Genomic DNA, 42,668 nt, shown 5'->3' on the forward strand with positions numbered 1-42,668 from the left:
ACCCGGTAATTCTTTTCCACATAAGGAATAAGACTTTCTTTCAACTCTCTTTCGAATTGTTTCAATCCATCTTCCGTAAATGCACTGGCAGGCATATTTCCATCCGGCATCACTACCAACATGGGTTTTGATTTGCCCTCAGCTATCAAGTTATCCAGAATCAAATCAGTTTTACCCTGATTCGCCCAGCCTGTCTCATCCTCTCCGCCTCCATGATAGATATATAAAGCCGGATACTTTTCCGAAGTATTTTCATCGTATCCTGGAGGGGTATAAAGGAAAAACTGTCTCCAGGCTCTCAGCGCATTGGAAAAATATCGAACTCTTCTGACTTCGCCATGCGGAACATTTTTGAGTTCGTAATAGCCGTCACCTTTGAAGGGTACTTCTATCCCACTGGCCATTCTGCCCATTCCGTAAAAAGTATCACTGGCAGGATCTGCCACGGCGACCCCGTCTATAATCAAAGAATAATAGTGAAAACCCTCGCTAAGTGAATCAGTTTTGACTTCCCACACCCCTTCTTCATTTTTCACCATATCGTATTTTTTGCCAAGATCCAACTGTACTTTTTGGGCTTGTGGGGCTTTCACCTGAAATGCTGCTGTATGATCTGGGAAAACCTGAGGATATTTTGAAGTTCCTACATTGGTGGATGCAGGAGTGCCCAAAGGACTGTAAGCATTAAATTTGGACTGATCCACAGGTTTGAAGAGCAACTGAGAAAACATATAAAGCCCATTTTTCCAGACCTTGAAATCATGACCTCCCTCTTCTAGATAATAAATATGAGGAACATCATTCTCCAGAAGATAATCATGGGTACGTGAACTGAAACCCAGCAATCCATCTGCATTACCGCAGGAAATCCAAAGAACTTTCAGCAATTCCTTAGCCTTCTCGGGATCTGGAACCAAGAGTTCGGGTGATTTGGTATTTGGAGCTGAAGAAAATCCTCCAACCCAAGCAAACTTATCCAGGTTTCCTAAACCAAAGTTCAGGGATTGTCCTCCTCCCATGGAAAGTCCCGCTATTGCACGGTTTTCTCTATCGGTAAGTACAGAATACTTTTTTTCAACATAAGGAATCAAGTCATTCAGCAAATCCTGCTCGAATGTCGCAAATGCCTGAACCTTGTCCGGAGCCATGATATTTCCTTCCGCTCTATCATCCTTCATCGCCCTGCCATTTGGCATGATGACAATCATAGGTTCTATTTTTCCTTCGGCATAGAGATTATCCAAAATAACCTCAGGATGCCCGCCTTTTAGCCATTCTTTTTCATCACCTCCAATACCATGCAGCAGGTATAGCACTGGATACTTCTTGCTTTTTGAATAACCAGGAGGAGTATAAACCAAAGCTTTCCGAGTTGCGCCAACTGTCTTTGAGGAATAGCTGATGGAATCAATTTTCCCATGGGAAATTCCATCTTTCACTTGATCAAATCCTGCTGGGGCTTCTTTTTCTAGTTGCTGTGCATGAATTTGACCCACAAAAAGGAACAATAGGAATAATAGGTTTTTCGAGCGGTTCATATAGGTTTATTAGGTTATTTTTTTGGGTTAGATTATAAGAGAAATGAACAGAAAAATCATTCACTCTTAAGTATTTCAGCCATCTTCTCGCCGTATTTGGATCCTAAAAGTCTGTATCCGGCAGCGGAGAAATGCAAACCATCTGGAATAGTTTCGCAATCAGCAGAGGAAATTACGTAAGAATTTGGGATTACATCAGGAAGGGTAGCGATGATTGGGTTCATGCTGGCACATTTCCCTCCTTGCTCCGCGCTTACCAATTCCCCAGCCAATAGAGGAACAGAATCCGGTGCCAAACCTAAATCGCTAAGCAGATTATCGTAGACTCCTTCCACTTTTCCTGGCCAGGATTTGTCACCTGTGTTGGACTCACCTTGGTGAAGTAAAATACCTTTGATCACTCCATCTTTTTGGGCAAGCTTTGCGAGCTCTACCAAACTACCGTATGGATTTCCATCGTACTGAGCGATCATCCCTTTCATCCATCCTGGAGCAGTTTCCACATAGGACTCGTAACTATCTTTTTCAAAAAGCTCGATTTTACAGCCTCCCACAGACACATTGATAATTCCGATTTTAATACTGTCGGGCAGACTTGCAGCGAGTGTTTTTCCAAAATAATCACCCGGAGTAATGCCCGTATTGCAGCGGCTAAGAGGCGGAACGGCAGGATACCAATTCCCTTTTTTCCGGTTTAAGTCCGGGCAGTCTACAGCCTGAAGTAGCAAAAAACGATCATTTGCCACGGTATCCTGAGGTTCAAATTTGGCATTTCCTTCCATGTTGGATTGCCCGAAACTGAGGAAAATGTAAAAATTGGGATCCTGAGAAAACCCTTTCCCAGAAGTCAACAAGAGCATAAAAAGAATTGGAAAGAAGAGGCTAGGTTTTTTCATTTTGGGTTTAGGTTAGGTTTGAGAGGTTATTTAGATTTTACTTTTATCAGCTTTTCTGCCAATAAGAAGATAAAAGCAATTATTGTAATGGTTAAAGCAAGAATTGAGGCTACTTCGGTCATCGGTCACCGGTCTTCCAGCGAATAAAGCAAGGGAAATAAGGCTACTGGCATCATTACGGATAATCATATTATTTCTTCTCTTTATAGGCTTTAGGGAATAAATTCATAAGTTTTACCTGCCTCTGTCTTCAAGTCATAGACGCTGGTTTCATCAAGATTAGGAAGTTCTATTTTAGCTTGAGGCGAAACTATAGGATCGGCAGTAACTGGAACCTGATAGAATGGATTTGGATTTTCTCCTGCAGCTGTTGAAAGCCCGTTCCCTTTTTCTAAATTCAATGAATTCGGCACACGCAAGCGAAGGTTTCCTCCAATGGTTGATTTAATTACTGCTTTTTCAATCTTACCGTCTTTCCAAATCAATTCCACTACCTCAAAGCCACCTTTGGCACGAATACCAGTAATACTTCCATCTTTCCAAACATCCGGCAAGGCAGGTAACAGATGAATTTCTCCGTTTGCACTTTGTACCAACATCTCTGTGATACCAGATGTGCAACCGAAGTTGCCGTCAATCTGAAACGGTGGATGTGCATCAAAAAGGTTGTTGTAAGAACCACCACCGCCTTGATTGGAACCTACAGGCGAGAGCTGATTTTGGATCAGTTTATAAGCATGGTTTCCATCCAGCATTCTGGCCCACCAGTTGACTTTCCAACCCATGCTCCATCCAGTGGATACATCTCCACGCTGAATCAAAGTGTTTTTGGAAGCAGAATACAATTCCGGAGTACGAAGTGGGGAAATCTGATTGGATGGGAATAAACCATACAAATGCGAAATATGACGGTGATGATCATTGGGATCATCGATATCATCCAGCCATTCCTGAAGTTGACCGTGCTTCCCGATCTGCATTGGGGGAAGTCTATCTCTCATGATTTTCAGGGAATCTGCAAAAGACTGGTCCTTATCCAGCATTTCCGAAGCTTGAATCACCGCACTGAAAGCATCGAAAACCAATTGGTTGTCCATGGTAGTGCCTGCATCCAAAGAAGAACCTTCATGCGCTGCAGGAGCATTCTCAGGTGAAGTTCCCGGATTGACCACAAGCCATGATTTATCTGGATGCTCCACTAAGAAATCCACGTAAAACATCGCTGCACCTTTTAGGATAGGATAAATAGATTTCAGATAATCCATGTCTCCGCTGTATTGGAAGTGATCCCAAAGATGCTGGCTTGTCCAGGCACCACCACCACTCCAGATTCCCCAGAAAATCGCATCTACTGGACCGGTAATTCTCCAGATATCAGTGTTATGATGTGCCATCCATCCACGTGCACCGTACATAACTTTTGCCGTTTCCTCACCAGCCTCAGCCATTTCAGAAACCATTTTCAGGAAAGGCTCATGAAGCTCAGCCAAGTTGGTTTTCTCAGCCGGCCAATAGTTCATCTGAGCATTGATATTGATAGTGTATTTGCTGTCCCATGGAGGGGACATCTCCTGGTTCCAAATCCCCTGCAGATTTGCTGGTTGGCCACCTGGCTGGGAAGAAGAAATCAACAAGTACCTTCCGTATTGATAATAGAGCGTCACCAACTGCGGGTCGTCTCCTTCCCGAAAGCCTTTTATACGCTCATCTGTGGGAAGTTTGGATGCTTCCGTCTCACCCAAATCCAGGCTTACACGATCGAAGTATTTCTTATAGTCTATCAGGTTTGCGCTGAATAACTCATCAAAAGTTTTGGACGATCCTTCTGCCATAAAGGTCTGAGATCTTGCATTTTCATCACCTGTCAGATCAAGGTAATTATTGAAATTGGTAGCTATGGAAATATAGATCGTAGCTTCATTTGCATTCTTTACTTCTATTGAATTCTCTGATGAACTGATCTCTCCACCTTGGTTTTTAATCTTCGCGATGCCCTTGAATTTCACCTGACCTTGCACACCTTCATGATCAGTCGTAGTACCGGATATAGTCAATTCTTTTTCTGGGCTCAGAGCAACCTTCGCATTAGGCTGAGGGGTAGCCATGGAAGCGGTGAAGGAAATTTTACCTGGTTTGCTGGCTTTCAGGTGAATTGCAATAACATTATCTGCGAAGGAAGCGATGGCTTCACGGGTAAAGGTCACGCCATCGACTACATAACTGACTTTGGAAATTGCCCGCGAAATATCCAGTTCCCTTCGATAATCTGTATAAGTGCCATGTCCTTCAAATGCCATTTTCAGATCACCTACAGGTTGAAACTTCTGCCCTTGTGATTTCTTGCTTTGGATGGTTTTAGCGGCCAACTGTTCCGCTTCTTTTTGTTTCCCTTCGAAAATCAATCGTCTAACTTCCGGTAAGGATGCCAACGCATCCGGGTTATCATTTCTATTAGGACCTCCGGACCAAACTGTATGCTCGTTAAGCTGAATGAGCTCGTTTTCGACATTTCCATAGATCATTGCTCCCAATCTGCCATTTCCGATCGGCAGGGCATCTGTCCACACATCAGCTGCTGGTTGCTTGTACCAAAGCGTGAGTGGAGAGCTTTCCTGGGCATAACTGTGAAAAGAAAGGAAGATTAAAAAAGATAACATCACATTTCTCATGGGATAAAATTTTGGGTTTTGAGATATCTCTCTTTTCCTGGTAAGGACCTTTGAGATACTTTTGATAAATATTAAAATACTGACAATAAATTAGCTGAATATTTTCATTTAAAGATTTGATTCCGACAAACTTCCTTCAAAAACCTCTGTTGCGTACTTAAAGGATTGGATGGAAACTTTGAAAGAAAGATTGGTGCCCAATGGGATCAATTTATCATAAGGAAGATCAACTGTTACTCCTTCAAATGGCTCGATTCCTTTGATTTTCTTGGTGGATACGAAAGCACTTTTCCCATCTTCAAAAATCTCCACAGACACTACTGTTTTTTTGGAATTCACCTGGCCAAAATTCTCCACTTTGACACTGACAATCCCTTTCTCTTTTAAAATCTCAGGCTTTCTAGCAGAAAGTATTGCCTGATTATAATCCACCCAGGGAAGTCTGGAATATCCAAATACCATTTCACCATTGCGGTCCTTTCCAAGCATTTTGCCTGCAAAATTATCTTCCTTAAAACCGTTACCTTTCCCTTCAAAAGTTATCTCCAGATCATTACCTTTTGGCTTAGTACTTACTACTTTTGATCCTCTGCCAAAATTCACTTCTTCGGAAGCCCCATATCGTAAGGATGAAAAGTCCAGATCGGTCTGAGGATTGAATCCCGGCTCAGCCTTTACCAATACCTTCATTGCTTTAGTAGTGGAGGTAATTTCTTTTTTACCTAGCAATTCGAGTTGCATTCCTACTTTTAATGGAATTCCGATGTTTTTTGAACTGTGGGTATCATTCGGTTTATCCTCATTTTTCAAAGTGTCAATGACAGCAAAATTTGCCTGAACAGCCCTACCTAGGTCATCCTGAAAAATCTTAATCCGCTCATATTTAAACCAGTCTTCATCCGTTCCATCTTCATAGATGGTAATTCCCGGAGTATAGGCCTGACCCGGATCAGTTTTCCAATGCACCCCATCTTTGGATCGCTGATAGAAGGCGATTCTTCCTAGCCAATCGTTGACTATCAGATGGTATTGTACATTATCTTTCCAGATTACCGGATCTTCAAATCTGCCATCCACGGGCGGATACACCCTTTCGTTAGAAACTTGGTTAAAGGTATCCAAACCATCTTTGCTGAACCAAACTCCACCTCCCCTGCAAACCATCAAATAGGAACCATCCTCCCTACGTGCGAAAGTCAGATTTGAAAGACCTTCTATAATTGGCCTGTCTCTAGGGTCAAATTCAAATTGTCCATACTCCCAAGGACCATCTAGCGAATTGGCCAAATAGTAGCCATCAATGACATAGACTACAAACCTGCCGTCTTCGGTATTATAAACCTCTGGATTGTGACCCTTTCCTATTTCCTCCAACACTTTGAACGGCCCCATGGAATTATCTGATACCGCATGCACCACAATTGAGTTAGGCCATTCATGATGTCCTTTTGGAGAATCTTCCCTCCATCGACAAACGAATAGATGAAATTTCCCATCCTCTCCCTCCAAAATGTTTCCACCCCAATAGGACCATTCCTTGTCCTCTATACCATTGTCCACGTATCGCGGCTTCACCGTAGCTGTTCCCCAAGTTTCTGAAGTAAGCTGCCCAACTTTTGGTATAGGTTGAAATAAATCTATAAACTTTCCTCCCGGAACGAGGTTTATCCACTCTGCAGGCTTTTCCCGCTCCTGAATTTGAGCTAGACTTTTTAAAGGCGTGTAAAAAATCCCTCCAAAAAAGAATACTAAAAACAACCTTTTAAAATTAATCTGGTGCATTTTACTAGTTAATTATAATTCTACCAAAGCCTTAATCACTCCTGTTTCCGGATTCAACCAGGACTGAAAATCAGTCTTTACCTGATCAAACCTTACCCGGTGAGTGATATACTTCTCTACTGACAATTGACCTGAAGCCATAGCGTCCAACACCTGGTCAAAGTCTTCTCTGGTGGCATTTCTGCTGCTCATTAGCGTGGCTTCCCGCTTGTGAAATTCGGGATGGGAAAATGCAATCTCGCCTTTTTGTAAACCTACCAATACGTAATTCCCGCCATGAGCTATGTATTGAAACCCTTGATTTATAGCCGCTAGACTACCCGTGGCGTCTATGACAGAATCACAGAAATCCCCATTTGTAATTCTCTGAATTTCCTCATGGGCAGTTGTCTCAGCTTTCACCACATGGGAAATGCCCCACTCCTCTTTACAAAACTTCAGTCTATTCTCATTGATATCCATCGCGATGACGGTGGCTCCAGCGATCCGGGCGAACTCCATAATTCCCAAACCAATCGGCCCGGCACCGATAACCAAAACAAATTGCCCAGGCTTCACACCTGCTCTTCTAACCCCATGAGCCCCAATGGCAAATGGCTCGGCTAGCGCAAGTTGCTCCATGGTCACCCCTTCTTTTTTTACCAAAGACGATATGGGCAGAGAAACGTATTCCCGCATTCCTCCATCCTCGTGAACTCCAAACACACTGATTTTCTGACAGCAATTGGGTTTGCCATTTCTGCAGGCCACACAAGTTCCGCAGTTGAAATAAGGTATCACCGTGATTAGATCACCTTTCTGAATTTCTTCATTATCTCCAATTTCCACCACTTCACCAGCCAGCTCATGTCCCAAAATCCGTGGGTAAGAGAAAAAAGGTTGAGTGCCTTCGAAGGCATGGAGATCTGTGCCGCAAATGCCTATTTTCTTGATTTTAACTATGGCTCTACCTTCCGAAAGCTCCGGTATGGCGCTTTCCAAATATTCAAATTCCCCAGGTGTCTTACAGGATAATATGTTCATGTAATTATATTTTATTCAAATTAAATTCTGATAAATAGTCGGCAATCAATTTCTGCGCTTTCATTTCTTCCCAAAAAGAATCCGGAAGCTGCGTATCGCAATACTTTGCGTTTGCCTGAATTCTATTAGCGGAAGTAGAGTTTAGGGCAAGAGAATTGACACCAGGAAGCTGTAAGGCAAACTGAATACAGGCATGCGCCGGATTTACGCTATGAGTTTCGCAAATCTGGAAGAATTTAGTTCTCCAGCTATATTTTTTGATATGTTCAGGTTCTTTTCTATCCATCTTTTGATAATCGAAATAATCTCCTCCGACCAAAAAACCTGACTGAAATACAGCTGAATTGATAATCCCAACTCCCTCCTTTTCCAATTTACTCATAAAGTGAAAAAGCTCCTCAGGATGATCGTATATGGTCATACTATTGGCAATCATCACCCAATCCAGCTTTACCTGTGAATAGATCTTTTGGATTACTTTCCAGTTTTTTGAACCTACGCCTACTGCTTTTACTTTTCCGGCTTGCTTTAGTTCCTCCAATGCTGCATAGCCATCCAGAATATCTGCAAATCGCTGTTCATAATCCTGCGGGGAATCTGCCTTATCCAAATATTCATCCGGATCATGGATGGAAACCAACTGACTATCGTACCCTTTCAAGAGAGCATTACCTTCCTCAAAACAAGTTAAAATTCCCTGGTAACTGATATCCTGAACTGCATCGTAACTAAGATCCTTCCAGACATCTTTTTCAAAAGTTGGCTCTCCTACCAAGGGAGCGCGCTTCCATCCCAGTTTGTTGCTGATCAACAATTTGTCTTTTGGCACCTGAAGTTCATTCAGCGCCTGCCCCAAAGTTTCCAACGCCAAGCCTGCACCGTATTTTCCTGCCGAATCGAAGACTATTTCATTAGGAAAGCATGCTAATGCGGCAGTTATTAATTCCAGCTTTTGTTCATAGGAATAAGCTTCATAGAGATTTCCCAGAGAACTAGTCCCAAAGATCATAGAAGGTACCCGAATGCCTGTTTTCCCTAAGTCCATTATTTTAATTGTAATTCCTTCCAGAATTGATTCAAATTTTTTATTCGGTAAAACCGAATTTATCAAAACAATAAACCAATATCATAAAAATGGGCAAGAGTACGTTGGTCAAACGTTTGACCTAATAATGAGACCGCCTAACTAAAAACCATCCTGCTTTCATTCATTTATTCTAATTTAGGTTTGCCAAGTAGCCCAGAATGAAAAAGAAAAGAATCAGCATTACCGATATTGCCAATGCGCTTAATGTAACGCCTTCAACTGTTTCAAGGGCGCTAAATGGAGGAGGAAAAGTAAGTGAGAAAAAAAGAAATGAGATTTTGGCCTTGGCACAGGAACTTGGCTATAGGCCTAACCCTATCGCAAAAAGCCTATTGGAAAATAAGACCCATACCATAGGCCTTATCATCCCGGAGTTCACCCATCATTTTTATAGCCGTATGCTTTCCGGAATAGAGAGCATCACTTCAGGGGCAGGCTACCAATTGCTGATCTGTACCTCCAATGAAAACGAGAATCAGGAAATCAAATCCACACAAATACTTTTGGATGCCAGGGTGGATGGAATTATAGCAATCATTTCCAAGATGAATGACAAATTTGAGCATTTACAGGAAGTACTCGATAGCGGAACACCGTTGGTATTGGTGGATCGTTTTTCGGAAGAAATCGAAACTCCCTATGTGATCTCGGATGATTTCAAAGGTGCATTCTCAGCCGTTGATTATTTGTCCCAAAGTGGATGCAAAAACATCCTGCATATAAAAGGTCCGGACAATCTCTCAACTACTTTCAACCGATTAATGGGGTATAAGGAAGCCCTTCGAAAGCATGAAATTGAGTTAAAAGAGGAACTGGTATTAGAAAGTAATGATGCGAATCTGGTGGAAAAAATCAGGTTCTGCCTCACAAATTATTTAGTGGATGGCGCATTTACTTACAGTGATTACCTGGCATTTGAAATCTATAAAGTAGCAAGTGAGCTTAAAATCAAGATTCCTGAGCAATTGTCAGTGATTGGCTATGCTGATGAACCTATTTCCACTTATATCAACCCTACTTTAAGTTCCGTAAATCAGCAGCCGTTTGAAATGGGTGCATTTGGAGCCAACTATCTATTGAATAAAATCAATAATCCGGAAATCGCTCTGGAGATAAAAAATCTGGAAACTAGGTTAGTGATACGGGAGTCTTGTAAGAAGGTGGAGGGGTGAGAGGGGTTAGTTGGGTGGGGAATTGAGAAAATGGAGGGTGAGGATGAAAAGTAACGGTCTCGGCTATGAGTAGTTGCGTGGCTTAGCAATTAACTTTACAAGTACACATTAAACTGAAAATCCTCGCGGATTTTCAGAAGTAGGCGAGAGCAAGCAATTACTTAGCCATTGCTAGCATACGTTTTTATGTTTTATTTTTCTTTGGCAATTCAAATAATTCGATTTGTCTCATTGCATCTTCAATTTTAGATTGACTAATCTCTGGGTCAATATTTTCTTCAAATTCCGCTATGCTTGACATCCAAAAATGAAATTCATCATCATTAAATTTAGAAGCTTTTTTATCAGCTTTTTTCTCCACGAATTCAATCATTGATTTTGTCAATTCCTTAACTTCAATGCTAGGCTCACTATTGATTCCATCTTCGAATATGTCCTTTTCATAATTTTCAAAGGTTTCAGCTTGCTTTATATATCTTCCTAGATAATATAATGAACTTCTTATATCGGCTATTGGAAATCCCTCTGTTATATTTTTTAAATCTTTCATATTTATCCAATTTTAATAATGTCAAAAGCAGATTGTGGCAGGTCTGAAACAATGTATTCGTGTGATAATGGATTAGCCTTATCTTTAATATCTATTTTGTTGTAATATGGAACTGCCTCTAATCTTGAAATCACACAGAGCAATGGCCTAAATTGCTGGTCTTTAGCAAGTTTAGAGATAGCTATTATTTCTTCGTGAGCATCTTCGTTAATTCTTCCTAATTTAAGCATTATATCCGCTCCTTTTCTTATTCCTCTTCTGTTCAAGGTAATTTTTGTGTTATGAAAATCAGAACCATCAATTTCATTTTTAAGCATCTTATATATTTCCATTGGTGAAGAACTTGGTGGTACTGTAAAATGTGGTGATTGGAAGTCAGAACCAAAATATGGTGTACACCACAAAAAGTGTTTATCTCCGTAATATTTTTTATTAATATTATATGCTAAAGTTGTCATTGTAGAATATAATATTGGATGGCTAATATCTTTTAGAGACATAATTTTCAATATTCTTTAGTTGGTTGTAAATGTATGCTAACGGTGAGTATAAGAATAGTACCCGACTCCCTTACACTTTCCTATCAAGTTAGACAAAAGTTGTGGCGGGATAAAACCATTAAAATTACTACTGAACCGGCTATTATTTTTATACATTGTTATTGGCATTTGTTTTTATATTGAACTGTGAAATAAATTGTCAGCTGTATATCTACTCATTCCAAATTTTTCCGCAAGATGTTCCTTAATATCATTTATTTCCCAACCAGCTTCATAATACAAATCTTTTGCTTCTTTTGAAGCCTCTGCGTACATTTCTGCTGTAAATTTTTTTCTCGGTTTTTCGTTATTCGATTCGGAAAGTTGACTTCTTATCAGTTGCTTGATTTCAATTAATTCCGCACTTATTTCATCAGTCTTTTTAATCTGTGGTTTAATATCTAAAAATGCAGATAAAATGGAATCAGTTGGTGATTCTATAATTTCTGAAATTGAGTTTTTAATTTTCGCTTTTAAATCTTTAGCCCAGTTAGGTTTCTTTGAATCATAAATTAAAATTCTTAAATATCTTAAGTCGAATGGAACATTTTCAATTGAGTCACTAATAATAATGACTGGTTTCGTAATTGCGTGAGCAAGTCCGAGTTCATACATAACATTTGGGTTTAAATCTGTTATGTCTGCGATTAGAATTTTAGAATAATTAATATATTCCCAAATATCACGGATTATAGGTGTTGGTCTAAAAAGACTGTCAGCACGTTTTGGCTTAAATCCACATTCTTCTATTACACTTTTATAAATTTCAGTATAATATTCGTCAAATGGGTCGCCAAATGGCATCATTACAAAACAAATATTTTCAATCGGGTTTTTCATTTCTCAAATTAATGCCAAAATTTGTATTTATTCTTCCACCACCCTATTACTCCTACATCGCCATCCTCCTTAGGCCTTTAGGGTTCTACTAGCTCCAAATTAATGATTTCGTCTAAGGGAATTGTACAGGAGCTGATTTTTTTTATTGGTAATGCATTTAAAAGGATTGGAAGAGAATTCAGGATAATATCATGTCCTTTCAGCCTTTTATCCTGAAGCTTCAACCTCTGAGTATAAATTTTCAACCTATTATCCTCAATGTTCAGGTTCTGAGTATGAAATTTCAACCTATTATCCTGAAATTTTAAGCTATTATCCTGAATGTTCACCCTATTATCCTAAAGTTTTAAGCTATTATCCTGAATGTTCACACTTTTAGACTGAACCTTCAGCCTATTTTCCTGGAGGTTCAGTTGTAACTCCTCAAACAAAAAAAGCCGGATCCTCTCGAATCCGGCCTGGAGAAGTGATAAGCAACATCTCCTCGCTAAGTCTTAATCAGGTTCTTCACTCTTTTGGTGGAGATTTTTTTGGTTTACGCTCCCAGCGCCCCATCAAATCCGCCACCACTGGCTTGGCACTTGGTACTCCAAGCTTGACCGCCATCTGCGCCGACTTATAATAGGCTGTAGATGGTACCATGATTTCCGAGCCAGCTTCCATAAGCGTATTATCCAGATTGCTATAGAGTTGGGACAATACATTAAAAGTTTGGCCTGTAAAACTGCGACCGCATCTTTGATTGCGGTAAGATCCGCTGCTGGGATCACAATGGAAACTTTGTTGTCTAAGATAAAAATTGGTTAATGTGTAAGAAAAATTAATTGTAAACTAAATTAACTAAGTGAAATCAACAAAACAATAGTTTACTGAATATCAGTATGTTATAAAATAAAAATTCTTTTCAGAGAAGTAAATCTTCAAATTTAAAAAATGGGGTGTAGGCGGGGAATAATAACATTGAGGAATATTTTTACATTAAAGGTTTTCATCTTGGTCAGAAGTCTTTTCAAGAATTTTATCCAAATAATCAATAACCATGTCTGCATGTTCTGGAAAAAATATTCTTATATGTCCATTTCTTTCGGTTTTGTCTTTAAAATTTCTTTTAGAAAAATAAAAAAATATGAAATTAGAAAATTCAGTTAAGATGCCTTCAAATTGGGGAAGGATGTTTTTCTCAATTACTTTGCCCCACTCTTCGCTTAAAGACTTATTTGTCGTACTAATTGTACTTCTTCTTAGTATTTCAAGATCGTGTTCCATTAATCTCTGTTTTGTAGAAAGTAATTTCTCAACGTCCTCAGCATTGACGTATTTCTCCAAAACCTCAGAGAACTTCTTTAAATGGTCTAACTTATTATTTTGCTCGGTAATAATTAGTTTTTGATCATTCACTCTTTTTATCAACCAAAAAGCTGTAAAACAAGTGGAAATAATATTTATAATGATTAGTACAGTTGTCGTCATTTTTAGATTTTGTCAGGTTAAACTAACAGCTAATAGTCGTATATAAGCTACTCCCAAGCCCTATTGCGTCTATATCGCAATTGTCCACAGGGTTCCCAGGTTCTGCTGAATCCAAATTAAGGATTTCGTCGAAGTGATTGTTCAGGAAATGAAATTTATTTTTTGGGTGATTGTAAGATTTTTTAGAGGGTATGTCCATTGAGTATACTCCCATCTTTTACGGTCTTTAGGTAGCTGATGACCTTACCGTCTTCTCCCACTTCGCATACCCGGTAAGAAGGAAATGGATTGCCCCAGTTGCCACCAAAGTGCCCGGACCATAGAAAGGGCTTTCTACGGTAAATCATCTGCCCATCTATATCATGATCATGTCCATGAAAAGTTGCCCGCACATTTGGGTAGGATGTGATTAGGTTTAGAAAGTCCGTACAAGGTACCCCATTCCGTGTCCAGTCGTTTTGGGAGATGTGGACGAAGATAAAAACATGAGCAAGAGATGCATATTCGTCCAGGATGCTTTTGGCAAAATCTTGATCGGCACAGAGGTATTCTCCTTTTTCGTTAGAGCAATCAAGCAGCAGGATGCCAGAGTCCTTGACTTTGAAGGAAAAGTTTGTCGTCTGCCCCATGATTTTCCGAAAGTCTTCCTCACTTACTCTGTCGTGGTTGCCTCGTGTGACATAATAAGGTACTTGCAAGCGGCCATACACTTCTCTAACTTGTGGTAAAAGTGTCGGATCATCGTGAATCAGATCACCATTAAAAACTACAAAATCCACATCCTTTTCCCGATGAATAGCCTCGATCAAGTTGCTATGGGAAGTTTCGTAATCTGTATCAGGCTGTCCCCAATGCCCGTCTGAAGCAGTGATAAATTTGAGTCGGGTGGCTTTTGGAAAATCCATATTTCCATAGCCCACAAAAGGCATGGTCATGAAAGATGTGCCGATAAGGCTGATTTTTTGAAGAAAAGGTCTGCGGTTCATGGGTTTAAAATAGGGTTTAATAAGGAAGGTTGAAAGGATTTTTCTTAAGTCACTTCGGGATGCATTAATCTTTAAATACTTCTATTCACCATATTGGAGTAAAGTGATACTGACCTCCTTGAGAATAATAAAATAAATCCCCACAACTTTCAGAATTAGTTTTTTCAAAAAAAGGTTTGAAGGAAAATATACTCTCAATTCAGGACTAGTCATTATCTTAAATCCTACCAATGAATATACTCGCAGCATTACAAGAAATCGAGGAACTGAAAGATGTTCCGGAAGAACAATTAAACTGGTTGATCAGCAAAAGCGAATGCTATTCTGTGGATGAAGGGAAGACACTTTTTGCTCCAGGAGATCCTATCAACCGGCTTCATATTATACTTAAAGGTGGTTTTACGCTCCGTCTCAAGCGAAATAATCAATTTGTAAGTGTGGGAAAGTTTGAACAGAATACGATTACCGGCATGCTCCCTTACTCGAGAGCACATTCTGCCCTAGCCTACGCTGAGGCTCTTTCCGACTGCCAGGTTTTGAGTTTGGATGAAAAGTATTTTAAGGAAATGATCCGGGATCAGCATGAGTTAACCACTGTATTTGTCCATGCCATGAGCACGCGTATCCGTCAATTCACACAGAGGGAGCAGCAGGATGATAAAATGATGGCCCTTGGGAAGCTTTCTGCAGGACTGGCACATGAGCTCAACAACCCTTCTTCAGCAGTGGTCAGAAGTTCTCAGGAACTTGCGAAACTTTTGAAAGTCAATCCTGAAAAATTTAAGAATATCATCAAAATCAAGATGTCTGATGAGGTAATTAACAAAATGTCGGATGTGTTGTTTAGCAAAATCAATAGTGGAATCAAGGAGCTTTCCCTGATGGAAAAGTCAAGTATGGAAGATGAACTGATGGATTGGCTGGATGATCATTCCATCGAAGATTCCGATGAGATTGCTGCCAACTTTGTGGATTACGGACTAACTGAAGAAGATCTGGATTCCATGGCGGCAGAGATCCCTGAAGAAAATTTAAATTCAATCCTAAGCTGGCTGAATCAAGTGCTCACTACAGAGAAGCTCGTCCATGAAATACAGGATGCTTCCCAGCGGATCAATGATCTGGTCTCTTCGGTGAAAAGCTATACCCATATGGATCAGGCGCCCGAGAAAACGTCAACCGATATCCATGTTGGCCTGAACAATACACTGACCATGCTTAACCACAAGTTGAAGAATGTAAAGGTGATTAAGAATTATGAAGAAGATTTACCTCTTGCCTGCGTGTTAGCGAGCCCTCTGAATCAGGTTTGGACAAACTTGATTGATAATGCTATAGATGCTATGGAGGATCAGGAAGTCAAGGAGCTGACAATTACCACCAAAAGAGAAGGGAAATTTATCAATGTGAAATTGACCGACACCGGCATGGGTATTCCCCAGGATATACAGGACAAAATTTTCGATCCATTTTTCACTACCAAACCTGTTGGAAAAGGAACGGGATTGGGGCTTGAATTTGTCCAGCAAATAATTAAAGTACAACATCACGGCTCAGTTTACCTAGAATCAGAACCAGGTAATACTACTTTTACAATTTGCATACCTATCGAAGACAACTAACCAATGAAAAAGCCTATTATATTTCTACTGGATGATGATTCAGCTGTATTGAAATCGGTGGAGCGTGATGTGCGGGCAGAATTTAGGAAGAACTATAGAATCATCGCAACCCAGTCAGCAAAAGAGGCATTGGATGCGTTGCCGGAGTTCAAGAAGAAAGGCGAAAATGTGGCACTTTTTCTCTCAGACCAGAGAATGCCCGAGATGCTGGGTGTAGCGTTTCTGGAGAAAGCCAAAGCCTTTTACCCAGATGCCAAGCGCATCCTACTTACTGCATATTCAGATACAGATGCAGCCATTAAAGCTATAAACGAAGTAAAGCTGGATTACTACTTGTTGAAACCATGGGATCCACCCGAAGAGAAACTGCATCCCATCTTGCGTGACCAGTTGGAAGCCTGGCAGTGCAGTTATATTCCGGAAGCTTCAGGTTTAAGAATCGTAGGCCACCAGTGGTCACCAAAGTCACACCAAATAAAGGATTTTCTTTCCGGCAACTTGGTACCCTATCGCTGGATGAACATTGAAACCAGCGCACAAGGCAAAGAACTTCTTGAGCTTAATGGAATTGAGATTAAAGATCTTCCCGCCGTCTTTTTCGATGATGGTTCTTTTCTGACCAATCCTACCACGTCAGAGGTGGGAGAAAAATCCGGTATGTCCATCAAAGCAAAGCAAGCCATGTACGATGTGGCAGTAATCGGTGCTGGTCCTGCAGGACTTGCTGCCAGCGTATATGGAGGTTCGGAAGGTTTGAATACTTTATTGATAGAAAAAAGAGCTCCTGGAGGTCAGGCGGGTACGAGTTCCAGGATTGAAAACTACCTAGGTTTTCCCAATGGACTGAGCGGATCGGATCTTTCCCGCAGGGCGATTACCCAAGCCACTCGATTTGGGATAGAATTTCTCTCTCCACAGGAAGTGGTAAACATTGAAATCAGGGACACTTATAAAATCATCAGCCTGCAAAATGGAGATGTAGTAAATGCAAAAACCATTATTATCTCTACAGGTGTGGAATACAGAAAGCATCCTGCCAAAGGCATAGATGAATTTACAGGAGCGGGTATTTACTATGGAGCCGCGACTACGGAGGCAGCTTCCTGCGAAAATGAGGACATCTATATCGTAGGTGGCGGAAATTCTGCTGGGCAAGCGGCTATGTACTTATCCAAGTTTGCAAGAAAGGTTTTTATAGTCGTACGCAAACCTGACCTGAGCAGCAGCATGTCGCAATACCTGATTGATCAGATTAATGCAACTCCAACTATTGAGGTTATAGGGAATTCGGAAATTACAGAGGTAAGTGGAGAACAACGTCTCTCAGAATTAGTGCTAAAAAATGGAAATACCGGCAAGGAGGAAAAGAGAGTTGCTGCGGCACTGTTTATTTTCATAGGGGCGAAACCTATGACTGATTGGTTGCATCTGGATATTATCAAAGATTCGCGTGGCTTCCTGGAAACTGGCCCTGCCCTAGCCCGCTATAACGACTTCCGCAAAAATTGGAAACTCAAGCGTGATCCTTTACTTCTGGAAACCTGTATTCCTGGTGTCTTTGCCGCGGGAGATGTGCGCTCGGGCGCTATGAATCGTGTTGCTTCTGCCGTAGGTGAAGGCTCCATGGCAATTAAGTTTGTGCATGAATACTTAGCGGAAAATTAGGGAACAAAAGAGAGCTAGATTTAACTGGCCATCTTCTGCTTCAACTCTTCAATTTTCTCCACAGTGAGAGGCTTCTCGTAGTAAGCAATTACAGAGGGATAGTTTTCTGTCATTTTTTTATCTTCTGGACGTACAGAAGAGGAAAGCATCGCAATTTTTGAGCTCCCACAAAGCGCTTTCCTTTCCTTTTCTTTTAAGAACTCCCAACCGTCCATTACTGGCATATTGATATCCAGAAAGATAATATCAGGGCAACTCTTTTCAAGATAATCGAAAGCGTCCCATCCATTTTGTGCCTCGTAAACATCTTCAATGCCTACACTTCGTAGGACAATTTTATGGATGAAATTTGTTGTTTCATCATCTTCTATCAGCAATACTCTAGTACTCATCTTTTCCATTTTTAAAAATAAACATTGAATAATGCTCCTTCTTGTGGCTTACTTTCAACTTCAATTCTTCCCCCGTGGGAATCTACAATAGATTTAACGATATACATTCCAACACCCATTCCCTCAACCCCAGTGTGCAATCTCTTAAATAGTCCAAATACTTTCTCTGAGTATCTTGAGGCATCAAAGCCCATCCCGTTATCTTTTACACTGAGACAAACGCTTCCATTATATGCGGTTGTTTTCACCTGTATGATCAATGTCTTATCAGGGTCCCTGTACTTTACAGCATTCGTGAGCAGGTTTTGCAATATACTTTTTAAATGAAGAACTGGGTACTCAATTTTAGGACATTCTGAAAAATCGGCATTTATGGTGGCCTTTGATTTCACAAGTTGCTCGGTGATACTCTCCTTTATCTCATCGAATATTTCCCCAAAATTCAGCTTCTCCTTTTTGTAACCTAATGTTGATTTGAAGCTGATAACATCGTTTAGCGAAACCACTGTTTTATTCAGTTGTTCAATACTGTTCTTCAACTTGCCGAATACCTCATTACTTTGCTCATCTATTATCGTTTCAGCATTTATCATATCTGACAGGATTTTGATGTTGGTAACCGGTGCTTTCAAATCATGGGCAGCTACATAGGAAAATTCTTCCAGCTCCTTGTTTTTCGATTCAATTTGTTTGGTATACGTTTTCACTTTGGCCATCTCAGCTTCTAACGCGGAGTTAAATTCCTGTAGTTTTCTTTTGGCTATCTCACGTTCAGTAATATCCTGAATGAAGACATGGATCAGAGGTTTATCTTCAATCATATACTTGCAGGGCGTAGCTTCAGCCATAAAAACAGACCCATCTTTTCTCTTAAAGCTAGTCTGTACATTCATTTTCTTCTCCTGCTTCATTTTATCCAAAACCTCAGCGGAATGTTTTAGCTCATCTTCTGTATGAAGATCAAATATGCTTTTTTCGAGCAGTTCATCTTTGGTATAACCAAACATCAAAAGTGCACTATCATTGCTGTCAATGATATTCATTTCTAAATCATGTACTATGGTTGGAATGACAGAATATTTAAATATTTGCTTGAAGATGTCGCCTTCTACATCAATCCTTCGGAAATCTGTGATTGTAGTTGATGTCTCGGAATTTTGTGATTTAGTCTTACCTTTTTTCATTCTCGCTTAATTTAAATATTTCCAGTCAAACTAAAACTAGCTTGCTACCAAGGATGCGTTATGCCGATTTAGAGCATTCCTTTAAAATTAAGCAACAATTGCGAATGGGGCATATTCATTTTTCTGAGCTGTGGGGCTCCAATAAAACTATAGAGGAGGTAAAAAATTTATTGAAGCAATAACATGTGTAGTCTCTGAATCTTCATCACGTTAAGATCATACCATTACATTTCATTGCCGTTTTTTTCTACGTGAAGTCTATTTTATTAGGAGGGCTGTATAAAAACCAACAACCCGAAACACCTAAAAATCCAAGCCAAATAAACATCTGTTTTATTAACTCAATCGATTGTAATTAAAATAAAGGCATATTTTTCGAGATTTTGAAAATTGATTATGCTAGATTTGTGAAGACAATTTTCAGATTGTAAACCCAAATATCTATGCAGTATCAAGACAAGGCTAAGTTGCCTTCTTCTCTTGCTTTTCCCATGGTTGAGACCAGTGGGAAAGTTCACATCAACCTCCCTCCAGCCGAACTCATCGAGATGGCCCTGATTAGAAAGGAAGGAAAACTCACTTCATGCGGCTCACTAAGTGTGGCTACTGGAAAGTTTACCGGCAGATCCCCAAAAGATCGATACCTGGTCATGGACGACTTGACAAGGAACACCGTTTCATGGGGTGAGATAAACCTACCCTTCGATAAGGAAAAATTCGGGCTACTCTTACAAAAAATGAGAGAGCATCTTGCGGATAAAGAACTATTCATCAGAGATGCTTATGCTGGTGCTGACCCTAATCACCGACTTAATTTAAAAGTGATCAATACGCAAGCCTGGCAAAACTTATTTTGCCATAATATGTTTTTGCGTCCGACTGAAGATGAGCTTAGGGATTTCTCTCACGATTTCACCATCATCTGCGCTCCTGAATTCGAAGCTATTCCTGAAGAAGATGGAACGTCCAGTCCGAATTTTGTGATCATAAACCTCAGTGAGCGCATCATTCTTATTGGAGGAACGGGCTATGCAGGGGAAATCAAAAAAGGTATTTTCTCTGTACTTAACTTCCTTCTTCCTCATGGAAAAAATATTCTCTCCATGCACTGCTCAGCCAATGTAGGCTCGGATGGGGAATCAGCAATTTTCTTTGGCCTGTCAGGTACAGGCAAAACTACTCTTTCTGCGGATCCGGACAGAAAATTGGTTGGCGATGATGAACATGGATGGACTGATGAGGGAATATTTAATTTTGAAGGAGGATGCTATGCAAAAGTCATAGATCTCAGCCGGGAAAAAGAACCTGAAATTTGGGATGCAATCAGGTTTGGCTCAATAGTGGAAAACACGAAGTTCAGGAAGTATTCACGGGAAGTGGATTTCTCGGATAGTACAATTACGGAAAACACCAGGACTGCCTATCCAATCAATTTCATTCCAAATGCTCTAAATCCTTCCATAGCCCCACATCCTAAGCATATTTTCTTTCTGACTGCAGATGCTTTCGGGGTAATCCCTCCTATTTCTCTTTTGGATAAGGGCCAGGCTATGTATCACTTTATTTCAGGTTATACTTCCAAATTGGCAGGTACGGAGATGGGGATTTCTGAGCCTAAGCTTACTTTTTCAGCCTGTTTTGGAGCGGCTTTTTTGCCACTTCATCCTACTCTTTATGCTTTATTGTTCGGTGAAAAAATAGTAAGCCATAACGCAAAAGTTTGGTTGGTTAATACTGGCTGGACTGGTGGTCCCTATGGAGAAGGTAGACGCATGAAACTAGTTTACACACGGGCAATGATAAGCGCTGCACTGGAAGGAAGTCTGGACCAGGTTGAATTCGAGCGAGATCCGCACTTTGGAACAGCCGTGCCTAAGGCATGTCCAAATGTCCCAGGGGAAATTCTCAATTCCAGAGGGACTTGGATAGATGGGGATGCCTATGACACGCAAGCTCAAAAACTGGCTGATGCATTCAGGAGAAATTTTGAAAAATATCGAGACTTTGCTACAAATGAAATTGTAAAAGGCGGTCCCATATAAAATCATAAAGGGAGATAAAATTAGCGCTTTATCTCCCTTTAATATTTAATCTAGCTTAACTTTTAAAATACATCATGAATTAATTTTCTGGTGAAATACTTTTGAGTTACCCAGCCTTTTCATTCTGTAATTTAAAGTTTATTTACCCTCCCACTGTCCCAGTCACTACCTCTCCAGCCCGCTTGAAATGGGCCATAATGACGCCACTGGGTGTATGATGACATTCTAATAAGGCAAACGCAGCAGGAATCGCTCCGTCCACAAATAGCTTTTTCCCTTTACCCAGTGTGATCGGATGGATCATCAACCAAAGTTCATCTACTAGATCCTGTTTAAGCAGCAATTGAATCAGTTCACTACTTCCCCACACTTGTATATCTGAACTCTTCGAATCGGGGGATTGCGAAGGTGTTTTTTTTAGGGCTTCTATTTCGGCTACGCTTGTGAGAAAAAGTGTGTTTTCCCAATTTGATTTGCTAACTGAATTGGAGAAAACATATTTGTTTACTGAATTCACGCTAGGCCAATATTCAGAATGCTCAGGCCAGTAGCTTTCCCAGATTTTAAAAGTTTTTCTTCCCAAAAGTAGATCAGCAGGTTGTAATAATCTTTGCATTATCCTGTCAGAAACTTCGTCTTCGAATGGTGCTACCCAGCCACCATATTTAAACCCGTTTGAAGTATCTTCTTCCGGGCTGCCAGGAGATTGCAATACACCGTCTAAGGTGATCATCGATAAGACTATTATGTTTCTCATATGCATGTAATTAATGTATACAAATCTGCAAAAGATAAGAATTGTAGTTACTGGGTAAATGCGACATTCTTCAGTGTGAATTAAACACTGCGGTATTGCTAGATTTTTTTTTTGGATTTTCTTATCCTTTCTTTTTCCAACAGCGGTAGGTAACGGTTTTTTGCCATTGAGAATTTTTGATAAAGTTTGATACTTTCCAGATCCCGCTGTCTAGAAACACGAAAATAATTTGGGGAATTGACTTTAGTATCGCTGTTTTTATTCATTGATACTTACAATAAATCTAATAGACAAGAGTTATAAGATCTGCGCGCCGAAAAAATTATAACCAATTCAAATGATTTCCGTTTATGCAAGCTAGAAATCAATGCTTTAGTAAATAAACTAGGTTTTCAAAATTTCAAATTTCAGTTGCATTTGTGATGAGAGGTGATTTGAAATTGAAAAGAGTTAAGTAAATTGAAATACATCTTCTGCTATTAAAATACCCTGTATAGGGTATTAGAAAAAAATAATTTGATGGTACATTTGGCTAAATAATAATATCATGGAAAAAGGAATAATTAATTTTGATTTATTGGATACCGTTCTTCGTGAAACCAAGAATTTTTTAATAGCGATTCCGACTGGATCAATAACCCATGAATTGGTTTCTACCTATCTGTTTAGCCGCATCCCACAGCAATTTTACGAGCATCATCTTCCGCTACATTCTTTAAATGTCGTCCCTATGTCAAAGGGTTTTCAGGTAATTATTAACCAGGATATTGAACGATACCTCATTTTAACATAGGATGATCCTTTTAATCGCGTAAACGCAATTTGAAAGATGATCAAGTAATTGGTCTCAAAAAATCACGGAAAAAAAACAAAAAAGCCGATTCTATAAAGAGTCGGCTTTTTTGTTAATGGATTGCACTTATTGCTGCAAAAACTTCAACAACAATTTATTCAACTCCTCTGTATGGGTTAAATTTAATCCATGGGGAGCATTTGGGATAAGATGATACTCATTGTTGGCAATTCCTTCAGCTGCCTGTTTGGCCGAGGTTTTATAAGGCACAATATTATCAGCATCTCCATGTACAATAAGTGTGGGCACATTTACATTTTTCAACTCACTTCTAAAGTCTATTGTACCCCAAGCTTCGGCTGTTTTAATAGTAGCAATTGGAGAGGCATGGGATGATATAGAAAAATCATAATCAAGATTCGCCTGACTTACGCGGTCTTTAAGCTCATTGAAATTGTAGAAGTTTTCATGAAAACTCTTCAGAAAGCCTATTCTATCCGTTTTTAAATTCTGCATTATTTCTTCCAAATCTTCCTCTGGAACTCCGTCGGGATTGTCAGCTTTTTGGGAAACCAAAGGGATAATAGAAGCAATTAAAGCGACTTTGACAACACGATCTCCTTCGTAATCCGTGAAGTATCGGACTACTTCCCCTCCGCCCATACTAAAGCCGACTAAAGTTATATTGGATAGATCAAGCTCTAAAATCAACTCCCTCAAATCTTCAGTCAAAGAGCTGTAATCATAACCGTTTAGAGGCTGGGAAGATTTTCCAAATCCCCTTCTATCGTAGGCAATCACCCGATAGCCAGCATCTACCAAAGTTGATATTTGTGCCTCCCAAGCCTGGTGGCTTAGGGGCCAACCATGAATTAATATGACAGGATCTCCTTTACCATAGTCCTGATAAAAGATTCTGATTTTTTCGTTTCCGTTTTGATGTTTTAAAAATGGCATAAGTAGTAATGTTTAGATTATGTTGAATTATGTCCAAATGCGATGCCATGCAAATAATAGGCTTTATATTAGCTGTATAGATGTTTGAGCTAATATTTCCAATAATTTCCCTACTCTCTTCGGGAAGATAATTCCCTATTTTTCAAGAGCTTTTTTAACCGCCGGAGCCACTACCTCACCATACAGTTCTATAGCTTTCATCAACTTGTCATGAGGCATAGTACCTACGCTCAGGTGAAGTAAGTAGCGTGTCAGACCCATCATCTCCTGTTGCATCAGAATCTTATCGATAACTTCCTGCGGATTTCCCAAAACCAATGATCCTTCTTTTGATCGCATGGCATCAAACTGCCCTCTGTTCATCGGCGGCCAACCTCTTTCCTTTCCCAATTGAGTCATGACAAAAGAATATGGACCATAAAAGTCTTCTGCAGCCTGCTGCGAGTCCGGCCCTATAAAACCGTGTGAATGCACAGCTATTTGAATGTCTTCAGGATTTCTTCCTGCTTTGGTCCAGGTTTGTCTATACAAATCTGTGAAATAGGTGAATCTATCCGGGCTGCCCCCAATAATTGCTAAGGCAAGCGGCAATCCTTTCTCCGCTGCACGGACTACTGACTGCGGGGTACCGCCAACTGCCAGCCAAACTGGAATCTCTGTTTGGAATGGTCTTGGGTAAACTCCTCTATTGGAAATGGCAGGTCTAAACTTTCCCCTCCATGAAATCTGCTCAGATTTGTTCAGTTGCAAAAGCAAATCGAGTTTTTCGGCAAAAATAGCATCGTAATCATTCAGGTCTTGACCGAAAAGAGGAAATGATTCTATAAAAGAACCCCTTCCTGCCATGATTTCTGCACGTCCTTCTGACAGCAAATCTACATGGGCAAATTGCTGAAAAATACGCACGGGATCCTCAGAACCCAGTACCGTTACAGCAGAGGAAAGTTTGATATTCTTGGTGATGACTGCCGCTGCTGCCAGAACTGTTGCTGGTGAGGATACTACAAAATCCGGGCGGTGATGTTCACCAATGGCATAGATATCCAAGCCGACCTGGTCTGAAAGCTTAATTTCCTCCATTAGGTTTTTCATCCTCTGAGCAGGAGAAAGTGTCTTTCCTGTCTTAGGATCTGGGGTGAGTTCGGCAAATGTGCTAATTCCTAATTCCATATTGTTGGGCTAAAATTTGAATTGACAACAGGTGATTATAGGTAAAAAGTTTAGTGGTCGGAAGATTTGTGGAGGGATGCTAGAGGTTTGAAGATAGAAACCTGCAGAGAATTTATATTAGACTACTGGAATAGTGTGTTGAATTGGGTAGTTAGTTCCGAGAAGTTAATAGGGAGTCTGGAAAACTTTTTTTCGAATCATTACCTCAAAACCTTATACGATTGCGTATTCCTTCATAGATATGTACAAGAGTGTTGGCAAATAAAAAAATAGGGCGAATAATTATCCGCCCCATCATTGTAAATGCTTATAGTGATACTTGTCAACTGCTCATCGAAAATTCAATTTTCAACCTTTTCTAATCCGTTTTCAAACTTATCACAGGATTTAAGTAGGCGACTTTAATAACTTGATATCCAACTGTCAATGCAGCTATAATCAATGAACTTCCTATCGCCATGGTAAAGGTCCAAACATCCAATGTGATCTTGAATTCGAAATCCTGAAGCCATCTGCTCATAAACCACCAACCTATCGGTGCGGCTATCAAAAACGCGATAATAATCAAGCGTACAAACTCCTGACCGAATAGCCAGATGATATGAGAAACTCCTCCTCCCATTACTTTACGGATGCCTACTTCCTTAGTCTTCTGAGAAATCATGAAGGAAATTAATCCGTACAGTCCCAAGCAACCAATGAAAATGGCGATGAAAGAAAAGAACTGAATCCCCTTTAATAAAGTGTCTTCGGCCTCATAAAACTGAGCTATGCTATCATCAACAAAAGCGTATTCAAACATCTTGTCCGGATATTGGGCATGCCACAGCTTTTCAATCTCTTCCAAAGTTGCTTTAACTGAATTTCCGTTGATCTTGATAGCAAAATTGGAATACATAGAACTTGCCGTGGTGATCAACGCGGCTGAGATTCCTTCATGCAGGGACCTGTCATGAAAATTTCGGACTACCCCTACTATCGGGCCTATCATGGTTCCGCCATTGGCATAGATCATTTGTCCCAAAGCATCTTCGTTAGAGGTGATTCCAAGACTTTGCAGCATTGCTTCATTGACTACCATTTCCCTCACTGTATCTGACGGAGTGAGATTTCTGCCTGCCAGCATTTCCAGGTCAAACGTAGAAATATAATCCGCGTCCGCCAGTTTCATATTGGTTCGAAAGCTCACCTCCTCACTGTCATTTCCAAATCTGATGGAATTATTCCAAGAGTTATCAGACGCAGGTGCTTGGTAGCATAGGGACACTTTTTCAATACCAGGCAAGCGCAAAAACTCATTTTTCAAGGTGTTCATTGTATTCAGCGAGTCATTACCCAACTTTACCATCACAATGGATTCCTTATCAAAACCAAGTTCTGCCTGGTTGGCATAACGCATTTGATTCATGATGACTATGACTCCTATGATCAATACCTGAGAAATAGCAAACTGAACGACTATCAAAGACCTTCTGGTATTAAATCCGCCAAACTGCTGCAATGAAAGCTTTCCTTTAAGGGCAGCTACTGGTTTGAAACCAGTAAGGATCAAAGCTGGGTAGCATCCTGCCAAAAGTGTAATAAGTACATCCAGTCCTATAATAAATAACAGCAAGGTGCCATCGGACAGAAAGTTGACAGGAATTTGGGTATTTAAGAAGTCATTTACATAGGGAACAAGGAGAATCCCTGCTACCAGTGCAATCAAAATACTAATGGAAGAGATTATGGCAGTCTCGAAAATAAATTGCCAGAAAAGTTGGCTCCTATAGCTTCCCAATACTTTCCTAACACCCACTTCTTTGGAACGCTTCAAAGCTTGCGCAGTGGCAAGGTTTACAAAATTCACACAGGCAGTGAGCAATAAAAAGATCCCGATTGCAATTAAAATCCCTATATCAGATCTTTCCATAGCTCCCCCGTATCTACCATCGAAGTGAAGCTCTGTGAGCGGTTGAAGCTTATAATGGTGTACATTTTTGCTTTCCGGACGGAATTGTTTGACGTAAGGAGCTAAGGCTTCCTCAACTTCTGGCGCACTTACACCCGGTCTTAGCAAGGTATAACAAAACATTCCACTGCTTATTCCTCCCCAAGCATCATCACTTGCCAGCCAGGGATTAAAATCTTTCAGGCTATTATAGGAAACAAATATTTCAGGTTTGATATCTGTGGTAGAAGGAAAATCCTCCAAAACACCGGTAATTGTGAAGGGAAGAAAATTATCGTAGGTAATGACCTGGCCGATGGGATTCTGGTCACCAAAATATTTTTTTGCCAACCTTTCTGTAAGAATCGCTGTATTTGGTTCTTCCAGAGCCTCCTTTATATTCCCTCTAGACAGCGGGAAATTGAAAATATCGAAAAACTCAGGCTCCGTGAATGCAAATCCATTAGGTTCCTTAATTAGCTGCTTTTCGCCATTTCGCTCATAGGAGATCACTGAATTTGATTCATGAAACATCCGGGCTACTTTTTCGCCGTAAGTATGATTTTCCCTTAAAACCATACCCAGAGGTGAAGGCACACTGTTGACATATGAAACCGTTTCCCGGTGTTGCTCCGTGACTATTCTATAGATTCTGTACTTGTCTGGATGAAAATCATCAAATCCCATATGATGCTTTACCATCACAAAAATCAAGATACAGCAGGTGACACTGAGCGCCAATCCTGCAGTGTTAATCAGGGAATACTCCTTGTTTCTCAGGAGAGTTCTCCAGCCAATTTTAAAGTAACTTTTATACATACCGTAGGGGGTTAAGTTTTGATAGGGTTTTCTTGGGCGGATGATACCCGGGCGGAAAAGCAAAAGCACATCTTTGATAAATCGCCAATCTGCTTTTCGTTTTCCCAAAATCTGGAAGTTTCTCTCGTATACTTCTATAAGGTCTCCTTCAATGTAATCCAACATCCTAGGATGGCAGAACCATCGGAAGAAGCGGAGAGGCAGTTTAGGTGGCTGATTCATGAGTTTATTCAGATTGTAGGCTACGTACAGGGTTGGTTGTCGCAGAAGTGATGGCTTGATAGCAAACCGTAATCAGAGCAATTCCCAAGGTTGTCAAGGCTGTAAAGGCAAAGACCCACCAATCCAAATTCGTCTGATAAGCGAAATTTTCCAACCAATTACGCATGGCAAAATACCCGACCGGAAGGCCAATAATTATCGCAATACATACCGGCTTTAATAAGTCTTTAGATATTAGAACTACAATACTTTGCACCGATGAACCCAAAACTTTCCTCACGCCAATTTCCTTAAAACGCTTTTTCGCTGTAAATGAAGCCAAGCCAAACAACCCTAGGCATGCAACCAATATTGCCACGTTGGCGAAGATCGTCAGGATGGTCTGCTGGCGAAGGTTGCTTTTATATAGTCTGTCAAACTGTTGGTCCAAGAATCGGAATTCCAAAGGATAGGCTGCTGCTACCTTGCTGTAAGTCTGCTCGACAGTGGCTATGGTTGCGGCCAGATTACCCGGAGTTGCTTTTATCAAAACAGTCCTCCAATCTTCGCTAGGTGAAATGACCAGGGGTTCAATAGTTGACTTTAACGACTGAAAATTGAAATCTTCAACTACCCCAATGATTCGCCTCTTCGCCTGGTCCCGGACCGTATTTTTTATCCATTTGTCAAGAGCCTGCTCTGGCGTCCATCCTAATTTGGAGGCTGCCGTGCGATTGATCAAAACGGCTTCAAGGGAATCACTCGCCAAGCCAGGCGAAAAATCCCGTCCAGCGACCATTTTGAGTCCTAGAGTAGCTACATAGTCGAAGTCTGCATACTCTGTGCGGGCATTCCACTTTTCGTCAAGCCCTTCTACCTCAAACATCTGTGAGTCAAAAAAACCACCCGGTTCTCCGGACATGGCAGACACTGAAGAAATGCTGGTTTCATTCTGTAGAAGACTTTTGAACTGGCTGAGATTCTTATAGATTTCAGCGTTGTCAATCGCCACGACGAGGGTCTGTTCTGAATCATAGCCTAATTCTTTGTTTTTCACATATCTCATTTGTTTGGATATGATCGTGATACCGACGATCAGAAATACCGAAATGCTAAACTGTATAACTACCAAAGACTGCCTGAAAACCGCTCCGCCACTTCCAAGTTTCAATTTTCCCTTCAGGGCCTGCACGGGAGAGAAGGCTGACAGGAAAAATGCTGGGTAGCTTCCTGCCAGCAGCCCGACTACCACTATAATTCCGAAAAGGAATAGGTAAATAGGTAAGTATTGCCAGGAAACAGTCAGCGAGTAATCCAATAATTTGTTATACCAAGGCATGGACAGCATCAGAAGTCCAATTGAAATGACGCACGAAATGCAGGTAATTAGCACTGATTCTCCAATAAACTGCCCTATAAGATTGCTTCTTTGCGCCCCCATTACCTTGCGCAGTCCTACTTCTTTAGATCTTTCTGCGCCACGGATGGTAGACAAGTTCATGAAATTGATACATCCTATCAATAGAATAAGTGCTGCTATAAAAATGAATATATAAACCGTGGTTTTATCGCCATGTCGGGCTCCATCGGGACTGTTGTCAAAATAGACTTCATCCAGTGGCATGAGGGAAAGCACCCAATTAAATCCATACTTTTTCAACTCGGCACCCATGTATTTGTCCATGAACTGGTCCAATCGATCCTCCAACTGTGATTTGTCCACCTTCGGATCCAGCAGAACGTACGTATAGAGAGAGTTAGAAATCCAATAATTCATAGATTCCTCATTTTTATAGTTGACTAAAGGAAGGACTAGGTCAAACTCAAGATGCGAACTTGACCCTGTGTCGGCCACGATGCCTGTTACCTTTAGCGATAGACGTTGATTCAACTCGATTACCTGATCCATGGCGTCGTCGATGCTGCCAAAGTACTTTTTGGCAGTTGTTTCGCTCAGCACAACACTTTCTGGGAATTTTAAGACTTCACTTGCATCGCCGCGTAGCAGAGAAAATGAGAATAGCGAGAAGAAATCCTCATCGACCGCGACTATTTTCTTTTCCTGAAAGGATTTAGTACCGATTGTGACTAAGCCATCTGTCGGCTTGACGCGAACTGCCCTTTCGATCTCCCCACCAAAATCATTGAGCAGTGCCGGTCCATACATTCCCGATAGGTATGCTACGCTCGACTGTTTACCGTCAATCGAAAAACCACGCTTCACGCGGTAAATATTGCTGCTCTGGGTGTGAAAGCGATCGACATTGAATTCATTGGCGACATAGATGAATATCATCAGGCACACAGTAATGCCCAGGGTCAATCCAGACACATTGATGAGAGAAAAGACTTTGTCTTTCATCAAATTTCTCCACCCGATTTTAAAATAGCTTTTATACATACCGTAGTTGTTTACATAGTGATAAGGTTTTCTGGGCCTAATGATGCCCGGACGAAATAGCAAAAGCACATCTTTGATAAATCGCCAGTCCGCTTTCCGTTTTCCCAGAGTCTGGAAGTTTCTCTCGTATACTTCTATAAGGTCTCCTTCTATGTAATCCAGCATCCGAGGATGGCAGAACCAGCGGAAGAATCGGAGAAATAGTTTCGGAGGTGTGGGATTCTGCTGATTCATTACTTAAATCCCGGCTAAATTTGATTGCCAAATCGTTTCTGGAATTGCTGCCCAAAGTTGATCACGGGTATCTTTGGCATATTGAATAGCTTTCTTTCCAAGTGCCGTGATCTCAAAATATCTTCTAGGACGACCAGCCCGTTCCTCGGTAGCTTCACCGGAAAATGATTTGAGGTAGCCCTTATCCTCCATCCTATTCAGTGCAGTATGCAAAGCACCCATGCTTACGGTTCTTTTTAGACGGGCCTCAATCTCGTCCTTAATGGCTACGCTGTAAGCTGAATTATTTAAGATGCCTACGGTGAGAATTACTATTTCTTCAAACTCACCTAATTGAAAGTTCTTCATAGGAAAACGTTTAGCATTATATCCGCCAAAAGGCCTGGTTTAAAGCCATTAAGAAACGGATTAGCATATTATCTAAATGTAGGATTAATATTCATGCCAAAATCAAAATTGCTGTTTAGGCTAATTTGAGCAGGTATTATGAACTAGTAGATGTCCGAAAAAGTACACTTTTGAGCGTTGATGAACCTTAGTTTAGAAGAGTATTAAGTACTGAGGCTTGAAACTATTTGATAAAAAAATAGGATTGTAATTAATGAATTCAGAAGCAATAATACTATGCTCTCCCTCCGAAGAAACTTGCAAATGAAGAAGAATTTGTGTCCATATAGTGAAGAGATACCCAGACTTGAATTTCATTCTTGTCACTGATGTAAAACAGAAATGTATGTAGGGAGATTTAATAAGGAAAGGATAAAGAATAGTATACTTTAAAAACAGACTTATAATTACTATAAAATTTTCAAACAATGTTTCAAATAAGATCTGAACGCAACTATCTAAAACAGTACGGCTTTAGTGATATTAAAGGCTTTTAATCAAATCGATTAACTTATCCTTTGTGATCGGTTTGATCATATAATCGGTAACTTCGCTGATTGCCTTTGCTCTTCGGATATCTTCAGGTGATATAGAAGATGAGCAAATGTAAATGACGATCTCTTTATTAACAGAAGGATTAATACCAGTGTAGTGCTCGAGAAATTGCCACCCATCCATGATTGGCATGTTGAGATCCAAAAGGATGATTTCTGGTAGCAGATCAGCATTATCCTTATTTTCTTTCAGAAAATTCAACGCATCTAAGCCATTGTCATAAACCTTTATTAAGTCAAAAAGCTTAGTCTGCCTTATCGTTTTTTTTGTTATAAATACAAAAATCTCATCATCATCAATGAGAGTTATTGATCTTGTCCGAATCATCTATTTGGGATTTAAATTCTATAAAAAAAGTACTGCCTTCTCCGGGTTTACTCTCAATCCAAATTTTCCCATTCATTGCTTCTACTTGATTTTTGGTCATATACAAACCAAATCCTCTAGCGTCAGGGTGCTTATGAAATGTCTTACGGATTTTAAATACATTGTCTTTATGTATATCTAAATTAATACCCAAACCATTATCATTTACGGCCAATACTATTCTGTTATTTTTTTTATTTATTGTTTCTATTTTAATTACAGGATTCCTATCAGGTGACTTATATTTGAGAGCGTTGCTTATTAAATTGGATAAAATACTGTCTATATAATTTTGAGGAAAATAAATTACTGGTGCTTGCTCAAAGTTGTACTGTATATCGGCCTTGAATTGATCTATCTGAGCTCCAAAGCGCTGTAATACTTTTTCTAATGCATCCTTTAAAACAATTTTATCAACCTTTATATCAATATCCTGACTAACTTGAATAGATTCTACTAATTCATTCAAATCGTCCATTAAATAATTAACCACTGGTTTTACTTTAGCTAAAACCTCATTTCTTTCTATTTCATCCTGGCTTTGCTCAGCATAGTCGACCAACATTGATATATTAATCAATGGAGCTCTTAAGTTATGAGATAGGATACTGCATAAATCTATAAGTTGAGTATTCTTTAATTCCAGAAGCCTGGCATCCTCGATTGCTTTTAAATAAGCAATTTTTAGTTGATTTTCACTTTCTTTCTTGACAGTAATATCTGAGCTAATACAGGAATAGGTAATAGATTTATCTGTCTGGTTTTCAATTCGAAAAATATTTGTGTCTAACCAATAGATTGACCCATCCTTAGCTTCGATTTTAATCTCTCCACGCCATTTCCCAACTTGAGCAATTGTTTCCCAAATATTAGTTAGTGTTGAGGAATGAATTTTCGAAATTATGACATGATAGCTTTGTCCTAATAACTCATCAGAAGAATATTTAGTTATTCTACAAAAATTATCATTTATATGAATAATAACCCCGTTATGGTCAGTTGTTGCCATCAAAAATGAGTTATCGAAACCGTATTGATATCCTGATAATTTCTCCATAATGAATTTATACAGCAATGCTTACAGACTTGTTTATTTTTTTAATGTGTTACAAATCCTTTACAGTTCGAGCTATATCGTGACAGAATTAGAATTTATTGAAGTAGTTCCGAAAAAAGAAACTACTCAACTTCATAAATTAGCCCAAAAAGGTAAATATTACTATGTATTGAATTTCCAATTGTTATAAAAAAAGGAAAAACCTAATTATATATTTTACTCTTATTTTATTTTAACAACCTCGATCAACTAATCGAAAGGATCAAATAATTTTAAATTTAACATCCTCAACTATCCAAAATCCAAGCCAACTCTAAAATGACCTGAAGCAAAGAGCTCAAATCACATTAAAACCTCTCTTCAAATCGTTTTTAATCAACGATCAATCTGTTTTTTTAAATTTCAGTTTCCCTCCCTTCGCTCAGAAAAAAGATAATCGTTATCCGTATTAATGAGCAATTTACGGATGACGGCATTAGTTGGATTTCGAATTTTTGATAAAAATTAAAAATACAGTATGTTCAAATAAATAGATGCATTTCCTTATTAAATAGTATACTTGAAAGTCTTACAGGTTTAAATTACCAGCTTTAATTGCGAGTTGAAGATTCTTAAAAAAACCATTTCTCCCTTATCTGAAAGTCTTTGGAAATCCGATATTTTTCTAAAACTAAGAAAAAAAATAATTGTTTCACTTGAGGACTAAGGATTGAAGGAAAGTTTGAAAATATGTACCTCTTAAAGAATGTTAATTATCCTATTTGAATGAAAACACAACCAGAAGTTTGGCTCAGAGGTATGCTACCTCAATATTCTCCAGGTCTGCAACCCGTAGCTCATGCTATATTGCAAGCCCAAGAGGAAATCAATATTTTGATGATGGATTTTCCTACTGAATTGCTCTGGGAAAATCTGGCAGGCATGGCATCTCCGGCATTCCACCTGCAGCATATTGCAGGAGTAATGGATCGCATGTCTACTTATGCCAAAGCCGAGAGTCTGAGTTCTGAACAGTTTGATTATCTGAAAGCAGAAGGTGAAAGAAATGCTCAATTAACTATCCAAGAATTGGTCAAGCAACTTGATCAGCAGATTTTAAAATTTTTAGAAGTTCTTTCACAAACTGACCCAGCCACTTTAACTGAATATAGAGGAGTTGGTAGGGCTCAATTGCCATCTACTGTCGGTGGAATTCTTTTTCATGCAGCCGAACACACTCAGCGACATTTTGGTCAGTTATTAGTGACTTGTAAAGTGTTGATATCGAAGTAAATTTTCTTATCGGATTTATGGAAAATTTATTATTGATTATAGCAAATCATAGGAATCTTTTAAAAAATCAAGTTCTTAATATGTGGTTGGATAAATGAAAATTTCGAAGAAAAGCAGACTAAAAGCAGAAGCTTTGCTGTAAGGATTTTTATTAGAGTCCATGCAATTAATCAATGAAAGAAGCATGAGAAGAGACAAGAGGTCAGAGTGGATTTATGCCAGAAAACTAAAATGGCATAAGTCAGAAAACTTATGCCATTGGTCAATGTCGCAAACCATGCCTTCACATCCACTCATCTGATACCTAAATCCACGCTATAAGTAAGGACTTACTCATATTGAGCCAGTGAACATCTATTTAGACAACTTATTCCGCTTCTTCTTGCAAAGAATTAATGTTATTGTCATTGTAGAATTTATCACGATATTCTTGAAATTCCTCTTCCAAAGCAGTCACTAAAGTGAGATTGGCATCTACATTCTGCCACATATCCGGAAGCTTTTTTTCCAGCAATCCTACCCCTAGATTGATATTATCTGCCTCAATCTTGGATATTTTTTTCAACACAGAAGTCTGGCTGTTCTTCAAATCATCAAATTCTCTAAGAATTTTGTCCATCATTTCTACTTTCTCTAACTTATCCATAATTGTATTTTTTAAGTTTATAGCAAAGCGCCACTTATATTAAAGGTATAATTACCATGCCTAATAGGTTCCTGAATTTTTTACTATAGCGGAGCATGATAAATTAAAGTTAGAGCCAAGCAACATTTGAGTGATAAAATCCCGGGGTAAATCAATCAATTTTACTTTTTCGGTATGTCCATTCACCAGAGAAACACATATTTTGCAAACCCTTCTGCAACCGAAGGATTTTGATAAAAACCCTATTTCGTAGTTCTCTAAATTAAGAAGATGCATATTTCACAAAAGCTTATACTCTCCTTGAGCGGATTGCTGGCTATTTTTTCCGGCTGCACTCCCGAAAAATCTCCTTTCGATATTTCCCCCGCAGACTCTTTAGACCCTAAAAGAATGGAAGCGCCCTACCCTTCCATTAGCATTCCTGAAGGTACTGATTTGGAATCTCCACGCTGGAAAGGAATTGACCTGACTCCACAACCTCCAGTGGTGCCAGTGTCGGCTAATGAGGAATTGAAATCCTTTGTTCTTCAGCCTGGCTATAAGCTAACTCCAATACTATCTGAGCCTCAAATACGTGAACCTGCAGCAATTCAGTTTGATGGAAACGGACGTATGTATGTATTGGAACTGAGAACTTACATGCAGGATATTGATGCGAATGGGGAGCTGATGCCAACGTCGAGGATTTCACGTTGGGAGGATCAAGACAATGACGGAGTCTATGAGACAAGCGTCATATTTTTAGATAGCCTGGTTTTTCCTAGATACGTGGTACCGTTTGGGAAAAACACGATTTTGTCTATGGAATCCAATGAAGACAATGTGTACAAATACACAGATACAGACGGGGATGGAAAAGCTGATAAGAAAGAGCTTTTTGCAACAGGTCTTGGAAGATCAGGAAATGTGGAGCATCAGACAAGCTTCCTCACTTGGACTATGGATAACTGGATGTACAGCACCTATAATTCCAAACGAATACGCTGGACACCGGATGGTGTGATACAGGAACCTACCGGTAATCCATACGGGCAATGGGGAGTTACCCAGGATAATTATGGCCAAGTTTGGTTTCAGGATGGAGCAGGCGGAGTTCCCCAAAACTTCAATTTGCCCATTGTCTATGGAAATTTTGGTATAAAAGGCCAATACAAGGACGGGTTCAGAGAGCCATATAGTTTGGTGAAATTGGCAGATTTTGAACCAGGTATGCGTGAAACTAAACCTGATGGTTCATTAAGTAATGTGACAGGATCTGCTGGAAATGATGTTTTCCGTGGAGATAGGCTTCCTAAAGAAATACAAAACAAATACTTCTATGGAGAGCCTGTAGGACGCATTGTCCGTCAGGTCGATTCGGAAAAGATCGAAGGCCTGACTTATATTCAGAATCCATATGGAGAATCGCAAAAGGAATTTATCCAATCTACAGATCCACTTTTCCGACCTGTGGATATGGCCACAGCTCCAGATGGTACCATGTACATTGTGGATATGTATCGCGGTATAATTCAGCAAGGAAACTGGACACAGGACGGCAGTTATCTTCGAACCAAAATCCAGCAATACCAAATGGATGATATCATCGGAAATGGGAGGATATGGAGATTGACTTATGAAGGTATGGAACGCAGTAAAGAGAAACCTAGAATGTATGAGGAGACGTCTGCAGAGCTGGTAAAGCACCTTTCCCATCCAAATGGCTGGTGGCGCGATATGGCTCAAAAGCTCCTAATTCTCAATCAGGATAAATCTGTTTTCCAGGAGTTGCAAGATTTAGTGAACACTTCAGACAATGAACTGGCCCGCATTCATGGACTATGGACACTGGAAGGCTTGAACTCTCTGAGTGCTGACTTAGTAAGGAAATTGATGAAAGACAGCAGTCCCAAGATTCGTATCCAAGCTCTTCGTGCCAGTGAGAGTTTATACAAATATGGCGACAAAAGTCTCGCGGAAGATTATAAAACCATGGTACATGATGCGGACGTGGATGTCGCACTACAGGCTTTGCTAAGCGCATACATTCTTGCTATTGATGATTTCGAAGACATTATCAATACCGCTATTAAAGAAAATCCTGCTCAGGGATTTCAGGTGATTGGTACCCAGCTCTTGGAAAAAATCACTGAGCAAAAGAAACGGGCGGAATCCAAGTTTGCTCCACAGCAACTAGCTCTCTTCACAAAAGGAAAAACCATATTTGACAGCTATTGCTCTACCTGCCACGGTGCCAAAGGTTTGGGCACTCCGACTGGTGGCGGGGAATTAATCGCGCCAGCTTTCTCAGGCTCACCAAGACTCATGGGGCATCCTGAATATGCTGTGAAAACGCTTCTTCATGGCCTGACCGGAGCTTTGGACGGCAAAGAATATGAAGGAGTAATGATCGCAATGGATAGCAATGATGATGAGTGGATTGCTTCAGTTGTATCCTACATAAGAAATGATTTCGGGAATTCTGGAAGTTTTGTGTCCCCAAAATATGTGGCCGAACTCAGAGAAGAGACTGCTTCCAGAGAAGGAACATACGGATTTGACGAGCTAATCGGAGAAATCCCTAAAGCGCTTACACTGCAGGATAATTGGAAAGTCACAGCCAGTAGCACGGCATTGCAGGGAGTTGGCTCTACTAAAGACCCCTCCTATGCTTTCAGCTTCAAAGGTTGGAAAACTGAAGGTCCCCAAAAATCCGGTGATTGGTTCCAGATTGAGCTGCCTACTGACGTCAACTTCACAGAAATACAGTTTGATGCTGGAGAAAAAGAGTTTCCTAAAGAATACAAAGTTTCTATTTCCTCAGATGGAAAAAAGTGGACAGAAGTAGCGAAAGCAGCAGGTAAAAACGGTATGAATTCACTTCAGTGGAAATCTTCTGAATCAGTTCGATTTATTAAAGTGGAGACTACCGAAAAAAGTGAAGAACCGTGGGCAATGAAGCAGCTAGTGATTTTTGCTAGATAAATAATTGAGATTTAATTTATTTAAGATTTATTCGTTTAAAATCCAAGAAAACTCCTAGACAGTTTAAAAGACAAAAGCGATGAATTTATACCACCGCTTTTGTCTTAAATTTACAATTGCTTGGAAATTAACGGAGCTATATACCTAAGAATTTAAAATTAGCTACCAGCCATATGTTTTTAGTTTTGGGAACTATTGGCAAGGTTATCCTTATTCTTATATTTTTACTCAAACCCATACCCATAGATCTTCATGAGCAAATTTATAATTGGATTCGTAACAGCTCTTCTGATCATAGGAGGTATTTGGTTTTTTGTAAACAGCCAATCGGAAAAAGCTGAGCTGCAAGCCAATACATCTATGATCCAGCAGCAGATTCAGCAAGTGGGAAAGCTCATCGTGACTGAAGCGTATTATTCTCAGGTTTTCACTTATAATAATTCTCAAAAGCTCTTTTTAAATCTAGTCAGTGCGGATAAAAAGGCAATGATCTTAGCCAAGGCAAAAGCTACTGTGGAATATGATTTAAGGCAGATGGAGACGAAAGTGGACGCCGAAAATAAGACAGTAACTATCGTAAAAATTCCGGACCCAGTTATAAATATCTATCCTGAGTTTGAGTATTATGATGTGACTCAGGACTTTTTAAATCCATTCCAAGGCAAGGATTACAACAAAATCAAAACTAGCATCACATCACAGTTTCGTAAGAAAATCGATGAATCCGATCTACAAAATGATGCTCAGGAAAGACTGGTTTCTGAACTTTTGAATATTTTCATTCTTACAAAATCCATGGGGTGGACTCTGGTTTACAATGAAATTGAAATTGAAACTCAAGAGCAAATGGAAGAGCTTAAAAAATAGTTTAACTTAGACTACACACGAGGAGAATTCCACGTTTCAAATATGTTTTTGATTGAACCTTCTATTCCTTCGGTATCTCTGTTAACAATCGCTACTCCTAAAATCAAAAGTGCAGCAGCAGTGTTTAGGCCTTTTTGGATATTCTGGAGATTCTTAATAGTTCCCTGAATATCAGTAGTAATAAAATTGATTTTTTGAAGTGATTCTTCGACTTCATTCATGATCAAGGTAGTGGAAAAGGCTAAGATATCCTCTCCTGTTTGCAGTAGCATATTCTGGATTTCACTCAGCTTCTTATTGTCCTCAATTGAAAGATTGTCCCAGTTTTCATACCTGAAATCTCCGATGGCTACACTTAAAAAATAAAAGTTATCAGAGAGCTTCTTTGCTTGCTCGGAAGTCAGATTTGCCATAGTATTTATTCATTAAGTTTGTTGAATTCAGAGACCAGATCTTTCACGTTGCTGGAATAACTAAGTAGTAACTCCTGTAGATGTGCGACTGATAGTTTATTTCGGTTATCATAAAGAACCTGATGTCCTTTGGCAATTTCCTCTAGCCCTTCCCCAAAAACCTCCAGCTCCATCTCCTTTCGACGAATAGCTTCCAGAGCCCGATAGTAATCCGCTGCAGCTTGGCCTTTTTCATATTCAGAAATCAGCGTCCTGTTCATTTTCATGTCCATGTAATAAGCGTAAAGTCTCTCCCGCTTAAATTTTAATTCTCCCTTCAGATTAGTACTTATGATTACCTCAAAATTTTCCAATAGCACCTGCATAGGTTGATTAGATTCCTCTATGTATTGGACTATTTTCTTTCTTCTATATGTATCTGTAGTGGCGCGTAACAACGTATTCGAAAGACTAGTAAAAGCACCTGCCAACCGATCATCTATTTTGACTGGGCCGAATTCCTCCGCTGTCAGGGAATTTACTACAGCATCAGTGCTATACGATGTCAGCTCATTTTGGGATAAATGGCCCAATCCCTCAAAATATCCAGCTATACCATTATAGATTACCTGAGTCACACTATCAGCTTCCTGATAAAGCTCACAGGAGCAATCCTGAGCCCTCTTAATTTCATATTTCCTAATTGCCTCATCGGTGCATCTGTCCATACAATGTTGCAGAAATGAGTACTCTATCTTCTCAAAATTTTTGAGACTTTCTGTAGACATGGCAGAAAAATCACCAACAGATTTAAGATTTATACAACTACCAAGGCATAGCGAGAGAGCTATAAAAAACAGAATCGACTTTTTCCCCGAAAGAGAAGTTTTCATTGCTTACTATTTTAAAAATGGCTAATGAAATCAGCTATACAAAAAAGACCTGTATAACATTTAACCTGAATAAGATAACAAGAAAATTTTAAGCTTTGAAGCAATTCAGTGTTATAGAATACTTCATCCGGAAATTTCTATTTAATTAAAAAAGAAGACCGAAGATAAACTGCTCTCCGGTCTTCTATTTCTTTCAATTTCCTACGTAATTAAGGTTATTGACTTAATTAGGAATATAAAAATTTACTTTCTGTAACTGGACTGCCTCTCGACCATCCAGCCTGGGTATTGCATAGGCAGAGGACTTACTTTATCTATTTTTCGCAAATCATCCTCTGTCAAGAGAATTTGAGTGGATTCAACATTTGCTTTTAATTGTTCTAGAGTCTTTGCACCGATAATTGTGCTGTTTACGCCTTTTTGCTGGCGAACCCAAGCCAAAGCAATTTGAGCTATACTCGCATTATGGATTTTTGATAAATCATCCATAACATCCACAAGGTCATAAGCTTTCTCCTTGTCAATCGGAGGAAAATCAAATTTTGCTCTCCTTGAATCAGAATCCGCCCCTTCCCTGGTGAACTTTCCTGTCAAAAACCCTCCCGACAATGGGCTCCAAGGAAATATTGCTAAATCATGATCCACAGCCATGGGCACTAACTCATGCTCTATATCTCTACTGACGGCAGAGTAATAATATTGCAAGCCTATAAATTTGTGCCATCCTCTGTAGTGAGCAATTGCCTGAGCTTTTGCTACCATCCAAGCTGGCCAATTACAAATGGCTATGTATCTCACTTTGCCGGATTCCACTATATCATTTAGTGAACGCACAATCTCCTCAAGTGATGTCAAAGGATCGACACCATGCACATATAAAATATCAACATAATCCATCTGCAGTCTCTTGAGACTTGCATCGACAGAATTAAAGACATTGTATCTGGAAAGGCCAGAGCTATTAGGTTTATCTTTCATTTTAGCCAAAAGCTTGGTGGCAATCACCACTTCATCTCTTGGCACTTGAAGATCCTTCAGACTTTGTCCCAAAAGCTCTTCAGACTGGCCAAAAGAATAGATATTGGCCGTATCTATAAAATTGATCCCGGAGTCAATGACAGCTTTCATCATTTCATTGACTTCCTTTTGCTGTAGCTTCCCGATCTGTGCCCACATATCTTCCTGTTGGCCACCAAAAGTCATCGTACCAAAGCATAATTCGGAAACCAAAAGTCCGGTATTTCCAATTGAATTGTAATTCATAAGTCGTGGATTTTGTTAAAAAAAAGATTCCTCATGGTCAACAGGCAGGAGGTAAAAACAGTTTCTCAACAGTAAAAAATACTGTAGTAGATACATTCGCTAAACAAGTTAAGAAATGGTTTTAGCTGAATTTTTCCCAAAACCTTAGGTTCCCTCGATTCTCCGTCTTTACTAAACTATATGAATCTGGAATCTCTGCGCATTCTCCGCAGTAAGTCACTATTCTGCTTCCGACAGGAGTCTCATCAAACTTCCGTCTGAGTAGCTGAATATAGGCTGCATGAGCAATTACATCCAGTTCCTGCGTCTTATCCAATTTGTCTTTAGAGTTTATCATTTCTTCGAATGAATTGAAAAAATAAAAGGATCCGTACTCCTGAAATTCAACGTCAAGTAAGTTCGCATGTAAGAATTTAATGTTGTTTAATTGAAGACTCGAAGCAATTTTTCTTGAAAGTCGAACCAAATTGTCCCGTTGCTCCACTCCCACTATCTCCACCTCTTTACACATCATGGCAGCTACCAGACAAAATTTTCCCGATCCAGAGCCTAAATCAAGTAGTGACTTTCTACCCCCCTGTGATAAAAAGCGTGCTGATTTTATCGCTATTTCCAAATGAGTCCAATGTGTATTGGAGAGCTTTTGAATATGAATGGGATAAAGTGAATTAATGTCCTCATCCTTCAAATTATCCAAGTCAAAAAGTAAATCCATTTTCAAATTATCTGGGAATACTTGAAAAATTGCCTGTACGGTTCATTCCTCAAGAAATTTGTTGGTGAAAAGAATATGTTTATCAGCCCGTAAAGATGGCCTTTAAAAATTGCATTATCGAAATGGAAATCCGGTTGCACCCTACTTGTTTCATTTTAGCTGCATATATTTATTGCCAAAATATATTTTCCCTCATTGAGATACCTTTTATAATCGCCAAAACAAAACGTCCGTAACTTCAAATCCAAACGTCCTTTGAAATTCAACACATATTTCAGTATGATTCAGGAAGTATGACGCCAAATTCAACTGGCAATTCATTAAGGTCTAGATGAAATAGATCAGTAGGGTAAAAACCATCTAAAAGTATTCTTAATCCAAAATCAGAACCATAAATACTAGCAGTTTGGATAGGGTCGAATTCATTAGAATTCAAACTACCAAAGAACTCTTGCCCATATTCTTCGTCCAACGGGTATACGAATATTTCTTTGATTGATCGCGCCATGTATTCTTTTCCAATAAGATGAAGGTTCTTTTCCCTGTATTCTATTGCTTCCTGATAAGTCATA

At 39.7% G+C, this 42,668-nt stretch carries 36 protein-coding genes (1 of these 36 only partly in view); 8 read left to right on the forward strand and 28 right to left on the reverse strand.

Annotated elements, in window-relative coordinates:
- The 6 genes from AACZ73_RS20125 to AACZ73_RS20150 all read right to left on the reverse strand — a co-directional run.
- A protein-coding gene (locus AACZ73_RS20125) for an alpha/beta hydrolase-fold protein (protein WP_339880634.1) crosses the window boundary here: on the reverse strand, positions 1-1,538 show its 5' portion. Its footprint begins 385 nt before the window's first position; 1,538 of the gene's 1,923 nt are visible here — the first part of the coding sequence; the start codon lies at positions 1,536-1,538; the stop codon falls past the left edge of the window.
- A gap of 56 nt (positions 1,539-1,594) precedes the next feature.
- Complete coding sequence (locus AACZ73_RS20130) at positions 1,595-2,434, reverse strand: sialate O-acetylesterase (protein WP_339880635.1); 840 nt, start codon at positions 2,432-2,434, stop codon at positions 1,595-1,597.
- A gap of 212 nt (positions 2,435-2,646) precedes the next feature.
- Positions 2,647-5,103, reverse strand: a complete 2,457-nt coding sequence (locus AACZ73_RS20135) for a glycoside hydrolase family 95 protein (RefSeq protein WP_339880636.1) — start codon at positions 5,101-5,103, stop codon at positions 2,647-2,649.
- A gap of 108 nt (positions 5,104-5,211) precedes the next feature.
- The gene (locus AACZ73_RS20140; protein ID WP_339880637.1) at positions 5,212-6,885 is read right to left on the reverse strand and encodes a glycoside hydrolase family protein; all 1,674 of its coding nucleotides are present in this window, start codon (positions 6,883-6,885) and stop codon (positions 5,212-5,214) included.
- A gap of 12 nt (positions 6,886-6,897) precedes the next feature.
- A complete protein-coding gene (locus AACZ73_RS20145) occupies positions 6,898-7,908 on the reverse strand; it encodes a zinc-binding alcohol dehydrogenase family protein (protein ID WP_339880638.1) in 1,011 nt (336 codons plus the stop codon).
- A gap of 4 nt (positions 7,909-7,912) precedes the next feature.
- Positions 7,913-8,953 (reverse strand): aldo/keto reductase, encoded by a 1,041-nt coding sequence (locus tag AACZ73_RS20150; protein ID WP_339880639.1) that lies wholly within the window; start codon positions 8,951-8,953, stop codon positions 7,913-7,915.
- 200 nt (positions 8,954-9,153) lie between these two features.
- On the opposite strand from AACZ73_RS20150, the gene AACZ73_RS20155 reads away from it, so the two are divergent.
- Positions 9,154-10,167 carry a LacI family DNA-binding transcriptional regulator gene (locus AACZ73_RS20155; protein ID WP_339880640.1) on the forward strand — a complete coding sequence of 338 codons (1,014 nt, stop codon included), beginning with the start codon at positions 9,154-9,156 and terminating at the stop codon, positions 10,165-10,167.
- A 184-nt stretch (positions 10,168-10,351) separates the two neighbouring features.
- On the opposite strand, the gene AACZ73_RS20160 is transcribed toward AACZ73_RS20155, so the two are convergent.
- The 6 genes from AACZ73_RS20160 to AACZ73_RS20185 form a co-directional block, all read right to left on the reverse strand.
- A complete protein-coding gene (locus AACZ73_RS20160) occupies positions 10,352-10,717 on the reverse strand; it encodes a hypothetical protein (protein ID WP_339880641.1) in 366 nt (121 codons plus the stop codon).
- Between the two features lie 2 nt (positions 10,718-10,719).
- On the reverse strand, positions 10,720-11,217 hold the full coding sequence (locus AACZ73_RS20165) for a hypothetical protein (RefSeq protein WP_339880642.1): 498 nt from the start codon (positions 11,215-11,217) through the stop codon (positions 10,720-10,722).
- Positions 11,218-11,391: 174 nt separating this feature from the next.
- Complete coding sequence (locus AACZ73_RS20170) at positions 11,392-12,096, reverse strand: hypothetical protein (protein ID WP_339880643.1); 705 nt, start codon at positions 12,094-12,096, stop codon at positions 11,392-11,394.
- 507 nt (positions 12,097-12,603) lie between these two features.
- Positions 12,604-12,795 (reverse strand): hypothetical protein, encoded by a 192-nt coding sequence (locus tag AACZ73_RS20175; RefSeq protein ID WP_339880644.1) that lies wholly within the window; start codon positions 12,793-12,795, stop codon positions 12,604-12,606.
- A gap of 279 nt (positions 12,796-13,074) precedes the next feature.
- Complete coding sequence (locus AACZ73_RS20180) at positions 13,075-13,566, reverse strand: hypothetical protein (protein WP_339880645.1); 492 nt, start codon at positions 13,564-13,566, stop codon at positions 13,075-13,077.
- Between the two features lie 182 nt (positions 13,567-13,748).
- Entirely contained in the window at positions 13,749-14,552 is an 804-nt protein-coding gene (locus AACZ73_RS20185) for a metallophosphoesterase (RefSeq protein WP_339880646.1), read from the reverse strand.
- A gap of 230 nt (positions 14,553-14,782) precedes the next feature.
- On the opposite strand from AACZ73_RS20185, the gene AACZ73_RS20190 reads away from it, so the two are divergent.
- Complete coding sequence (locus AACZ73_RS20190) at positions 14,783-16,174, forward strand: ATP-binding protein (RefSeq protein WP_339880647.1); 1,392 nt, start codon at positions 14,783-14,785, stop codon at positions 16,172-16,174.
- 3 nt (positions 16,175-16,177) lie between these two features.
- Positions 16,178-17,839 (forward strand): FAD-dependent oxidoreductase, encoded by a 1,662-nt coding sequence (locus tag AACZ73_RS20195; RefSeq protein WP_339880648.1) that lies wholly within the window; start codon positions 16,178-16,180, stop codon positions 17,837-17,839.
- Positions 17,840-17,859: 20 nt separating this feature from the next.
- On the opposite strand, the gene AACZ73_RS20200 is transcribed toward AACZ73_RS20195, so the two are convergent.
- Together AACZ73_RS20200 and AACZ73_RS20205 are read right to left on the reverse strand one after the other, a co-directional pair.
- Entirely contained in the window at positions 17,860-18,231 is a 372-nt protein-coding gene (locus tag AACZ73_RS20200; RefSeq protein ID WP_339880649.1) for a response regulator, read from the reverse strand.
- An 11-nt stretch (positions 18,232-18,242) separates the two neighbouring features.
- Positions 18,243-19,415 (reverse strand): PAS domain-containing sensor histidine kinase, encoded by a 1,173-nt coding sequence (locus AACZ73_RS20205; protein WP_339880650.1) that lies wholly within the window; start codon positions 19,413-19,415, stop codon positions 18,243-18,245.
- 443 nt (positions 19,416-19,858) lie between these two features.
- On the opposite strand from AACZ73_RS20205, the gene pckA reads away from it, so the two are divergent.
- Positions 19,859-21,457, forward strand: coding sequence for a phosphoenolpyruvate carboxykinase (ATP) (pckA, locus tag AACZ73_RS20210; protein WP_339880651.1), 1,599 nt, complete (start codon positions 19,859-19,861; stop codon positions 21,455-21,457).
- 142 nt (positions 21,458-21,599) lie between these two features.
- On the opposite strand, the gene AACZ73_RS20215 is transcribed toward pckA, so the two are convergent.
- Entirely contained in the window at positions 21,600-22,214 is a 615-nt protein-coding gene (locus AACZ73_RS20215) for a dihydrofolate reductase family protein (protein ID WP_339880652.1), read from the reverse strand.
- Between the two features lie 547 nt (positions 22,215-22,761).
- Here AACZ73_RS20215 and AACZ73_RS20220 point away from each other — a divergent pair.
- Positions 22,762-23,007, forward strand: coding sequence for a hypothetical protein (locus tag AACZ73_RS20220; RefSeq protein ID WP_339880653.1), 246 nt, complete (start codon positions 22,762-22,764; stop codon positions 23,005-23,007).
- A gap of 126 nt (positions 23,008-23,133) precedes the next feature.
- Here AACZ73_RS20220 and AACZ73_RS20225 read toward each other — a convergent pair whose 3' ends face one another.
- From AACZ73_RS20225 to AACZ73_RS20255, 7 genes are all read right to left on the reverse strand, one after another.
- The gene (locus AACZ73_RS20225) at positions 23,134-23,964 is read right to left on the reverse strand and encodes an alpha/beta hydrolase (protein ID WP_339880654.1); all 831 of its coding nucleotides are present in this window, start codon (positions 23,962-23,964) and stop codon (positions 23,134-23,136) included.
- Positions 23,965-24,099: 135 nt separating this feature from the next.
- Positions 24,100-25,134 carry an LLM class flavin-dependent oxidoreductase gene (locus AACZ73_RS20230; RefSeq protein ID WP_339880655.1) on the reverse strand — a complete coding sequence of 345 codons (1,035 nt, stop codon included), beginning with the start codon at positions 25,132-25,134 and terminating at the stop codon, positions 24,100-24,102.
- 358 nt (positions 25,135-25,492) lie between these two features.
- Positions 25,493-28,105 carry an ABC transporter permease gene (locus AACZ73_RS20235; protein ID WP_339880656.1) on the reverse strand — a complete coding sequence of 871 codons (2,613 nt, stop codon included), beginning with the start codon at positions 28,103-28,105 and terminating at the stop codon, positions 25,493-25,495.
- Positions 28,106-28,109: 4 nt separating this feature from the next.
- On the reverse strand, positions 28,110-30,719 hold the full coding sequence (locus AACZ73_RS20240) for an ABC transporter permease (protein ID WP_339880657.1): 2,610 nt from the start codon (positions 30,717-30,719) through the stop codon (positions 28,110-28,112).
- Positions 30,720-30,722: 3 nt separating this feature from the next.
- Positions 30,723-31,067: a helix-turn-helix transcriptional regulator gene (locus tag AACZ73_RS20245; RefSeq protein ID WP_339880658.1), complete on the reverse strand. Its 345-nt coding sequence runs from the start codon at positions 31,065-31,067 to the stop codon at positions 30,723-30,725.
- 522 nt (positions 31,068-31,589) lie between these two features.
- Positions 31,590-31,988, reverse strand: a complete 399-nt coding sequence (locus tag AACZ73_RS20250) for a response regulator (RefSeq protein ID WP_339880659.1) — start codon at positions 31,986-31,988, stop codon at positions 31,590-31,592.
- Positions 31,957-33,084 carry a PAS domain-containing sensor histidine kinase gene (locus tag AACZ73_RS20255; RefSeq protein WP_339880660.1) on the reverse strand — a complete coding sequence of 376 codons (1,128 nt, stop codon included), beginning with the start codon at positions 33,082-33,084 and terminating at the stop codon, positions 31,957-31,959. The genes AACZ73_RS20250 and AACZ73_RS20255 overlap by 32 nt, the downstream gene beginning before the upstream one ends.
- Before the next feature lie 765 nt (positions 33,085-33,849).
- Here AACZ73_RS20255 and AACZ73_RS20260 point away from each other — a divergent pair.
- Positions 33,850-34,356, forward strand: coding sequence for a DinB family protein (locus AACZ73_RS20260; RefSeq protein ID WP_339880661.1), 507 nt, complete (start codon positions 33,850-33,852; stop codon positions 34,354-34,356).
- Between the two features lie 367 nt (positions 34,357-34,723).
- Here the strand turns inward: AACZ73_RS20260 and AACZ73_RS20265 are convergent, their stop codons facing one another.
- Positions 34,724-35,002 (reverse strand): hypothetical protein, encoded by a 279-nt coding sequence (locus AACZ73_RS20265; RefSeq protein ID WP_339880662.1) that lies wholly within the window; start codon positions 35,000-35,002, stop codon positions 34,724-34,726.
- Positions 35,003-35,272: 270 nt separating this feature from the next.
- On the opposite strand from AACZ73_RS20265, the gene AACZ73_RS20270 reads away from it, so the two are divergent.
- Entirely contained in the window at positions 35,273-37,966 is a 2,694-nt protein-coding gene (locus AACZ73_RS20270) for a discoidin domain-containing protein (protein WP_339880663.1), read from the forward strand.
- 252 nt (positions 37,967-38,218) lie between these two features.
- Positions 38,219-38,833, forward strand: coding sequence for a DUF4230 domain-containing protein (locus AACZ73_RS20275; RefSeq protein ID WP_339880664.1), 615 nt, complete (start codon positions 38,219-38,221; stop codon positions 38,831-38,833).
- Positions 38,834-38,844: 11 nt separating this feature from the next.
- Here the strand turns inward: AACZ73_RS20275 and AACZ73_RS20280 are convergent, their stop codons facing one another.
- The 5 genes from AACZ73_RS20280 to AACZ73_RS20300 form a co-directional block, all read right to left on the reverse strand.
- Positions 38,845-39,246 carry a hypothetical protein gene (locus tag AACZ73_RS20280; RefSeq protein WP_339880665.1) on the reverse strand — a complete coding sequence of 134 codons (402 nt, stop codon included), beginning with the start codon at positions 39,244-39,246 and terminating at the stop codon, positions 38,845-38,847.
- 5 nt (positions 39,247-39,251) lie between these two features.
- The gene (locus AACZ73_RS20285) at positions 39,252-40,118 is read right to left on the reverse strand and encodes a hypothetical protein (RefSeq protein WP_339880666.1); all 867 of its coding nucleotides are present in this window, start codon (positions 40,116-40,118) and stop codon (positions 39,252-39,254) included.
- Positions 40,119-40,361: 243 nt separating this feature from the next.
- Positions 40,362-41,381 (reverse strand): aldo/keto reductase, encoded by a 1,020-nt coding sequence (locus AACZ73_RS20290; RefSeq protein WP_339880667.1) that lies wholly within the window; start codon positions 41,379-41,381, stop codon positions 40,362-40,364.
- Between the two features lie 121 nt (positions 41,382-41,502).
- Positions 41,503-42,096 carry a class I SAM-dependent methyltransferase gene (locus AACZ73_RS20295; RefSeq protein WP_339880668.1) on the reverse strand — a complete coding sequence of 198 codons (594 nt, stop codon included), beginning with the start codon at positions 42,094-42,096 and terminating at the stop codon, positions 41,503-41,505.
- A 274-nt stretch (positions 42,097-42,370) separates the two neighbouring features.
- A partial coding sequence (locus AACZ73_RS20300) for a hypothetical protein (RefSeq protein ID WP_339880669.1) occupies positions 42,371-42,668 on the reverse strand: 298 nt, incomplete at its 5' end.

It is taken from the genome of uncultured Algoriphagus sp., from assembly GCF_963974835.1.
Classification (GTDB): domain Bacteria; phylum Bacteroidota; class Bacteroidia; order Cytophagales; family Cyclobacteriaceae; genus Algoriphagus.

Bases quoted from the DNA above. Each gene is read 5' to 3' on its own strand.
- AACZ73_RS20130 (WP_339880635.1), bottom strand. From the start codon at position 2,434: ATGAAAAAACCTAGCCTCTTCTTTCCAATTCTTTTTATGCTCTTGTTG.
- AACZ73_RS20135 (WP_339880636.1), bottom strand. From the start codon at position 5,103: ATGAGAAATGTGATGTTATCTTTTTTAATCTTCCTTTCTTTTCACAGT.
- AACZ73_RS20140 (WP_339880637.1), bottom strand. From the start codon at position 6,885: ATGCACCAGATTAATTTTAAAAGGTTGTTTTTAGTATTCTTTTTTGGA.
- AACZ73_RS20145 (WP_339880638.1), bottom strand. From the start codon at position 7,908: ATGAACATATTATCCTGTAAGACACCTGGGGAATTTGAATATTTGGAA.
- AACZ73_RS20150 (WP_339880639.1), bottom strand. From the start codon at position 8,953: ATGGACTTAGGGAAAACAGGCATTCGGGTACCTTCTATGATCTTTGGG.
- AACZ73_RS20155 (WP_339880640.1), top strand. From the start codon at position 9,154: ATGAAAAAGAAAAGAATCAGCATTACCGATATTGCCAATGCGCTTAAT.
- AACZ73_RS20160 (WP_339880641.1), bottom strand. From the start codon at position 10,717: ATGAAAGATTTAAAAAATATAACAGAGGGATTTCCAATAGCCGATATA.
- AACZ73_RS20165 (WP_339880642.1), bottom strand. From the start codon at position 11,217: ATGTCTCTAAAAGATATTAGCCATCCAATATTATATTCTACAATGACA.
- AACZ73_RS20170 (WP_339880643.1), bottom strand. From the start codon at position 12,096: ATGAAAAACCCGATTGAAAATATTTGTTTTGTAATGATGCCATTTGGC.
- AACZ73_RS20180 (WP_339880645.1), bottom strand. From the start codon at position 13,566: ATGACGACAACTGTACTAATCATTATAAATATTATTTCCACTTGTTTT.
- AACZ73_RS20185 (WP_339880646.1), bottom strand. From the start codon at position 14,552: ATGAACCGCAGACCTTTTCTTCAAAAAATCAGCCTTATCGGCACATCT.
- AACZ73_RS20190 (WP_339880647.1), top strand. From the start codon at position 14,783: ATGAATATACTCGCAGCATTACAAGAAATCGAGGAACTGAAAGATGTT.
- AACZ73_RS20195 (WP_339880648.1), top strand. From the start codon at position 16,178: ATGAAAAAGCCTATTATATTTCTACTGGATGATGATTCAGCTGTATTG.
- AACZ73_RS20200 (WP_339880649.1), bottom strand. From the start codon at position 18,231: ATGAGTACTAGAGTATTGCTGATAGAAGATGATGAAACAACAAATTTC.
- AACZ73_RS20205 (WP_339880650.1), bottom strand. From the start codon at position 19,415: ATGAAAAAAGGTAAGACTAAATCACAAAATTCCGAGACATCAACTACA.
- pckA (WP_339880651.1), top strand. From the start codon at position 19,859: ATGCAGTATCAAGACAAGGCTAAGTTGCCTTCTTCTCTTGCTTTTCCC.
- AACZ73_RS20215 (WP_339880652.1), bottom strand. From the start codon at position 22,214: ATGAGAAACATAATAGTCTTATCGATGATCACCTTAGACGGTGTATTG.
- AACZ73_RS20220 (WP_339880653.1), top strand. From the start codon at position 22,762: ATGGAAAAAGGAATAATTAATTTTGATTTATTGGATACCGTTCTTCGT.
- AACZ73_RS20225 (WP_339880654.1), bottom strand. From the start codon at position 23,964: ATGCCATTTTTAAAACATCAAAACGGAAACGAAAAAATCAGAATCTTT.
- AACZ73_RS20230 (WP_339880655.1), bottom strand. From the start codon at position 25,134: ATGGAATTAGGAATTAGCACATTTGCCGAACTCACCCCAGATCCTAAG.
- AACZ73_RS20235 (WP_339880656.1), bottom strand. From the start codon at position 28,105: ATGAATCAGCCACCTAAACTGCCTCTCCGCTTCTTCCGATGGTTCTGC.
- AACZ73_RS20240 (WP_339880657.1), bottom strand. From the start codon at position 30,719: ATGAATCAGCAGAATCCCACACCTCCGAAACTATTTCTCCGATTCTTC.
- AACZ73_RS20245 (WP_339880658.1), bottom strand. From the start codon at position 31,067: ATGAAGAACTTTCAATTAGGTGAGTTTGAAGAAATAGTAATTCTCACC.
- AACZ73_RS20250 (WP_339880659.1), bottom strand. From the start codon at position 31,988: ATGATTCGGACAAGATCAATAACTCTCATTGATGATGATGAGATTTTT.
- AACZ73_RS20255 (WP_339880660.1), bottom strand. From the start codon at position 33,084: ATGGAGAAATTATCAGGATATCAATACGGTTTCGATAACTCATTTTTG.
- AACZ73_RS20260 (WP_339880661.1), top strand. From the start codon at position 33,850: ATGAAAACACAACCAGAAGTTTGGCTCAGAGGTATGCTACCTCAATAT.
- AACZ73_RS20265 (WP_339880662.1), bottom strand. From the start codon at position 35,002: ATGGATAAGTTAGAGAAAGTAGAAATGATGGACAAAATTCTTAGAGAA.
- AACZ73_RS20270 (WP_339880663.1), top strand. From the start codon at position 35,273: ATGCATATTTCACAAAAGCTTATACTCTCCTTGAGCGGATTGCTGGCT.
- AACZ73_RS20275 (WP_339880664.1), top strand. From the start codon at position 38,219: ATGAGCAAATTTATAATTGGATTCGTAACAGCTCTTCTGATCATAGGA.
- AACZ73_RS20280 (WP_339880665.1), bottom strand. From the start codon at position 39,246: ATGGCAAATCTGACTTCCGAGCAAGCAAAGAAGCTCTCTGATAACTTT.
- AACZ73_RS20285 (WP_339880666.1), bottom strand. From the start codon at position 40,118: ATGAAAACTTCTCTTTCGGGGAAAAAGTCGATTCTGTTTTTTATAGCT.
- AACZ73_RS20290 (WP_339880667.1), bottom strand. From the start codon at position 41,381: ATGAATTACAATTCAATTGGAAATACCGGACTTTTGGTTTCCGAATTA.
- AACZ73_RS20295 (WP_339880668.1), bottom strand. From the start codon at position 42,096: ATGGATTTACTTTTTGACTTGGATAATTTGAAGGATGAGGACATTAAT.